The organism is Pseudomonas sp. Root562, from assembly GCF_001427125.1.
Taxonomy (GTDB): domain Bacteria; phylum Pseudomonadota; class Gammaproteobacteria; order Pseudomonadales; family Pseudomonadaceae; genus Aquipseudomonas.
Genome location: NZ_LMGK01000026.1, coordinates 173,015 through 230,685, shown reverse-complemented (window position 1 = coordinate 230,685; position 57,671 = coordinate 173,015). Strand labels below are relative to the sequence as shown.

Below are 57,671 nucleotides of genomic sequence, written 5' to 3'. Positions count from 1 at the left end.
GCCGCCTCGATGTCCTCCAGGTGCATGTCTTCGCGGGCGTTGCTTTCGATGAAATCCTTGGCGCGTATCAAGTAGTACGGCAACTTGGCGCCCAATTGGTCACGCAGTTCAGCACTGTAGTTGTTGGGCTGCGAAAGGATCAGGCCCTTGATCAGCGCGCTTTCGATATCGCGGGTGAAGAACACCTGATTGAACAGATCCTGGCCGCGCTCAAGTTCATCGATGTAGTAACGGGCCAGCCGCCACCAGGAGGCAGAGGCGCCGTTGACCGCGTCCATCACCGGCTCGAACTTCAGCGGCATTTCCAACGGGCGCTGCAGCATGCCTTCCAGGGTCTGTCGCATGGCCATGCGGGTAATCACCACGGAGATCTTGTGGCAGTCACCGGCCATGGTCAGTGACTGGGTTTCGTGGGGGGTGACGATCAGGCCCTGGTCCTGATTGGAGTACAACCGGCGACCGTCCTTGAGCAACTCTTGCTCGCCACGAATCGGCAGGCTGAGGCTGTAGCAATTGAGGTGTTCGGCATCTTCGACGCCGATGGTCACGTCGGTGCCGTATTCCATCCGGCCCAAGGTCGTGGACATGGATTTGAACACATTGGCCTTGTGGTGAAATTGAATCCGGTTCGGCTGGCTGGTCTGCAACTCATGTGGCCCGCAAATGCCGGCCATCCATGCGCGGGCACCGGCCAGGTCGTAGCGATCTATGCGGATATCTCGAAACTGGGCAACATTTGGTTCAGTCATTTCAGTACACCCACGGCAATGGACATCGACACGCTCTTCGGCGCGTATTCTCATTGGATTTGCAAGGGCTGTGCCCAGCCGGCGCGAACAAGCGATATCCGCATTTTTTGGCTAGTAATCGGAAACAATCTGGATATTGAACGCGTTGCGCGTCGTTGATGCACACGGCAACAGTGCCGATAAAGGTCGACGCCAAGGGTAATGCGCTACCCAAGGCGTCACTTCAGCGCACAACCGCGTTCGATTTGAGGGCAGGACGTTACCAAAATTTCCAGGTGTAAGTAGTGATCAGACGGTTCTCCACCCAGTCATTGCCGTGGCTGAATTTGGCGACAACATTGCCGGCTTCCACACCCACGCCCTTGAGCGGACCGCTTTGCACCACATAAGACAGCACCAGGTTACGCTCCTGCTCCGCTGCCTGGCTGAGGTTGTCGCCACGGTCCACCGAAGTACCCTTGAAGTAACGGGTCATGAAGTTCAGGCCCGGTACGCCGAGGGCGGCGAAATCGAAGTCATAACGCAGCTGCCAGGATTTTTCGTTGGGCTTGATGAACCCTACCCGCGACCAGTTCACCAGAAACGGCTGGGGTACATAACCACCCAAAGTCGGAAAGTTGCTGTCGCCGAGCATGCGCTGGTAGCCCACGCCGAATCGATGGCCGCCCTTTTTGAGCGAGGTCATGGCACCGTAGGAGCTGTTATCAATGTTTCCGTACAGGGCCTCGCCATCTTCGTTGTTATTGAAGTAACGCAAGTCGGTCTTCAGCCCATAACCGTCACCCAGATCCGCCAGGTGAGTGATACCCAGATAGTGCTGTTGATAGATGTCTTGCAGTTGCGCGTAGAAGTAGGTGCCGGTCACTGAGGGCGTCAAGGCATAACTGGCGCCGGCGAGGTTCAGACCGTCGCTGCCGTGGCGCACGCCGGAGCCGGTCTGCAGGTACAGTTTTTCGTAATTGGAGGAGTTACGCGCGCCGATTTCCGTCAGGCGTCCGGCGGTCAATGTCAGACGATCGACTTCCTTGGACTCGAGCAAGGCGCCGCGATAGGTCGTGACCAACTGGCGCGAGTCGTCAATGATCACCACTGGCAGAAACGGCCGCAACTCACCGACTTTCAGTTCGGTTTTTGAATAGCGCATTTTCAGCGTCACACCGCCACGGCCATATTCATCGGCCTGCTCCTGACGACTCTGGCTGTACGGGATGATGGTGTCATCGCCACGCCCGCCACCGCCGTCCAGTCGAAAGGCATACTGCGCCTCTGCATCGAGGCCGAACTGCAGCGGGCCATCGGTATAGCCGGAGGCAAAACGCAGGTCGAAACCCTGGGTCCAACTGCCCACTCGCGAATGGGGCGGGTTGTTCTCCTTGTAATCCCGATCAAGGTAAAAGTTGCGGGTACCCAACGTCAGCTTGCTGTCACTGACTACATCTGCCTGTGCCAACAATGGCGTCAACAAGCCAACTGTTTGAACCCCCCGAACTAACCACGCTTTATGCAACATATTATTTCTTCCCCCTGCCGCTTATATAGCAACACATGAATAGAAGGCACTTCGGGTACAGAACCCAGGGCCATGAGCAATGGCAGTTTTAGTGACCTGAAGCGAGACACTCTGGTGGTGCTTCGATTGAAATTAAGCCGTAACAAGTTCATCAGCGGCTATCCCGTTACTGAACGACAAATAGCCGTTTGCTCAGCCAGCGATCGCGATGAAAGCCCGTGTTTACGGGGATTTATCGTCAACAGCTGCGTATCAGGGCTTATTTTCCGGATGGGTTTCCACTAATAAGCGGATAGACCCTGCCGGCCACCCCGTCATTAAATGAAGGCACGAATTAGCCCATTGGCCGAGGACTGGGAAATGACAACTGCACGAAGTGTCGAACAGTGGAAAAGTTATATCGAAAGTTGCCTGGACTTCCGCCCGCAAGACGGTGTTTATCGCATTGCCCGCGATATGTTTACCGATCCGGAATTGTTCGATCTGGAAATGGAACTGATTTTCGAGAAGAACTGGATCTATGCCTGTCACGAAAGCGAGATCGCCAATAACCATGACTTCATGACGATGCGGGCCGGTCGCCAGCCACTGATCATTACCCGTGACGGTGAGGGTCGCCTCAACGCCCTGATCAACGCCTGCCAGCACCGCGGCACCACCCTCACCCGCGTCGGCAAGGGCAACCAGTCAACCTTCACCTGCCCCTTCCATGCCTGGTGCTACAAAAGCGACGGGCGCCTGGTGAAGGTCAAGGCGCCGGGCGAGTATCCCGAAGGTTTCGACAAGGCCACCCGCGGCCTGAAAAAAGCCCGTATCGAAAGCTACAACGGCTTTGTGTTCGTCAGCCTCAACGTAGAGGGCACCGATACCCTGGAAGACTTCCTCGGTGACGCCAAGGTGTTCTTCGACATGATGGTGGCGCAGTCGCCGACCGGTCAGCTCGAAGTCCTGCCGGGCAAGTCGGCCTACACCTACGACGGTAACTGGAAACTGCAGAACGAGAACGGCCTGGACGGCTATCACGTCAGCACCGTTCACTACAACTACGTAGCCACCGTTCAGCACCGCCAACAGGTCAATGCCGAGAAAGGCCTGACCGCGAGCGACACCCTGGACTACAGCAAGTTGGGCGCAGGCGACAAGGAAACCGATGACGGCTGGTTCGCCTTCCACAATGGCCACAGCGTGCTGTTCAGCGACATGCCCAACCCGGCCGTGCGCCCGGGTTATGCCAGCATCATGCCGCGCCTGATCCAGGAACACGGCCAGGGCAAGGCCGAGTGGATGATGCACCGCCTGCGCAACCTCAACGTCTACCCGAGCATGTTCTTCCTCGACCAGATCAGCTCGCAGCTGCGGATCATCCGCCCGCTGGCCTGGAACAAGACAGAAATCAACAGCTTCTGCCTGGGCGTCGTCGGCGAGTCGGATGCGGATCGGGAAAACCGCATTCGTCAGTTCGAAGACTTCTTCAATGTGTCCGGCATGGGCACCCCCGACGACCTGGTGGAGTTCCGTGAAGCCCAGCGTGGTTTCCAGGCGCGCCTGGAGCGCTGGAGCGATATTTCCCGCGGCCAGGGCAAGTGGGTCGAAGGCCCGACTCGCAACAGCGAGACCATTGGCATCGCACCGGCACTGACCGGCACCGAATTCACCCATGAAGGCCTGTACGTCAATCAGCACGCCAACTGGCAGCGCTTTTTGCTTGAGGGCCTGGCGCGCAAGGCTGCCGAACAACAACCGTTGAAACTGCGTGAGGTGTGAAGATGAATTCGCAACTGCAATACCGCGTCGAGCAATTTCTTTACCGTAAAGCCGAAGCCTGCGATGCCCAGGACTGGGACACCTACCTGGCCATGTTCAGCGACGACAGCGAATTCCATCTGCCGCAATGGGATTCGGAACATGTCTACACCACCGACCCGAAAAAAGGCATGTCGCTGATCTATTACCCCAACCGGGGCGGCCTGGAAGACCGGGTGTTCCGTATTCGCACCGGCAAGGCGGCGTCGACCATCCCGATGCCGCGCACCCTGCACCTGATCAGCAATGTGCGCATCGCGTCGCTGCAGGACGATGAGCTGGAAGTGCGCGTCAACTGGAACACCCTCTACTACCGCATGCAGACCGCCGAACAGTTCTTCGGCCACGCCACGTATCGTCTGCGCCCCGACGGCGAGAGCTGGAAAATCGCCCGCAAACATGTGGTTCTGCTCAACGACACGATCAACTCCGTGCTCGATTTCTACCATCTCTGAACCCTGCGGATTAACGCTCATGACGTACAAGGTCGCCTTCAGTTTCGCCGACGGCAAAACACTCTTCTGCAACGTGCAGAACAATGAAATCCTGCTCGACGCGGCCCTGCGCAGTGGAATCAAGATTCCGTTGGACTGCCGCGAAGGGGTTTGCGCGACCTGCCAGGGCCGCTGTGAATCCGGGCAGTACACCCAGGATTATGTGGACGATGAAGCCTTGTCCGCCAGCGACCTGGCAGAGCGCAAAATGCTGACCTGCCAGACGCGCGTGCAGTCGGACGCGGCTTTCTATTTCGATTTCGATTCCAGCCTCTGCGGCAGCAACGGCCCGAGCAACCTGCATGGCACTGTGAGCGAGGTGCGGCAAGTCTCCCCGACCACCGCCATCGTGCATGTGGAAGTCGGCGCAGCGGGCGCGGCGCTGGACTATCTGCCGGGACAGTACGCTCGCCTGAAAGTACCGGGTACCGAACATCGGCGCTCGTATTCCTTTGCCTGCGCGCCGGGCAGCAGCAACTTGCAGTTCCTCATCCGACTGCTGCCCAGCGGCGTGATGACCGACTACGTGCGCGATCGCTGCCAGGTCGGCGACGTGATTCACATGGAGGCGCCGCTGGGTGCCTTCTACTTGCGCCATGTCGACCGGCCACTGGTGATGGTAGCCGGCGGCACCGGGTTGTCGGCATTCCTCGGGATGCTCGATCAGATCGCCGCGCAGCAAGGCTGCGGCCACCCGGTGCACCTGTACTACGGCGTGCGCGAGGCCGCGGACCTGTGCGAGGTTTCGCGCATCGAAGCCTATACCGCACGAATCCCGGGATTCCGTTTTACGCCGGTGGTCAGCAACCCCGCCCCCGACTGGCCGGGCAAGACCGGTTACATCGCCGAACACCTCGAATTGGCCGAACTGCGTGACCAGCCATTTGACCTGTACCTGTGCGGCCCGCCGCCGATGGTCGAGTCGATCAAGGACTGGCGCCAGCACCACGGCCTGGACCACAGCCGTCTTTACCTGGAGAAGTTCACCGAGAGCAACAGCTGACGCAGCACCCATAACAACAATCAATCGGCCCGACCGAACACCGAATCACTGCCCTCATCGACATCTACCGTGCGTTGGCACGACCTACTTCATAGGCCGCCTCATGAAAAACCTGGTATTGCGTGCATGTCTGGCAACCTCCCTCTGCGCAGCGACGGCTGCCCAGGCCGTGGAGCCTGTCCGAATCGGCTTCATCACCACCCTCTCCACCCCCGCCGGCTACCTGGGCGAAGACTCGCGAGACGGCTTCCAGCTGGCGATCGATCAGGAAGGCGGCAAGCTCGGCGGCGTGCCGGTGCAACTCATCGTGGAAGATGACGGCCTGCAACCGGCCAAGGCCAAGCAGATCGCCGACCGCATGAGCCTGGACGGCATTTCGCTGTATACCGGGGTGATTTTTTCCAACGTGCTGGCGGCCGTGATCAACACCGCCACCAAGGACGCCTTCTACGTCAGCAACAACACTGCGCCCTCGACCCTGGCCGGTGAAAAATGCATGGCCAATTACTTCGTCGGCTCCTACCAGAACGACACCCCGCACGAAATGGCCGGTGTCGCTGCCAACGAGCTGGGCTACAAGAAGATGGTGATTCTGGCGCCCAACTATCAGGGCGGTCGGGACGCTTTGGCCGGCTTCAAGCGCACCTTCAAGGGCGAAGTGACCGAGATCTACACCAAGCTCAACCAGCTGGATTTTTCGGTGGAACTGGCGCGCGTGCGTGCACTGACACCGGATGCGATCTTCCAGTTTCATCCGGGTGGTGGCGGCATCAACTTCGCCAAGCAATACGGCGGCTCGGGCCTGTCGGCGCAAATCCCGATGGTGGTGCCAGTGTTCTCCATGGATGAACGCATGCTCGCCGCCGTTGGCGATGTGGCCAAGGGCACCAACGTCGTCACCCTCTGGAACCCGCAATCGGACAACCCGGCCAACCAGGCCTTCGTCAAGGCCTTCACCGAGAAATACAAGCGCGCCCCGACGGTGTATGCCGCCCAGACCTACGACACGGCACGGCTGATCGGCGCCGCCCTGAAAACTTCCCAGGGCAATCTGAAAGACCAGCCGGCTTTCCGCGCGGCGATGAAGAACGTCCAGTTCGATTCCATTCGCGGTGACTTCAGCTTCGCCCAGAACCAGCACCCGGTGATCGACTGGTACCTGCTGCAAGTGCAGGCCGGTGCCGACGGCAAGCTGGTGGAAGTGCCGATCAGGACCCTGGCGACCCGCCACGTCGACAGCTACGCCGCTCAATGCTCGATCTGACCGGCACCTGAGCCCTGTCCTCGCCCTGCAGCACAGCTGCGGGGCGTTTTCGTGAGGAACGCAGTCATGTTATTGCTCGAACAGATTCTCAACGGCCTGCAATACAGCGCCTTGCTGTTTTTGCTGGCCTCAGGCCTGACCCTGATTTTCGGCATCATGGGCGTGATCAATCTGGCCCACGGTGCTTTCTATATGGTCGGCGCGTTCTGTGCTGCCTACACCGCCATGGCCACCGGCTCGTTCTGGCTGGGTGGCCTGGCCGCGCTGATCGGCTCGGCCTGTTACGGTGCGCTGATCGAAACTTCGATCATGCGCCGCCTCTACAATCGCGATCACCTGGATCAGGTACTGGCGACATTGGCCGTGGTGTTTTTCAGCAACGAACTGCTGACCCTGATCTTCGGCCGCAGCCCACCGGCGATGCCCACACCCGAGTGGTATTCAAGTTTTGTCGAAGTGCTGCCGGGGCTGATGTACCCGGTCAGCCGGCTGCTGTTCATCGCCGCAGGGCTGGTAGTGGCTGTCGGCATGTGGCTGCTGATCAACCACACGCGCCTGGGCATGCTGATTCGCGCCGGTGCCGACGACCACGAAATGGTCGGCGCGCTGGGCGTCAACATCGCCCGGCTGTACACCCTGGTGTTCGTATTCGGCTGCGTACTGTGCGGCCTGGCCGGTTTCATGGCCGCACCGCTTCTGTCGGTGGAAATCGGCATGGGTGAAAAGATCCTGATCACCACCTTCGTGGTCATCGTCGTCGGCGGTGTCGGCTCGGTGCGCGGTGCGTTGGTGGGGGCGTTACTGATCGGCATGGTCGACAGCCTCGGCCGTGCCTACATTCCGCCGCTGCTGGACCAGCTGTTACCCAGCGAAACCAGCGGCACCCTGAGCGCCGGGCTGATTTCCGCCAGCGCCTACATCGTCATGGCCCTGGTGCTGCTGGTGCGCCCACGCGGCCTGCTGCCGGCCCGCGCCTGAGGAGAACGCTATGTCACCACGCCTCATCATCGACCTCGCGTGCCTGGCGACATTCGCCTGCATGCCGCTGCTGGCTCACTGGTTGCACGAACCTTACCTGGTCAGCTTCTTCACCCGCCTTGCCATCTACGGCATGGCGGCCATCAGCCTGGACCTGCTGATCGGCTACGGCGCCATGGTCAGCTTCGGCCATGCCGCGTTCTTCGGCCTGGGCGGTTACATTGTTGGCATCGTTGCTTTTCATACTTCGCAAGGCATGCCGTTGTGGGGCTGGGAAGGCAGCAACAGTGCGCTGGTGGTGTGGCCCCTGGCCTTACTGGTCTGCGCGCTGCTCTCGCTGCTGGTGGGTTATCTGTCGCTGCGCACCAGTGGCGTGCAGTTCATCATGATCACACTGGCGTTCGGCCAGATGCTCTACTTCGTGCTCGGTTCGCTGTCGTTGTACGGCGGCGACGACGGCATTCTGCTTAACGAGCGCAATACCTTCGGCGCGCTGGATCTGGGTGACGCCAACCACTTCTACTACCTGTGCGTGGCCTTGCTGGCCGGCTGGTTGCTGCTGTGCCGGCGACTGGTCAATTCACGTTTCGGTTTTGTGTTGCGCGGGCTCAAGCAAAGCGAGCGGCGCAGCGTCAGCCTGGGCCTCAAACCCTTGCGCTATCGCCTGACGGCGTTTGTGATCGCCGGCACCGGCGGTGGCCTGGCGGGGATTTTGTGGGCTAACTACGCGTTATTCGTGAGCCCCGACATGGGCGCCTGGCACAAGTCCGGCGAGCTGATGGCAATGGTGATCCTCGGTGGCGTCGGCACCCTGCTCGGCCCACTGCTGGGCGCGGCCACTTACCTGGGACTTGAACAGGTGCTGAGCCAGTGGACCGAGCACTGGATGCTGATCTTCGGGCCTCTGCTTTTGCTGGTGGTGCTGTTCGGCAAGAAAGGCGTCTACGGATTGCTGCTGAGTCTGTTGCAGCGCAAACCGAAGAGAGTTGCCATCAAACCGAACGCCGCTGTGGAGGCACGCCCATGAGCGCACAACTATCGATTCATGATCTGCACAAGGCCTTCGGCGCGGTGAAGGCCACTAACGGCGCCAGCCTTGAACTGGCCAAGGGCGAGTTGCACGCCATCATTGGCCCCAACGGCGCCGGTAAATCCACGCTGATCGCGCAGATCGCCGGGGAGATTTTTCCCGACCAGGGCCAGATTCACCTCAATGGCCAGGACATTACCCGCGTGCCGGCCTGGCAGCGGCCGCGCCTGGGATTGGCGCGGGCCTTCCAGGTCAGCCAGCTGTATACCGAGTTCACCCTGCTGGAAAACGTCGCCCTGGCCATCGCTGCCCGCGACGGCAAGGCGTTCGGCATGTGGCGTCCGCTGAGCCGCGACACCCGCCTGCTGGAACCGGCGCAGGGCTACTTGCAACAGGTGGGCCTGGGTCTTCGCGCGCAAGACCCGGTCCACGAACTGTCCCACGGCGAACGGCGGCAACTGGAGATCGCACTCGCACTGGCCCAGGAAGCTTCGGTGCTATTGCTTGATGAACCGATGGCCGGGATGGGGGCCGACGAATCTGCGCGCATGACTGAGCTGCTGCACAGCCTCAAGGGCCGGTACGCGATCCTGCTGGTCGAACACGACATGGACGCGGTATTCGCCCTCGCCGACCGCATCACGGTGCTGGTGTATGGCCAGACGGTGCTGACCGGCAGCGTCGAGCAAGTGCGCAATGACCCGCAAGTACGGGCCGCTTACCTGGGAGAAGAACATGCTTGAGGTTCAAGGTTTGAAAGCGGGCTACGGCTTGAGCCAGGTGTTGTTCGACATGCACCTGAGCATCGAGCAGGGCCAGGTGGTGTCGCTGATCGGCCGCAACGGCATGGGCAAGACCACCACGGTCAAGTCGATCATGGGATTGCTCAAGCCCAGTGCCGGCAGCATCCGCATCAACGGCACGGAAATGCGTGGAGCTGCGCCCTATCGCATCGCCAAGGCCGGCCTGGGCCTGGTGCCGGAGGGTCGCCGCGCGTTCGGAACCTTGAGCGTGCGGGAAAATCTGCTGGCCACCGCTACGCGGGGCAAGTGGGATCTGGCGCGGGTCTATGAACTGTTCCCGCGCTTGCTGGAGCGCCAGGACCAACTGTCACGCACCCTGTCGGGCGGCGAGCAGCAGATGCTGGTAGTCGGCCGCGCGTTGTTGACCAACCCCAACCTGCTGATTCTCGACGAAGCCACTGAAGGCCTGGCACCGATCATTCGCGAGCAGATCTGGAGTTGCCTGGCCACCCTCAAGGCCGAGGGCGAGACGATTCTGGTGATCGACAAGAACCTCAAGGAAATGGCGCGGGTGGTCGACCGTCATCACATCATCGAGAAGGGACGACAGGTCTGGGACGGCACACCGCTGGAACTGGCGGCGCAACCCGAACTGTCACAACGCTACCTGGGAGTGTGAGCGGACATGGACCTCGATCAGGCTTACAACAACGTCGCCGCCGTGGGTAATTTTCCACAGATCATGCAGGGCTTTCGTCAACGCAGTGCCCAGACCTACAAGCGCCATGCCTGGCAGCGTGACCTGGCGTATGGCGATGCCATACGCGAGCGATTCGACTGGTACGCCCAGGCGAATGCCGGGGCGCCGACACTGCTGTTCATTCACGGCGGTTACTGGCAGGCCTCGGACAAGGAAGACTACGCCTTTATCGCAGAAGGCCTGATCGAGGCCGGCTGCAATGTCGGGTTGCTGGAGTACACCCTGGCGCCCGAGGCAAGCATGGGCACCATCGTCGGCCAGATCGGCAAGGCTCTGGACTACCTGTTGGCGCATCGCGAATTTTTCAACATCGGCCAGCAGGTGGTGCTGTGCGGGCACTCGGCGGGTGGCCACCTGACTGCGTTGCATCGCCGGCATCCGCTGGTGACCCTGGCCATGCCGATCAGCGGCCTGATGGAGCTGGAACCCATCAGCCGTTGCTGGCTGAACGACAAGCTGCAACTGAGCGACGAAGACATCCAGCGCTATAGCCCGCAAAGGCTGATCGGCGATGGCGCACCGCTGCTGCTGACCGTGGGCGCAGATGAGTTGCCGGAGTTGATACGCCATTCCCGCGAGTACGCCAGTGCCTGTCGCGAGGCCGGGCAGGCCGTGAGCCTGGTCGAGCTTGCAGGGTGTCATCACTTTGCAGTGCTGGACGATCTGGCGAAGGCTGAGGGTGAACACTTGCGGGTTTTACTTGAGTTCCTGAACCGGTAGGAGCGGGCCTCGCTCCTGCAACAATCACTCTCGCCAGAAGTGGATACCGGTTTGCCGTTTGCGGCTTTTTTGACCCTCTGAGGCTTCATACAGTGGCTACGAATTCAGACAGGAATTGCGTATGTCCAGCCTCTCGCTCAGGGTCCAACAGATCGAGCCTCTGACCCCAAGAATCCGCCGCGTGCTGCTGGTGTCCAGCAACGCCCAGCCTTTGCCCGGCTTCACCGCCGGGGCGCACCTTGAGTTGCATGTCCCTGGCAGTCGCGCTCAACGCCGAGCCTATTCGCTGGTCAACCTGCCCGATGGTGCACACTACGAAATCGCCGTTCAGCTCGAAGAGTCGAGCACAGGTGGATCGCGTTGGGTGCACTCGCTCAAGGTCGGCGATGAACTGCTGGCCGAGGCGCCACGCAACCACTTCCCATTGTGTGAAGCCACCGAGCATGCCCTGCTGATCGCCGGGGGCATCGGTATCACGCCGATGCTCAGCATGGCCCGGTCACTGCAAGCAGCGGGCAAGTCCTTCACCCTGCATTACGCCGGTCGCGACGAAACGCAGATGGCCTATCTGCCAGAAGCTCGCGCCTGCCTCGACCACCATTGCTGGATCAGCGGCGGCGACCCGCAAAAGCGCTTGCCTGCCGCCGCGATCCTTGCCGCGCCAAGACCCGGCCTGCACCTCTATATCTGCGGCCCCACTGCGCTGCTCAACAGCGTGCTGGCCTGCGCTCGCGAACAGGGCTGGGCAGAAGATCACCTGCACTACGAACTGTTCAGCGGCGCTTTGGAAATGGCCGGCGATCAAGGCTTTGAAGTGCACCTGCGCGAAAGCGGCGTGAACCTGCAGGTGGCCGCCGGGCAAAGCGTGCTGGACGCCATGCTCCAGGCCGGCCTGGATCCGATGTTCGATTGCCGACGAGGTGACTGCGGGGTGTGCGTCGCCCAGGTCATCGACGGTCAGCCCGACCACCGTGACATCTGCCTGTCGGAGCGCGAACGCGCCACCGGCAGTTTCTGCACCTGTGTCTCCCGTGCCAGCAGCGCGCTGCTGGTGCTCGATCTGTGACAAGCCGAGGACATCCCGTGATACCGACCAACGAGCAAATTGCTGCCTTGATTCGCGAGGACAGCGTACACAAGAGCGTCTACACCGATCCGACCCTGTTCAAGCTGGAAATGGAGCGCATCTACGGCAACGCCTGGATCTACGTTGGCCATGAAAGTCAGGTGAAAAACCCCGGCGATTACCACACCACGCGCATCGGCGATCAGGACGTGATCATGGTGCGCGGCGCCAACCAGCAAGTCAGCGTGCTGTACAACCGCTGCCCGCACAAGGGCGCCAAACTGGTCGCCGACGGTGACGGCAGTGTCGGCAAATTCTTCCGCTGCCCGTACCACGCCTGGACCTTCAAACTCGACGGCCAACATTTGTCGGCACCGCTCAAAAGTGGATTCGAAGGCACTTGCTACGACCCCAAGCACCCGGATTTTTCCATGGTCAGCGTTGCCCGCGTCGAGACCTATCGCGGCTTCGTGTTCGCCAGCCAGGCAGCGTTCGGACCGGACTTGAAATCTTTCCTGGGCGGCGTCATCACCTCCATCGACAACCTCTGTGACCGCTCACCGATCGGTGAAGTCGAGGTCGCAGGCGGCATCTTCCGTGTTCAGCAGCGTTCCAACTGGAAGGTGTTCTACGAGAACCTGCACGACACCATGCATGCCCGCGTGACCCACGAATCGTCGGTAGACGCGGCGCGTGGCGAAGCCGAAGCCATCGGTGAAATGCCCTTCGAGTTGCTGATCATGGACGGCAACGGCGAACCCTACGACTTCTGGGAAAAACTCGAACTGCGCGCCTACCACAACGGCCACGGCTACATGGAAGCGATCTTCGACCCGGCCGCCGCCGAGCGCGACGAGGTCTCCCGCGCTCACTTCGAATGCCTGAGCCAAGCCTACGGCGAGCAGCGCGCCAAGGAAATTCTGGGCATGAACCGCCACAACACGGTGATTTACGGCAGCGGATCGCCGCACACGGTGTTCATGCAATTCCGGGTCATCCGCCCCATCGCCGTGGACCAGACCATGGTCGAGATCCAGACCTTCCGCTGCAAGGGTGCTCCGGATGCCGTGTTCGACCGCGCGCTGACCTACGCCAACGTCATCAACTCGCCCTCCTCCAACGTGATGCCCGACGACGTCGAAGTCTATGCCCGCTGTCAGGAAGGCAACATGACCCGCGGTGGCGAGTGGATCAGCATGCACCGCTACGCGGGCACCGATAAGCCGCTGGAAGACGGAGCAGTGTCCACCAACGGCACCAGCGAACTGCCGATGCGCAACCAGTTCGCCGCCTGGAAACAGTTCATGACCGCCACCCTGATCGCCAAGGAGAGCACCCATGCTGCTTGACCGCCGAATCGACGTCGACACCCGCCAGTTGACTCCCGCCCAGGTTCCCGTCGAAACCCTGCGCCAGCTCGAACAGTTTCTTTACCAAGAGGCACGTCTGCTCGATGAGCGGCGTTTCTGGGAGTGGGACAAGCTGTTCACCGACACCGGCATGTACTGGGTGCCGCACAAGCACGAGCAAGCCAACCCGTTCGACCATATCTCGCTGTTCTGGGAAAACCGCATGCTGCGCGAGGTGCGGATCCGCCGCGTGGAAAACGCCCGCAATTGGTCGCAGCAACCGCAGACGCAAACCGCGCACCTGGTCGGCAACGTGATGGTTGAAGGTCTAGATGCCCAGGGCCTGCTGGTGGTCAGCGCCAGCTTCCAGTACAGCGAATGGCGTCTGGAGCAACGCCAGCTCGCCGGTCGCTACACCTATAAATTGGCCGCCCGGGAAAGCGGCGGCTGGCAGATCCAGCTCAAGCGCGTGGACCTCATCAACTGCAACGATGTGTTCGCCAATCTTGAGGTATTCGTGTGATGAACGCGCCGATGCTGATCGCCCTGCATTATCAGAACGACGTATTGCATCCCGAAGGCAAGATTCAGGTCGGGCTGGGCGCCGATGACGGCGTGCGTGCTGAGCTGCTCGACGCTGCCGGCCGACTGCTCGCCGGCGCACGCGCCAAGGGCTGGCCAATCGTTCACGTGCGTGTGGCGTTCCGACCGGACTACGCCGACCTGATCCAGAACGCGCCGATATTGCGCACGGTCGCCACCCTTGGCGCCGTCCGGGAAGGCAGTTGGGGCGCGGAATTCCTCGGCGCTCTGGCCCCCCTCAACAGCCGCCGTGAGTTCGTTGTCACCCATCAGCGGATCAATGCGTTTTATGGCTCGCCGCTTGAAACCGTGGTGCGCCAATTCAATCCCTCGCACCTTTTGATAGCCGGCGTGGCGACCCACTCGGTGGTGGAAAGTACGGTGCGCCATGCGGTGGATTGCGGTTTCGAGGTGACGGTCGCAGCGGATGCCTGCGCCAGCGCAGACAGCGGCGCACACGCGGCATCGCTGGCGAGCATGGCGCTGATCGCCCGAATCCGTCAGGTCAATGAAGCTCTGGAGGACTTGTCATGATGCTCGAAGGCAAAGTGGCGATTGTGACCGGCAGCACCCAGGGTCTGGGCCTGGACATTGCTCGGCAGCTGTCGACCGAGGGTGCACGGGTGATGCTGGTGGGGCGCAACGCCGACAGTGGCCAGGCACTGGCGCAGGAACTCGATTGCGGATTTTCGGCATGTGATGTGGAGCGCGACGAGGACATCGACGCGTGCATCGCGGCCACGCTGGCCCGTTTCGGCCGGCTCGACATACTGGTCAATAACGCTTGCCTGTACGCCGATCAAGGCCTGGCCTCGAACCGCGCACAGTGGCTGAAAACCCTGAACGTCAATCTGGTGTCGGCGGCGATCTTTACCCAGAAGGCCGCCGTGCATCTGCCCAGCGGTGGCGTGGTGATCAACATCGGCAGCACCGGTGGCAAGTTCGGCGCGGCCGGGCGCGCGCTCTACCCCGCCTCCAAAGCCGGCATCCTGCAACTGACAAAAAACCTGGCAATGACCCTGGCTCCGGAACAAATCCGGGTGCTGAGTGTGTCACCTGCCTGGACCTGGTCGCCCAGCGTCGCCGAACTGAGCGACAACGACCCGCAGCTGGCCGATCGGGTCGGGGCACCTTTTCACCCGCTCGGCCGCATCGGTCGCGGCCATGAGATAGCTAGCGTCGTGGCCTTTCTATGCAGCACCGGTGCCGGTTGGATGACCGGTGTCGATGTACCGGTGGACGGCGGCTTTTCGATTCTCGGACCAGACCGTGGCGTGTCGCCGCGCGCGTGGTTCCAACAACACCGTGACAGCCAATAACTCCTGATAACCGAATGAGGTAGATGACATGGGCAAGATGATTGAGATCCGGGCAACGGACAGCTGCGCCACGTTCAGCGGTTACCTGGCCTTGCCGGCCAGCGGCAAAGGCCCCGGCGTGGTAATCGGCCAGGAGATTTTCGGGATCAACGCCAACATGCGCGCAGTGGCCGATTTCTATGCCGAGGAAGGCTATGTGGCGTTGGTGCCAGACCTGTTCTGGCGCCTGCAACCGGACGTTGACCTGGGCTACACCGAAGCGGATTTCGCCGTGGCCATCGACCTGTTCCAGCGCCTGGACGTGGACAAGGCCGTCAATGACATCGACGCCAGTTTCAACACCCTGCGCGCACTGCCTGAAGTCGAAGACACGGGCCTGGGTTATGTCGGCTTCTGCATGGGGGGCAAACTGGCCTGGCTGACTGCAACGCGCACCGACGTGGCCTGTGCCGTCGGCTACTACGGCATGGGTATCGAGCACCTGCTGCACGAATCGGAAAACCTCAAGGGCCGGCTGGTCCTGCATTTTGCCGAAAACGATGGCTATTGCGACGCCAGTGCCCGCGCCCAAATCAGCCAGCACCTGGCAGCCAATGCCAAAGCCGAAGTCTACGTGTACCCAGGCGTCGACCACGCTTTCGCCCGGGCCGGCAGCTCACACTACGACAAGCCGTCCTCGCTGATGGCCCATGAACGCAGCATCGCCGCTCTCAAGCGCGAGATCGGCCCACACTTCAATCTGTCGGCCCTGTGGGACGAACACATCCGCCACGAGTTCGAGACCCGCGACGTACCTGCCACAATGGCGACCATGGTCGCCGAGCCCTACGTCAACCATATTCCCACCATGACCGGCGGCGTCGGCGCCAAGGAACTCAGCCGTTTCTACCAACACCATTTTGTCCACGGCAATCCAGCGGACATGAAGCTCATCCCTATCTCGCGCACCATTGGCGCATTGCAGATCGTCGATGAATTCATCATGTGCTTCACCCACAGCAGCGAAATCGACTGGATGCTGCCCAACGTGGCTCCGACCGGAAAGTACGTCGAGATTCCGATGTTGGGGGTGATCAAGTTTCGAGGGGACAAGCTCTACCACGAGCATATCTACTGGGACCAAGCCAGCGTGCTGGTGCAAATCGGCTTGTTGAACCCTGAAGGGCTGCCGGTGGCCGGAGTGGAAACGGCGAGAAAGCTCTTGGATGAACAACTGCCGTCGAATACGTTGATGGGGCGCTGGACGCAAAGCGGGCAATAGAAACCGACAATGAAAAGGCCGATCTGTCATTCAACAGATCGGCCTTTTTTCATTCACTCAACCGTCAGACATGCTCACTGGCTTTCGCAAGCGTTGCCCGTGGCTCGCCATGCCCGTGGTCCGCCTCGACCACCGGAATCTCCTTGCCATCACAGTCGTGCAGTTTGCCGTCGCTGAAGTAATCACCCTCACGCAGCGCCGCCAGATCCTGATAACGCAGAACCCGCTCAGTACCCGCTGCAAATACCGACTGCTGATCGGAGTTACCGGCAGTAAGGTGGTTGAAGGTCAGGTTGAGTACGATCGCCATGATCGCCGAAGAGCTGATGCCCGAATGGAAGATCGTGGCGAACCAGCTTGGGAAGTGGTCGTAGAAGTTCGGTGCAGCGATCGGGATCATGCCGAAGCCGATGGAAGTGGCGACGATGATCAGGTTGACGTTGTTGCGGTAATCGACTTTGGACAGTGTACGAATGCCGCTGGCTGCCACGGTGCCGAACAGCACAATACCGGCGCCCCCCAGGACAGACGTCGGCACGGCGGCGATGACCCGCCCCATGAACGGCAACAGGCCAAGGATCACCAGGAACAGGCCGCCTGTGGCCACCACGTAGCGACTTTTGATTCCCGTCACCGCCACCAGCCCGACGTTCTGGGCGAAGGCGCTTTGGGTGAAAGAGCCGAAGATAGGCGCGATCATGCTCGACAGCATGTCAGCGCGCAGGCCATTGCCCAGACGCTTGGAGTCGACCTTGGTGTCGATAATTTCACCGACAGCCAGGATATCCGCCGAGGTTTCCACCAAGGTCACCATGACCACGATGCACATCGACAGGATCGCCGCGAAGTGGAAGGTCGGCATGCCGAAATGGAACGGGGTCGGGAAGCCGAACATCGGACCCTCGCTGACGGATGAGAAATCCGCCATGCCCAGGAACACCGCGACCACCGTACCGATAACCATTGCCAGCAGGATCGAGAGACGGGAGATGGTCGCGCTGCCGATCTTGCTCAGCAACAGCACCAGCACCAGCGTCATTGCGGCCAGGCCGATGTTGGCCATACTGCCGAACTCTGGGGAATGGCTGTTACCGCCCATGGCCCAGCGTGCGGCCACCGGCATCAACGTCAGGCCGATGGTGGTGATCACAATGCCCGTGACCAGGGGCGGGAAAAACTTGGTGATTCGTGAGAACACCGGCGTTATCAGCAATCCAATCAGGGACGCCGCTATCACCGCGCCCAGAATCGATTGAAACCCGCCCTCGCCGCCGCTGCTGACAATCGCCACCATGGTCGCGACACCCGAGAACGAAACACCCTGTACCAGCGGCAACTGACAACCGAAAAACGGCAGACCCAGGGTTTGCAGCAACGTGGCCAGCCCCCCCGCGAACAATGAAGCAGCAATCAACAAACCGATGTCCGCCGGCGACAGCCCGGCAGCCTGGCCGATGATCAAAGGCACCGCGACGATGCCACCGTACATGGTCAGAACATGTTGCAGGCCGTAAGCCATATTCGCGCCGATCCCGAGGTTTTCGTCTTCGGGCCGTTGGTGTGAAACATGGGGCGTTTTCATGTTAGGGGGTTCCCTGGTTTTTGTTATGCGCACACTGTATGCAAGACTCAGGACAAATGTCTATAGAGTTGTATACAACTTGCCCGTCAAAATATGAACGAGCAGTCATGCAGACTGTGTGCCACCGCGCTCCTGCCTCTCCTAATTCCTTGAAATACATCCAGCCGAGCCATTCTCCTGCGCCCACTAGTCTTTTGAATGCATGGCGACGATCGGTCGACACCGCCTCCTTCCATATACATATAAAGTATGCATAATGAAGTCATTCGAAATTCAGTACCACAAGGCAAAGAACGCAGCCAACAAGCTCAAGCACCAAGGCATCAGCCTCGCCGAGGCTGAACCGGTTTTCCATGACGAGCGCGCTCTGACATTGCAGGACGACCACCATGACGAACAGCGCTGGATCACCATTGGGCTGGATGGCAAAGGGCGTTTATTGGTCGTTGCATACACCTATCGTGATCCGAATTTCGTTCGAATCATTTCTGCGCGCCTCGCCAGCAAAAACGAGCGGCGCCAGTATCTGGAGGCTTGAACCATGAAAGACGAATACGATTTTAGCGATGCCAAGCGCGGGGCAGTTGCCTCGGGCAAAGGCAAAACCCGCATCACCATCATGCTTGATGACGTGGTCATCAAGGCCGCACGCGCGTTGGCAGAAGATGAGGGCTACGGCTACCAGACCGTAATCAACAACATCCTGCGACGGGCTTTGCTCACCGATTCGAGCAAAACGGCTGAAACGAATACGACTGGACATTTAAAACCGGGCATCACGGCCACGGAATTGAAAAGCCTGGAGAAAAAACTGCTCGAGGCCCTCAACGAAATTCATCGCGTGATGGAGCCCGACGCTCGGCCCTAGACCCTGGCCAATAAACAAAAACGGGCAGATTGATGCAATCTGCCCCTTTCTTGTGCACACGATAATGGCGCTATTGCAGCTTGATAAGCTGTTCGAGTGTGCGCATTAACGTCGCCTGGGTTGGCACCCGAATACCCAACTCGCCTTCCAGCACGCCAAGCAGGTCCTGCAAGTCGGCCATCTGCCGACGCTCGCTTTCGTGGCCGATGCGATGGATCGCAAAGCTGCCGTTATTGAGGGTGCGGCGCCAACCCTCCCCGGTCCGCGCCACCATCAGCTGACGGGCGAAGGGTGATTGCGGATGGGTCGAGACGTACCAATTGCCGACGCAATAATCGATATCTTCCTGACGCTGCAGATCGAAGATGTACATCGCCCGCCACTCGTCGCCGACCTTGGCACGAAGCGTGTAGCCGTCAGCGTGCTGTTCGATGCGATAGGGTTCGTGTGGCGTGGGTTGCTCGGCGGGACTGTCGAGCAGCAGCGGCGCGGTGGGCACCATGCCGCCGAAACCGACATCGGTGATGTAACGCACGCCATCCAGCGTCACCAGGCTCAAGCGATGGGTGCGCGCCGTCCATGCGCCTTCGGGCTGGCCCATGACCACGCGACCACTGATGCCACGCACTTCGAAACCCAGTTCCTGCAGCAAGGTCAGGTACAGATAATTGAGTTCGTAACAGTAACCGCCGCGTCCCTGATGCAAGACTTTTTGCTCGATCGACCCAAGATCGATGAGCACCGGCTCGCCGGACAAGGTCGTCAGGTTTTCAAACGGGAAAGCCCCGGTGTGGCGCAATTGAAGCTGACGCAAGGTCTCCAGGGTCGGCGCCGGGGGGGTATCGAAGCCCAGCCGTTGCAAATACAGCGCACGATTGGTCAGGCGTGGTTCGCTCATCGTTCAGTCCTTATGCACGCAAGCGGCGGATCATTCCGCCAATGGCCGCCAGGTATAAGGGACGAACCACTGCGCACGACAATTGATTTAACCAATCGGCTGGCGGGACAAATCAATGACGCTTGCGCGTACCCAGTTGAATCCAGGTTGGCGCATGGTCACTGGCATGGGGTTCATTTCGGACCCAGGCATCGACGCCAGCCTCCTCCAGGTAAGGACTCAGGGCCGGATTAAGGAGCAGATGATCAATGCGCAAACCGGAATTCGTCTGCCAATGCTGACGAAAATAATCCCAGAAGGTGTAGACCCGTTCCTGCGGGTACAAATGCCGGATGGCGTCGGTCCAGCCCTGATCCAGCAGACGCTGAAAACACGCTCGGCTCTCGGGTTGCAGCAGCGCATCCTTGAGCCACGAGCGCGGATTGTAGATATCCAGATCGGTCGGGACCACGTTGTAGTCGCCGGCCAGCACCACCGGATGCTCACTGCTTTGCAGCGTCTGCGCGTGGCGGATCAGGCGCTCGAACCACGCCAGTTTGTAATCGAACTTCGGCCCCGGCTGTGGATTGCCGTTGGGCAGGTACAGGCAACCCACCAGAATTCCATGCACGGCAGCTTCCAGGTAGCGGCTGTGACTGTCGCTGTCGTCGCCCGGCAACCCCCGGCGGCTTTCCAGCGGTTGCGCATCGCGCGCCAAAATCGCTACCCCATTCCACGAGGCTTGCCCTTGCCAGATCGCACCATAACCAATGGCTTCAAGCTCCGCTGCGGGGAATGCGCTGTCAGCTGATTTGAGTTCCTGTAAACAGGCGATGTCTGGACGTTCGCGTTCGAGCCAGGCAAGCAGGTTTGGCAGCCGTGCGCGCATACCGTTGACGTTGAACGTCGCGATCCGCAGTTTTTTCATGACCAACGCTCCATTTCCTGGCTGTCCTGGCTGTGACCGCAGGAACTTGCCAGTGGTTGCGTCGGCCCGCTGATTTGCAAGGGATTTGTACGCATTCCAGCGCCAACAAGGCACAGGCTGCGCCGCTCGTCACCCTACCGGCACCAACCCTGCCGCCGTCCACACCAACATCAGGAACCGACTCACTTTTGTGGAGACGTAACCATGTTGAACATCAAAATGACTTCGTTGTTACTGGCCGGATTGTTGTCCGCGATGTCCGTGCACACCTTTGCGGAATCTACCGACAGCCCCGATGCAACCAACACCAAATCCGGTGCCACCAGCGGCCCGGTCATGCCACCTGATAACACCCCCTCAGCGCCCTCGGGTGGCAACGCCGGTGACGGCGGCGCTACCGGCTCCTCGAGCGGCAGTGCAGGAAGTGGTAGTGGTAGCGGCTCAGGCGCGGGTGGAGGGACCGGCTCTGCAGGTGGTGGAACCGGTGGTGCCGGCGGCGGGACAGGCAGCTGAACAAACAAACGCAGCCGATGACCGTCCTTCATCGGCTGCTTTTCCATTGCTCGTATTTCACATCTGTTTGACCGGGGGCGGGTTCCATTTGCCGTTCAGCGCTTCGGCCTTTGGCCCGTACAGGCGCATGGTCAGGTTAAATGGGCCTTTGGGGGCCGGTAGCCAATTGGCCTCAAGATCTTTGCCGGGGCTTTCGTTCTGGAAGTAGATATCCAGTGAGCCATCTTCATTGGTTTTGAAAGGCATCCAGCTACTAACAGCAAAGCGATTGAGGCCATTGCCGACCTGGAAGCCTTCAGAATCGTAGAGAGTGATCGACCAGAATGCGTTCACCGGAGGCGCCTCACCCTTGGCGAAATGCATCACGTACTTGTTCACGCCATCGAGGGGCTTACCGTTGGCATCACCGATGTTCAGAGGATAAATCGCATCTTCGGGCAAATTGGCGCCGAGCCCCTGTTGGGCAACTATCGCCCGTTTCAAGTAGTAGTTGCCGTAGACGCCCATGGTGTCAGTGTTCATCGACCAGCCGTTAGCTACTCGTGCCAGGGTTTCCAATTTCCATTTCATCAGCGCCTGTGCCTCTTCGGGCACCGTCTCTAACGCCGCTTTGACGTCCGGGTCCATTGCATCCAGGTTAAACGTTTTACCGGGCTCGAAGCCGATACGTTTCATTTGTGCCAGCATCGGCTGATCAGTGCTGTGGGCGGGATGCATTTTCAGCAATTCACCGGCATAGGCGAAGTAGGTGGCTGCCGACATCGTGTCGACCTGGATCTTCGGCGGGGTCTTCATATCCACAGCCGGATCGATCTTGATGCTGACCGGTTCAGCGCTCTTGCCCAACCGCGACAACGGCGTCACGGTGTAGCCAGCCTGGATCTTGTGCACCTCCGCGTAATCCGCTGCGCCGTCGGTTTTGGTGCGGCCGATGACCCAGACAAAAGGCGTGGTTGCCGGCAAATGGTTTAAACCGGCAGGCACCGTGCCGGTCCAGCCCGGTGGCGTCACCAGAAACTGCGCGGCGTCGGTTCCCGTGGTGCGCCAGCCCGGTGAAGCGAATACATCGGTCCACATGTCGAGCATCGGCAACAAGTAAAAGCGCCCGTCAGTATTCGGCGTGGCGATGACCAACGGCTCTTTGGTCAAGTCGAGCCAGGCGATGGAATACAAGGTGTCGAAATTCGAACGCACCACCCCTTTGAAATTTGCCGGTGGATACTCCGGCACGTTCACAAACATGTTCATCGGGCCCTTACCGAATTCCTTGCCCGGCTCGATGTTGGTGAACTGCTTTCGGGTGATATCCATACTCAACAGCGGATAGAAATAAATGTAGGCATCAACGCCAATAGCGTGAGCTTCTGCAGATGTAATTTTCGATTGCGCGTGACTGACCAGCGGGAAGATAGCGGAGGCTGCAAGGGTCAAGGCAACGGCTGTCAATGCTTGGGTTATCAACATGTTGGCGATCGTCCATGCGAAGGGGGCCCTGACCGTTTCGGCAGGGCTAACGCAACTCTAGACGATCAAATGCACGACATTTGACAGGCAGACAGTCGGCTGGAAGATGTGTTGCATACATGAAACAAGCCAATAAAGCACCTTCACCGATCCGAACGCATCAGCGCCTCCACACCGCCCTCCATCGACAGCACCGCCGAACGATTACGCCCCGAATGTTTGGCCTGATAGAGCGCAGCGTCAGCCCGCTGGATAAACACTTCCATGCTGTCGCGGCCCGTCGGCATGAACGAGTAACAGCCGAGACTGACCGTTACAAAACCGGTAGGCGACCCGGCGTGGCTGATGTTCTTGTCCATGACGCTGCGGCGGATCTGCTCGGCAATGGTCATGGCACCATGGATGTCAGTATCAGGGAGCAGCACGGCGAACTCTTCCCCGCCGTAACGCACCGCAAGATCAGCCTTGCGATGGCAACAACCTTTCACGGCGTGCGCGACTTGAGCGAGGCAATGGTCACCGACCACATGACCATAAGTGTCGTTGTAGCGCTTGAAAAAATCGATGTCGAGCATGATCAGGCTTAGCGCAGTGTGCTGGCGTGCGCCGCGGCCGAACTCGATATCCAGCGCTCGTTCGAACAAGCGGCGGTTGGCCAGACCCGTAAGGCTGTCGTGGGTGGCGATCAATTCCAGGGCTTGCTGAGCCCTGCGCAAATCCGCTTCGACTCGCTCGCCGACCCGAACCTGACGGATAAACATCCAGCCAAACAGTCCGACCCCCAGCATCACCAGCGCGACGATGAAGCTGGAGCGAAACGCTGTGTCGTACCACCCCGCCAGAATCGCTTCCCTGGACGATGCCGCCGAAACCACCAACGGATAAGCGTGTAGCTGTCGATAGCCATGTAACCGCACGATCCCATCCACCAACGAAGGGAACATCGCGTTGCCAGAGGTCGCCCGTGGCAACAGGTTCTGAAAGATTTCGCCCTTGGCCAGCGACGTGCCGATCTGTGCCTCCACGAACGGACGGCGCGCCAGAAGCGTGCCATCGGTCAACGCAATGAACATCGAGCCTTCTTCGTCGATGCTGAAGCTTCTGAAAAACTGGTCGAAGTAAGACATTTTGATCCCTGCCAGCAAAACGCCCTGGAACTCGCCGTTCCTGCCGTTCACCCGCTTGGAAATCGGGATGATCCACTCCCCGTTTTCGCGACTGCGAATGGCCGCGCCGATGTGCGCCACGGACGAGACATTCTGCTGGTGAAACCTGAAGTATTCGCGATCCGCCACACCGGGACCCCGGGGCAGATTCTCGAATGAGCTGACGATCCACTGGCCTTTTTGATCAAACAACAGGATGCCGTGCAACTGATCCAGCGACTGCACCCGTCGGACAAAGGTTTTCTGTAATCGTGACTTGAACGCCGGGCTGGAGCCGTCGAGTTGAATCCAGTCCACCAGGCTGGTCAGGACCAGATCGGCCTTCATGATGGTATCTTCGGCCTGTTGTGCCATGGCACGCGTGAGGTTCGACGATGCCACTTGAGCCTGATTCAGGTCGTGTCGCCGGGACTGCTCCAGTTGCAGATAAAGCAAGGCACACAGGCAAAGACACACCGTGGCGATGAACAGCACCGCAGCCTTGCGCAAGGGCAGGCGCTTCAATGCATCGCCGGGGGCGTGGTGCTGGTCGTCGAGGTGAATGGGCAAAAGCGCGTCCTGAAAAGGGCAAGTCATGAGTCCAGGCCCATATCCCTTGGTTCCGGGCGCCAAGTCTACGGGTTTGCAAAGCAAAAATGGGAACCGCTTGGCCAGAGGTTCCCTTGCGTCGCACGACACATTCGTCTGACAGCGTATGACGCCTGACGCTGCTCCCGCAGGGCTGCATTTATCGTCAGCGAGCTATCCCGCCCTTAGTTGTTTTTCCCCGTCACCACCAAAGAAGTTGTCGCCTTCTGCAAGTCCAGTACGGGCAACTCCGTCGGCATGTTCAACCGGCGCAAGACTGGAGAGTCATAACCATAGACGTCAGGCTTGAACGTCACTCGCCCATCGTTACTCAAGTCCACCGTCCAGTAAGCCAGCAACACCGGCACCTTGACTGGCAGCTTGATGTTTTCGGTCTTGCCGTTGGCCAACTGCTTTTTAATACCTTCGCTGTTCCAGCGCACCGGATCGTTGAACAGCAATTCGACCAGTTGCAACGGATTCTCCACCCGAATACAGCCGGAACTGGTAGCGCGCATGGACTTGGCAAACAACTCGCGGTGCGGCGTGTCATGCAAATAAATGGCGTAATCGTTGGGGAAGCGAATCACCACCTGGCCCAAGGAATTTTCCGGACCAGCATCCTGACGCAAGGTGATGCCGCGTGCGTTGTACCAATCGATGCCCGACGGATCGAGTACATTGCCTTCCCGGTCAAGCGCTCTGATTCGGTTCGCGGCCAGATAGCCAGGATTCTGTTGAATCTTGGGCAGCATATCCTTGACCAGAATCGTTGGTGGCACGGTCCACGTGGGGTTGAACGTCACATAGGTAATTTCCGACTGGAACACCGGCGTGCTGCGAAATGGCTTGCCGACTTGCACCCGGGAGCGCCAGATCGGTTGACCATCGCGATACAGCGCGACCTTGTAACCGGCAATATCAACGACGACAAAAGTACCCTGGAGTTTGTACAGCAACCACCGCGCCCGCTCCATGTTCACCCGGACCTGATCGATCCGCGCTTCCACAGGCACGTTCAACGCCGCCAGAGTGGCCGCCCCCGCTACGCCATCCGCGCCCAGATACTGCTCAATTTGATACTTCTTCACTGCTGCGATGACTTTGTCGTCGTAATCAGTGCGTTTGCCGTTGTGCGGCTCCAGATAGCCACCCGCCGCCAATCGGGAACGCAATTGCATCACCGCCACGCCGTCCATACCAGGTTTGAGAGATTGCCCTTCAGTCACTTTTGGCCAGCCGCCGGAATCCCTGACCTGGCGCAACTGCGCCAAGGCCACCCGCATGCTGCGATAAACCGCCTCTTGCGGTGGCGCTTGAGCAAATGCGCGTGCCACATCGTGATCGTTCAGGGCGGTGAAGAAACTATTCACATCCTCACGGGGATCAACCCCGACCGGGTCGAAGTTCCAGTGAAAATCCAGCCGCGCCGGATCGACCTTGCCACGACGCAACTGGAGCAGCGCGGTGATGTAAGTGCGGGTAGCCGCAAGATCAAAAGCGGCCGACTGGGCCGGTGTCGGTGCGGTAGTCTGGATCGCCAGTTGCGCCTGAGCCAATTCCGCTACATGGAAATCCGTCGGGACCAAGCCATCGATTTCTGTTTCGTTCAGGCTCTTGAGCAATTGGGAGAAGTCACGGCCGTCAGTCCAGGCGGCACGGAAGTTGCGATGGGAATAAAAATCCATCACTACACGGCCGACATCCAATCGCTGATGTTTGCGTGAAGTGAGGAGCGGCGGGAATGAAGATTGCAGTGGTTCCAGCGCTGCCTGGATCGACTGACCGACGACATCGTCGGGCGCGGCGGCCAGCGGACTGGTTGGCGGAGTTACCGGCATGATCGGCGAAGTTTCTGCCAACGCAGTGCCGCTGATCAGAAAGACCATAAAAAGTGCACGGCTTATGACGAATAACCTTGTTAATTGACCCATGGATAATCCTTAATCTCCCGTAATCAAAGGGCTAGCGTCCAACTCGCTGCTAGACTCGAAATATTCCTGATGAGACATTTTTATGACGCTACACCGCTTTGGCTTTCTATACACAGCGCTGCTGTTGACGTCGGCTTACCTTCCAACAGCCTACGCCGATTCGCTTGAAGTCGCGCTGGCCAAAGCTGCTCCAAATGCCAATGCCAAGGTCATTGCCCTGGCGGTCCGTGCCACCCAATGCACTCGCGCTCAAGGCGCAGCTGCGGCACAGAGACTAGCAGTGATCGATTACTCCCTGCCTTCGACCGAACAACGTCTGTGGGTGTTCGATCTGAAAAAGCGCAAATTGCTGTTCCACGAGCTTGTCGCCCATGGCCGCAACAGCGGCGAAAACATGGCCACCCAGTTTTCCAACCAGAACGAAAGCTTCGCCACCAGCCTCGGCCTGTTCCGTACCCAGGAAAGCTATCGCGGCCAGAACGGCTATTCATTGCGCATGGAAGGCCTGGAACCAGGGTTCAACGATAACGCCTATGACCGGGCAATCGTCATTCATGGCGCGCCGTACGTCAGTCCAGTCCTGGCAAGGGCGAACGGCCGGATTGGCAGAAGCCTCGGTTGCCCGGCAGTTCGGCCGGCGATTGCTCATCGGTTGATCGACTCGATGAAAGACGGGCAACTGCTGTTTTCCTACTACCCGGATCAGCGCTGGCTGAAGTCATCTTCTTACATAAACTGCGGCGGCGGCACTGTGGCCTCGTCCGACAAACCTACCAAGCGCCAGTAATCATCACCTACCTGACAAAACTGTAATCTTCGCCTCAGCCAGCTGAAAGGCACCGTCCGTTAGCCTCGTAGATATGTTCACCAGGCTGACGGACGGGACAATCGGCATGCACTCCAACACTTCACGACGCACCTTCGTCAAAGGACTTGCCGCAGGCGGACTGCTGGGCGGTCTTGGATTATGGCGCCCGCCCGTCTGGGCGATCACCAGCCCCGGTGAACCGCAAGTGCTGACCGGCAGCGATTTCGAGCTATTGATCGGTGAAACCCCGGTCAACTTCACCGGCAATCCGCGCACTGCGATGACAATCAACGGCAGCCTTCCCGGCCCTCTCCTGCGCTGGCGCGAAGGCGATACGGTTACCTTGCGGGTGAAGAACGCACTCAAGGACAGCACTTCCATTCACTGGCATGGCATTTTATTGCCAGCCAACATGGACGGCGTGCCGGGGCTGAGCTTCAAGGGTATCGACCCCGGCGGGCTGTATGTCTACCAATTTAAAGTCCGGCAAAACGGCACCTACTGGTACCACAGTCATTCGGGATTGCAGGAGCAATCCGGCGTCTACGGCCCGTTGGTGATCGACGCCAGGGAACCGGAACCTTTCCAGTACGACCGCGATTACGTGGTGATGCTCACCGATTGGACCGACGAAGACCCGGCCAGTCTGATGAAGACACTGAAAAAGCAATCCGACTACTACAACTACCACAAGCGCACCGTGGGCGATTTCATCGACGACGTCAGCACCAACGGTTGGGGCGCGACCGTTGCCGATCGCAAGATGTGGGCTGAAATGAAGATGAATCCCACCGACCTGGCCGACGTCAGCGGCGCCACTTACACCTACTTGATGAACGGACAGGCGCCGGACGGAAATTGGACCGGTGTGTTCCGTCCCGGGGAAAAACTGCGGCTGCGCTTCATCAACGGCTCGGCCATGAGCTACTTCGACGTGCGCATTCCTGGCCTGAAAATGACCGTTGTCGCGGCCGATGGCCTGCATGTCAAACCCGTGGCCGTCGACGAATTTCGCATCGCCGTGGCGGAGACCTTCGACGTGATCGTCGAGCCGATTGATGCCGTCCATACCGTGTTCGCTCAATCGATGGACCGCACCGGCTACGCCCGCGGCAGCCTTGCGATCAAGCCTGGCCTGTCCGCGCCGGTGCCACCGCTGGATCCGCGCCCCTTGGTCAGCATGGAGGACATGGGTATGGGCGGGATGGATCACGGCAGCATGGCCGGCATGGACCACAGCCAGATGGCCATGCCCGGGATGCAGTCCCATCCCGACTCGGAAAACGACAACCCGCTGGTGGACATGCAAGCCATGTCCACCTCACCCAAACTCGACGACCCCGGCCTGGGCCTGCGCAACAACGGCCGCCGCGTCCTGACCTACGCCGACCTGCGCAGTACCTTCGAAGACCCCGACGGCCGCGATCCCGGACGCACGATCGAATTGCATCTCACCGGGCACATGGAGAAGTTTTCCTGGTCATTCAATGGCGTGAAATTCTCCGACGCCGAGCCCTTGCGGCTCAAGTATGGCGAGCGCATTCGCGTGGTGCTGGTCAACGACACCATGATGACCCACCCCATTCACCTGCACGGAATGTGGAGCGATCTCGAAGACGAGAACGGCGACTTCATGGTGCGCAAACACACCATCGACATGCCACCGGGTACACGCCGCAGCTACCGGGTAACCGCCGATGCGCTCGGGCGCTGGGCCTATCACTGCCATCTCCTGTTCCACATGGAAATGGGCATGTTCCGTGAAGTTCGCGTGGAAGAATGAGGTGCCAACCATGATCAGAATTTCCTCCATCGCCGCGGGCATCATCTGCGCTGGCCTGCCGCTTTCTCCGGTGATTGCCGCGACAGACGACATGCAGGGCATGGATCACAGCCAGATGAACTCCATGGACCATGGCGAGCTGCAAACCATGGACGAAGGCCAGATGCAACCAGCAGCCCCGACCGAAAGTCGTACGCCGATCCCGGCCCTGACCGACGCCGACCGTGCTGCCGTCTTCAGCAGCCATAGCGGCCATGCCATACATGACACCGCGCTGAATTCATTCTTCCTCGCCGACAAACTTGAATGGCAGGACGCCGACGACGGCAGCACCCTGGCCTGGGATTTGTCCGGCTGGATCGGCGGCGACATCGATCGTCTGTGGCTGCGCTCCGAAGGCGAACGCACCAACGGCAAGACCGAAGATGCTGAAATCCAGGCGCTGTGGGGCCACGCGATCAGTCCATGGTGGGACGTGGTCAGCGGTGTCCGCCAGGACTTCAAACCCGGCGCCCCGCAAACCTGGGCAGCGCTTGGTGTGCAAGGCATGGCGCTGTACAACTTCGAAGCCGAGGCCACGGCGTTCATCGGCGAAGGCGGTCAGAGCGCCGCGCGGCTGGAGGGCGACTACGACATCCTGCTGACCAACCGACTCATCCTGCAACCGACCGCAGAGCTCAACTTCTATGGCAAGAACGACCCGCAACGAGGAATTGGCTCCGGCCTGTCCAACAGCGAAGCGGGCCTGCGCCTGCGCTACGAAATTCGCCGGGAATTTGCGCCCTACATTGGCGTGACCTGGAACCGCACCTACGGCAAAACCGCCGATTACGCCGCAGCCGAAGGCGAGGACCGCAGCGAGGCGCGGCTGGTTCTCGGCGTGCGCCTGTGGTTCTGAACCCCTATACCAACAATCATAACCAGCCGCATTAAGCGGCAAGAGGCCTTGCATGCACATCATCAAAACCACCGCTGTCACTGTCTTGCTGTCAGCCGGGCTGCTGCTGAGCACTTTGGTTCTAGCCCATCCGAAGTTGCTGTCGTCCAGCCCCGCCGAAGGTGCCATCGGTGCGGCGCCGGGCATCATCGAACTGCACTTTTCGGAAAACCTGGTCAAACAGTTTTCCGGTGCAAAACTGGTCATGACCGAAATGCCCGGCATGGCCCACTCGCCCATGCCCATGAAAGCCAAAGTCAGTGGCGGCAGCGACCCGAAAACCATGCTCATTACTCCGCTGTCACCCCTGCCTGCCGGCACCTATAAAGTAGAGTGGCGCGCCGTATCGTCAGACACCCACCCGATCACCGGCAACGTTTCATTCAAAGTGAAGTGATAGATGAGCGACTCGGCCAACATCGTTCTGCGCTTTTTGTTGTACGTGGATTTGATGCTGCTGTTTGGCGTCGCGCTGTTCGGGTTGTACAGCCTCAGGGGGCCGGAACGGATTTCGGGGGCCGTGCTGCCATTTCGATCGCTATTGGCGGGGGCGGCCATTATCGGGGGGGCGCTATCCGTCATTGGCATGCTGCTGATGGTCAGCACCATGAGCGGGGAATCCAACCTTGGCGAACTGCGCCCGCACATTGAAATGATGGTGCTTGAAATGGACGCCGGGATGGCCTGGATGATTCGGATCACGGCGTTGTTCATCGCCACTTTAGCGATGTTGTTCAACACCCGCGCACCTGCCCCTGGCTTGTGGATGGCGGCTATTGCTGGTGCGATCGCCCTCGCCTCTGTGGCCTGGAGCGGACATGGCGCCATGGATGAAGGCATCTGGCATTTCACCGCAGACATTCTGCACTTGCTGGCCGCGGGTGCCTGGCTGGGCGCATTGGTCGCGTTTTTCTGGATGTCACGCAGCAACAGCCTGCAATCGGAAAACCACATCCGCCTGCTGGCTCGTGCCATCACCCGGTTTGAGCCCGTGGGGGCGCTGATTGTGATTGTCATCACCGTCACCGGCGTTGTGAACTACCTCTACATCGCCGGACCCAGCATCGACGAAGTACTCCTGAGCACCTACGGGGTTTTGCTGCTGATCAAAGTCGCATTGTTCGCCGGTATGCTCGTCCTGGCCTCGCTTAACCGCTTTCACCTGGGACCGTTACTGCAACAATCATTGCGAGAGGGGCAGTATCGCGTAGCGGCGAATGCGCTTCGCTGCAGCGTGAGAGTGGAGCTCTTCGCAGCGGTGTTGATTGTGGGGTTGGTGGCGTGGCTCGGCACGTTGAGCCCGCAAGTGGGCGAGCTGTAACGTTCGCCCGTTTTTTGAGTCGCGCACAGTTTTCACTACACTCCCTCCTCCAAGTCACTCAATCAGAAAGCCCGATAACAATGAAAAACAACAAAAGCACATGGATGCTCGGTGGGCTGTTCGCCCTGTCGTTTGGTGTTCAGGCACAGCAAGTCCCTTCACATCTGGACAGCGTCATCCAACAAGGCCAACTGCGGGTTTGCACCACCGGCGATTACAAGCCCTATACCTTCAAAGCCGAGGACGGCGAATACTCCGGCATCGACATCGCCATGGCCCGCTCTCTCGCTGACAGCCTCGGCGTCAAGGTCGAGTGGGTGCAAACCACCTGGAAAACCCTGATGCCCGACATGCTCGCCGGCAAATGCGATATCGGCATGGGCGGCATCTCCGTCACCCTCGAACGGCAGAAAAAAGCCTTCTTCAGCACCACCCTCGACGTCGACGGCAAGATCCCGCTGGTGCGCTGTGAAAACCAGGCGAAGTACCAGACCATCGACCAGATCAACCAGCCATCGGTACGCCTCGTCGAACCCGCCGGCGGCACCAACGAAGCCTTCGTGCACGCCTTCCTGCCCAAGGCGCAACTGAAGTTGCACGATAACGTCACCATCTTTCAGGAGCTGCTGGACAACAAGGCCGACGTGATGATCACCGACACGTCCGAAGCGCTCTATCAACAGAAACTCAAGCCGGGACTCTGCGCGGTGAACCCGACGCAGTACATGCAATATGGCGAGAAAGCCTACCTGTTGCCCCGGGATGACATCACCTGGAAATCCTATGTGGACCAGTGGCTGCATCTGGCCAAGGTAACGGGTAATTACCAGAAAGTGCTGGGACAGTGGTTGGCGGTACCTGAAGGCAAATGACCATGTGCCTGTCCCTGTAAATTCTCCAAGCCGTGACAAACTGCGCGCTAGTGCACTTTGTCATGGCTTGTTAAATCCAGTTACATGCTTGAAACTTGGCCCGCACCGGTAGCAGTCCGGTCGCCTGCAAGACGCGTTGACAAGCGCACCGAATGATCTTTCGGTCGATGCCTCGACCGAGCAAAACCCTCAAAAAAGGACAGACAATGAGCAGCACGGATGAATTGCAAACCTACAACGCCAGTCCGAAATGGCAAGAAAGATTCGCTTTCTTCGATCAGTACGGAGCCCCCAAAAGCCCTGAGTTCAAATCGGCTTTCAAACAATTGCCGGCGCGCAAGCGTATTCTGATCAACCTGAACTTCATCGCTTTTTTCTTCGGGCCTATCTATCTTTTCGTGCTTGGACTGTGGAAAAAGAACCTGGCAATCATCGCGATTATCATCGCCACCTCCTTCGTCCTGACACTGATATTCACTCTGCTGGGTTACGACGAAGGACCCAAAGCCGTTAACACCGGCCTGAATGTCGTCTTTGCACTGATGTACGGGCTGAGCGCCAACTACGCCTACTACCTGAAACAGGTCAAAGGCTCACAAGGCTGGAATCCTTTTGAAGGCTTGAGAATCGTCTAAGCCTCATCCCGCGTGCAGAACGGCGGAAATCATTCCACCGTTCTGCATCGATCAATCGTCAGGTGCTCTCTCACTCTCCAGGTGAGGCAGAAGCAGCAGAACAGGCCCTTCTCTCTGTATTCCGTATCGCCAATAAAGTGCTTGCTTCTCGAAATGGCGAGTCGTGGGATTCCCGCGCTGGTTGTGAGTTATCTATACACACTGATTGATCTGCCTGCGCCTGTGCCTCCAATAGCAGGTGCCGACGAAGCGAGGATTAAAATGCTTCCAGTTCAGTCCGCGTGATAATAAAGCTGTCCCCTTTTCTCCCTTCCTCAAACGCCCCGTTCATCGCTCACCCCGGTACCGTTCAGGGCTAGTGAAAACGCCCTCGCTCTGGCAGCGAATGAAGATATTACACGCGTCATATTTACAGCTGGAATTTATTATGCCCATAATCCCGCACAGACAGGGAGAGCCTCATGATTGCTTAATTTGCCGCTGCGACACGGCTGCGCAGCAGCACCCCGAGAGATTCCGACCATGAATTCAGACATCGATCCCAGGCCTTGCCCCGCTGTCACCTTGGTGTTGTTGCGCCTCGAATGTCAGCCCTTGAACCCCAACGGAGTTGGGTGCGCATCCTTCCATTACAGCCTTGGATAAAAATCATGAACCTTCCCAGCCGTTCCAGCGTATTGCTTGCACTCTTGATCGGGCTCTGCGCACTGGGGGAGATTTCCACCCAGATGCTGATTCCCAGCCTGCGCGACCTTGAAGCAGGGCTCGGCGCCGTGCCAGGTTCCTCCTTGACGGCATTATCGGTATTTGTTGCTGCCTTTGGTCTCGGCCAACTTTTCTTCGGCCCGCTGTCAGACCGCATCGGTCGCCGACCTATGCTGCTCGTCGGCGTTACCACTTACGTGCTCGCCTCCCTGTGGATGGCGTTTGCCCAAAGCATGCCCGAGTTCATTGCGGGCCGTGCGCTGCAGGGTTTGGGAGCCTGTGTTGCGCTGGTGGTAGCACGTAGCGTCGTGCGCGATGTCTGGAAGGAAAAAGCCGGCCCGGTCATGGCCATTACGGTGATTGGGATGCTCAGCGCGATTATGCTCTCACCGGTGCTAGGCGGGCTGATTGCCACCCATGCCGGTGGCTGGCGCGCGGTCTCGTTCGCAACCGTATTGTTTGGCGGTGCGGCTCTCGCGGGGTCACTATTTTTCAAGGAGACCAATCTGCAGCCCGACGCGCAGGCGGGAAGGCTGAAGACGCTGCTGGGTAACTATGCCTTGCTGCTCAAAGACTCATCCCTGCGAAGCTTCGCCATCGCCATCGCCTGCACCTACGGCGCAATGTTCAGCTTTATTGCCGGCTCTTCCCGCGTACTGGTTGGGCAACTCGGCTTGAGTCCAACCCAATATGGGCTGGTTTTCGGCGGCATCGTTTCGGGGTTGATTGCCGGCGCGATCTTCACCAACCGCACCATCATGAAGTACGGCCCGGAAAAAATCGTTGCCATCGGTACAAGCCTGGTCGCGGTTGGCGCCGGTTCGGGGCTGATACTGCATGAACTCATCGGCCCGTCGGTGGCCGGCCTGATGCTGCCGCAGATGCTGTTGACGCTGGGTTCGGGCATGGTCTTGCCGGGTTCGGTTGCTGGCGCAGTGATTCCCAATCCGACTCGCGCCGGGCTGGCAGCGGGCTTTATCGGTTTTTCCCAGATGGCCGGCGCGACTGTTTCTGGCTTGCTGCTGAGCCATCTACAGGACAATACAGCCTTCCCGATGGTTGCTCTGAATAGCGCATTCGCCGTGGCCGGTTTCCTTGTTTTCCGGATCATGCGTGCAAAAAAGGGGACAGATCTATTTTCCAACGCCAAAACAAAATAGGCCTCACATGAAAAACGCCTGCTTAAATTCAAGACGCCATGTGCGCTTGGATTTGTGGGGCTTCCACACCCTTGTCGCTGATTTTGCAGCGACGGGGTGAACAGAAGATCAGCAATATGGTGTGGATTCAACCGGCGCTAGACACGTCCAAGCCCTATTAGCCCAATCCTGATAAACTCCCCGATCTCCCAGCCTCACCGACTCAAGATCTCCATGTCCGTAAACACTGCTGCACCCGCCTCGCTTTCTCGCCGCTTCAGCGTGGCCCCGATGATGGATTGGACTGACCGCCATTGCCGTTTTTTCCTGCGCTTGTTGTCGAAAAATGCCCTGCTCTACACCGAAATGGTCACCACCGGTGCTTTGCTCAATGGTGATCACGAGCGTTTTCTGCGGCATGACGAAGCTGAGCACCCGCTCGCGTTGCAGTTGGGTGGCAGTGTTCCGCTGGATTTGGCGGCATGTGCGCGGATGGCCCAGGAGCATGGTTACGATGAGGTGAATCTGAATGTCGGCTGCCCGAGTGATCGGGTGCAGAACAATATGATCGGCGCGTGCCTGATGGGGCATCCGCAATTGGTGGCCGATTGCGTGAAGGCGATGCGTGATGCGGTGTCGATTCCGGTAACGGTCAAGCATCGTATCGGCATCAACGGTCGCGACAGTTACGAACAACTGTGTGACTTCGTCGGTACGGTGCGAGATGCCGGTTGTACCAGTTTTACCGTGCATGCGCGGATTGCGATTCTCGAAGGTTTGTCGCCGAAGGAGAACCGTGACATTCCGCCGTTGCGTTACGACGTAGCGGCGCGGCTGAAAGCGGATTTTCCGCAGTTGGAGATTATTCTCAATGGTGGGATCAAGACGCTGGATGCCTGCCATGAACATTTGCAGACATTCGACGGTGTGATGCTGGGCCGCGAGGCGTATCACAACCCGTATCTGATGGCTGAGGTGGATCAGCAATTGTTCGGCAGCACAGCGCCGGTGATCACGCGTGCCGAAGCCTTGGCGCAGTTGCGCCCTTACATTGCTGCGCACATCGATGCGGGCGGCTCGATGCACCACATCACCCGACATGTGCTGGGTCTGGGCAGCGGTTTTCCGGGAGCACGCAAGTTTCGGCAGTTGTTGTCGGTGGACATTCACAAGACCAAGGAGCCTTTGGCACTGCTGGATCAAGCCGCTGGATTGCTTGAAGGGCGATAACCCCGGTGATAAAAACCAGGCGGTATGAACCGCCTGGTATTGCTGTCAGCCCACTGCTGCAGCCGCTGTCCAGTTAACCCAGCCGAATATCCAGGTTGCCAGAATCAGCAATCCAAAGGCGATCCGGTACCACGCAAATGCGGCATAACTGTGGTTCGCAATGAACTTGAGCAGGCCGCGCACAGCGATCATCGCGAAAAAGAATGCGGTTACAAAACCCAGGGCGAAAACCGGCAGATCGCTGTTCTGGAACAGGTCGCGGTACTTGTAGCCCGAGTACACCGCGGCGCCGACCATGGTTGGCATCGCCAGGAAGAACGAGTATTCGGTAGCGGCCTTGCGTGACAGGCCAAACAGCAAGCCACCGATGATGGTCGATCCGGAGCGGGAAGTCCCCGGTACCATCGCCAGGCATTGTGCGAAACCCACCTTCAGCGCATCTGACCAGCGCATATCGTCCACGTGCTCGACCTGCACTACATGATCCCGTTGTTCAGCCCACAACATGACAATGCCACCCACGACCAATGCGACAGCCACGGTTATCGGATTGAACAGGTATTCATGGATCTTGTCGGCGAACAACACACCCAGAACAACTGCCGGAAGGAAACCGATCAGCAGGTTGAGGGTAAAGCGTTGTGCATTGCGCTGGGTCGGCAAGCCTTTGACGATATCGAAAATCCTGGGACGAAACTCCCAGACAACGGCAAGAATGGCACCCAGCTGAATAATGATATTGAAGGCCATGGCGCGCTCACCGCCAAACTCCAATAAATCTGCAACAATAATCTGATGCCCCGTACTGGATATGGGCAAAAACTCCGTAAGGCCTTCTACCGCACCTAAAACCAACACCTTTAAAAGGGTCAAGAACTCCATTATTCCTCCGTCAGACCGCCCTGGTAGCGCGCCCCGTTAACTACTTTTCAGGTATTGAGCAACTGGACCAAACGTAACTGGCAAATTGACAGCCTTTACCCGACCCAGCGACGGAGAATAGGTCTTATCAAACAACACACTCAAGGCTTGTTAATAATCGTCCGACTGAATAATTAATCGAAAATGGATTTCGACATTGAGCTCGTAGCGCGCTCGCTATCAATAAAACGTGACCCACCGCACACTATTTATATTTCTGCACAAAAGGACTAAATTCTGTAAATCACGAACTCAGCGTACAAACAGTGGCAAAAAGACATTAAAAAACCATCGCCAGAGACTCAAAGTAATGGCACAATTCCATATTGCCACCATCTAACGAGGGATTTTCACTAGTTCACCCCGCCGAGAAAATCAACTAAAAGCTTGAAAAGCTTAATTATTGTTAGAAAACTCGAGAGCCACGTCTAAAATTCGCTTGAATGTTACCAATTGTCAGTCACAGATGAGAACCGGTGCTTTAACATCCCGATGTCAGCACCTATTCGAGTCAATGCATGATGCTTACAGGGAACTTAGCGACTAGAAGCCTGCGCCAGACAAACGACGAACCCGGTGTTCTCACGCTGGGTCGAACGCGTGGCGTGGCTGAACATTTTAGAGCGCTAATCGCAAGGCATGTGCAGGCCGATATGGCACTGGATGCCAGTTCGTACACACTTTCGTATAAGAAAAACGAGTACTTAGGTTCGTATCGAGCCATCTTCATCATCATCGATAGCCCCCAGGCTCTCGAGGAAAGCCTTGCGCTGGTGGAAAGCCTGCGCACTACCCACTTGAAACCGATCATATGTGCGGTCATCACAGGCCGCGGCACCTTCAACAAGATGAAATATTATCTTGCCGGGGCCGACTTTTGTCTCAAGTTCAATACCCTGTCTGAAGAAGGCGCCGAGTTACTTGCCGATTTTTTCAGCAGTGAGGAATGGCAAAGGGATATCAATCTGATATTGGACCCCACCCGCATCTGCTTATTGGGCTCCGACAAAAAACTGGATATTTCATTTGCAGAAATGAAGATTCTGGAAGCATTTGCGCAAACCAGCAACCACATACTAAGTCACGATGAAATCGCCGGCATCATGGGTCTGAATACCAATTTCTACGACCCCAGAGCACTGGAAAAATCAATCAGTCGCTTGCGCGGAAAAATCAAAGACGTGTACGGTACAAACGCCATCCAGAGCATTCGGGGGTACGGCTACCGCCTGATGAGAGGGTTGATATCGACTGTCTGAGCCAGCAATTCAAAGGCTTTTTGACATCATCTAAGGGAATGTTTTTTCAACTATACAAAGATATCGGTTTCATTGTTTGATTTGTATTTTATACTTCATGCCAATTTATCGACTCCATGACCGTGGCAACACTGAACCATAACAATAAGAAGTCATTCTATAGCAGATCGCGTGGAACCTATCGAGGGCCATTTTTGCGCCCAAACCCTGCCTTTTCGATTACTTCCGTGGGAGTCTCTACTCCCCTGCCGATCATTTTTTGCCAAATTTGGTGCGTACTTCAGGAGAGAGACATGGAAATTAGTACACCCCTCCCAAGAAAATATTTCGTCGTCGTAACCCACAGCACTACGTCGCAACGCGAATTGGAGAGCATTCTGTCCAGTGAGCGTTTCAACTCATTCGGAACCTCCCAGGCACAAATGTTTGTTGAAGGTGTTGCCTCGTCCTCTACTGCCCCGGTGCTGATGGAGTTCACTTACCCAAGCGTGACAAGGAAAAAAGTTGCGCAAAGTATCGAACACGATACGCAGAGAATATTGGCCACCCTTGAATCTGAATGGCTGGCAGCGCAATCGGAAAATCCTTTTCACGGCAAGCCGGCAATGATTGCGGAAGCCAGTAACACCGCACAAGCGATAGAAGGTCACGCACCTTGCAGCGAAGTCTGGCAACTCGACGATGATCAAGGTGCGCTGGTTAAAGCGGGTATCGAGATAAACCTGACCGGACTGGAAACTGCACTCGTCAGGAAAATGCTGAACCATGAAGAGCGCGTTGTCAGTCGAGATGAGCTGATCCTCAGTATCGGCAGGGAACCGGAGCAATACCGCGGCCTGGAGATGTGCCTCAGTCGACTGCAAGATAAATTCAAAAGTGCCAGCAATGGTGAGCGGTTGTTTCGTGCGGTGAGAAACCGCGGCTACTGCCTGATCCAGGAAGTGGTGTGCTGAACGCCTGATCCGGACAAACAACACAAACGTCAACAGTGCGACAACAACAATAAAAATAGCACTTTGTTTGTTTTCCCCGCTTGAAAACTCTATTCAAACCCGCCTGCCTCCACCCCTCCTACAATACCCAATACAACATCAAATATTCACCCCCTGCTGATCGACCATTTCTAACGTTCGACTATTTGCCCTTAATAAAAGTTGGCACCCTGCCACCTTGTTAGAACTCGTCAGACAGCATCCCCGTCAATAACTTAGTCTATTGACTGACGACAGTTCCGCATATCGGCGTTGTTACCTCAGGACACTCGCTACAACAACAATAAAAAGTCTATTAACAACTCGGATTTCAACTGTCGAAACCTGAATGGACGTCTTTTGGGGATATTCGTATGGATCTTTCTCTTCGTATCAATCGAAACACCGGCCTCAAGGGACTTACCTTTTGGGGCCAATGGGCATTGGCACAGGGCTTTGTTGTTTCACTGCTGTTCATACTTGCTGAGCGACATACTGGCTCGGTCGAGTTCTACTACCGAATGTGCGCAACGCTGGCGGTACTTGCCTCGGTTCCGGCTTACACGTTCAGCGGTGTATATCGAAAAAGAGACAACTACCTGACGGGGCTGGGACGCCTGTTCATGGGCTGGTCCATGACCATGGCTGCGCTGGCCTGCATTGCATTCATCTGCAAAGCCGATGCGCTGTTTTCACGGGAAGTGATTCTTGGCTGGGCAGTGTACGGTTTCCTCGGCCAGGCATTGCTGTATGCGCCCCTGCATGCGTTTTCGAAGTACTACCAGCGTTCGCGCAAAAGCGAGCACAAGACCCTGATCGTCGGCACTGGCGAACTGGCACTGGGGCTGGCAAACAAGCTGAGTCTTCTGGAAAACCTGCCACTGGTGGGCTTGGTCAGCAACGGCAGCGTGCCATCGCTGGAGCCGGGCGCGCCGCGCGTCGTCGGTGCTCAAGAAGATCTGCTAGACCTGATCAAAGCCCATGACATTCGTCGCCTATACATCACCCTGCCCTTGTCCGAAGCTGCCAAAATCGAAGCCATGTACCTCGATTTGCTCGGTGCCAACGTTGACGTGGTCTGGGTCCCGGACTTGAACAGTCTGACGCTGCTCAATCACTCGGTGAAGGTCGTGGACGGTCTGCCGGCGATTTACCTGAACGAAAGCCCGCTGACCAGCCGGCCGACCGCTGCACTGAGCAAAAGCCTGGTGGAAAAAAGCGTGGCGCTGCTGGCCATCATCCTGTTGAGCCCGGTTTTGCTGGTCATCGCACTGGCCGTGAAACTCAACTCGCCCGGCCCGGTGTTCTTCAAGCAAGACCGACATGGCTGGAACGGCAAGGTGATTCAGGTCTGGAAGTTCCGCTCGATGCGCGTCCACGATGACAAAGAGGTCAAGCAGGCCAGCCGCAACGACTCGCGTATCACCGCCGTTGGCCGCTTCATCCGCCGCACTTCGCTGGATGAACTGCCGCAATTGTTCAATGTGCTGCAAGGGCATATGGCGTTGGTGGGTCCACGGCCGCACGCCGTCGCGCACAACAACTACTACTCCGGGAAAATCCTCGCTTACATGGCGCGCCATCGAATCAAACCGGGCATCACCGGCCTGGCGCAGATCAACGGTTGCCGAGGCGAGACCGATACCCTCGACAAGATGCAGAAGCGTGTCGAGATCGACCTCAAGTACATCAACAACTGGTCGTTGTGGCTGGACCTGAAGATCCTGGTGAAGACGCCGTTCACGTTGCTGTCGAAGGACATCTACTGACGGATTAGCGTTGCACAGCGCAACACCGCAAGGGGACGCAAGTCCCCTTTTTTTGTGGGCGCAATTCGTGGAAGCGATGGCGTGGCAGGCAAGGTTGTGTCGACTGGGCTGACGTCATCGCCAGCAAGCTTGCTGCCACAGGGTATCGGGGGTGATTTGGGTATCGGGTACGGCAATGAGCAGTTTAGGAGCCAGCCTGCTGGCGATGGCGTCGGGTCAGTCAGCATTGAAGCTGGATGTTGCTGACGCCATCGCCAGCAGGCTCGCCCCTGCAGCTTCGAGGTACGAGCCAGGTGTTACTCAGTGATCTTCTCGAAGTTGCGATAGAACATGTCGTCGTCACGGCTGTCGGTCATGGAGTGCAACTGAAAGCTGCGATTGAGTCGTGCACCGCCGTCCCGGGTCAGTGGCGACCAGACGAGGTTGGCGCGACGCATGGTCGACATGCTCATCAGTTCGTCGAACGGGATCGACAGATAGATGCCTTTGTCAAAGCTACCTTCGCCATATTCGGCGCCAGTAGCAGTCGTAATCGTTGCCCAGGCGCCAAATCGCACACCATTGGAAAACTCCTTCGAGATATCCAGCGTGCCGCCCCAGTCACCGGCCAGATAACGCCCGACACTGACTGCCGCGAGCGTATCGAACGGCAAGTCGGTGTAGCCGGTGATGTGCCCGGTGACGATCGAATAATCTCGCAGCCCAAAGCCCTGGTCGAATTCGCGCTGACGCACGTAGTTCAAGTCCGCGCCCAGCGACCAGCGCTCGCCGGTCGGGCGAAACAGCACCTCGCCACCTACCCCGGCGAACATTGATTCCAGATAGCCGCCGTAGACCATGCCGTACAAATCTTTGTCCAACTGTTCGGCGTGACTGACCTGGAACAACGGCATGGTCACTTCGGAAGTCGTCAGGTACTGGCGCAAGTCCGTGCGCACACGGGGCAAGTCGCTGGGAGCGTCATAGGTGAACTTGTCAAAGTTGTTCGCCAGATTGGCACTGAGCAAACCGCTCCACCAAGTGTTGCGGTTGAAGCGGTATTCGGCGTCCGCGTCGGCACTGAATTGATAGAGCAAGCCATCAGGACCGCCGACGTTCTGCTTGAAGCCCAGCCCGACGCCATAGCTGAATGGTTGAAGGGCTTCGGTGTAGAGGGTTTTTTCGTTGTGCGGCATCGCCGGGTTGATCTCGGTGGTGCGATGCAGCGATTGCAATGGCTCCTCGTTGTTGATCACCTCACGGAAGGTTTGCCGAGGCACGCTGGTCTCTTCCAGCGGCAGGTCGTAGCGCTTGTTCACCACGGTGAACCAGTCGATGTCGTCGTTGACGCTGTTGTCCAGAATCCGGCTCGCCCGGCCAACCGCTTTGGCGGAATGGAAATAACGCTGCTGTTCGCCATAGACGAACAATTCCGACCCGCGCTGGCTGATGCGCTCAACCTTGTAGCCGGCGTTTTGCTGCAGGCGCCTTGACACATCGGCCCAATCGACCTGCTGCATTTGCGTACTCGGCGCCTTCGCCGGTAGCGGTTCAGCCGGCGGATCGAAGGTCTTCGCCGGCGCCTTGCGGCTGACGAAATTGGTGTGGAAGGTGACGCCAAACATCGCGGTGTTGCCGCGCTCCCACGCAGCACTGACGTCGATCGAGTCGGTCAGTTTGAACACCGCACCGAGGTTGATCGGCGAATCCTGCTTGATTTCGTTGTCCTTGGGTTCGTGCTTGTAATCGTTGCCTTCGTATTCCAGTTTCAGACTGAGCCGATCCCATGGCGTCTGATAACTCACACCGCCGAACAAAGAAGGCTTGCCGCGAAAGTACGACCCGGCGTTGACGTCGCCGGTACCTTCGCTGTCGGGCCGGGTATTGAAGCGGTCAGCGAGCTCGCCCAGCGGGTTATCGAAGTCGCCTCGATTGCCCAGGTAACCCCAGGCAATGCCGGCGCTGAAATCGAAATCGTCATAGCGTTTGTTGGCAACCACAAACTCACTGGAGAACAGACCGGTACCACCGATGTCTCGAAAGCCCAGCGCCACTTCCGGCGCCCAATGGCTCTCTTCCCACAGTCGGGCCTTGATATCGACCGCCTTGTCCTTATAGCTCTGGCTGCCACTCAGCGAGTCGGGGCCGTAAGGGCGGTTGGTGATGGCGGTATAGCGGAACGAACCTTCCAGCCATTCGAACGGCTGAAGCGACACGCTGTATCGGCTATAGGGATCGGTACGGTTGGCATTCACGCTCAACTCACCGGCCGGCAACATCCGCGCGGTCGGCGTTTGCAACAAACCAGCGCCACCAAAATCATTCTGAGTAATACGTGGTTCTGCATGGGCCAGACCACACGGCAATAACAATACGGCTGCAAAACGTAAATTCAACGAACCACCTCAGCCAGCTGCGTGGCAATGAATTCGGCCAACTGCTGATTCAGTTCAGGGACAGGCGGATCAAGGTCATCGTTTTTGACCGGCACCAGAATCTTGCTGCCGGCAACGGGAAAGTGCCCGCTCTCGCGATTCCAGTGCGCAATACCCACCCGCCGGACCACGCCGTCGGGCTGAATCAGCCACAGGTAATCGGCCTCGGCATCGTCCAGCGGCGTGCAACCTTGCAGATACTCGCGAGCCTCCAGTAACGGCTGATATGGCAAGTGGCAGGTTTCAGCGACAGCACCGAGCACTTCGACTTCATCGACACGTTTCGGGTAAATCAGGCGATCGCCATCGTCGAGACGAATGTTGCGCGCGAAGCCGACTTCCACTGCGACCGGATCCAGATTGGCGATCTGTCGCCCGGTGACCGGCATCTGCCGCACTTGCTCGGACAAACGCACTGCCAGCGCTGCACGGCCTGGTTTGTCGAAGAGCGAAGCCATGCGCTGCAAAACGTCCAGATCAAACAACACGCCCGCCTTGAGCCGCGCCTGCTCTTGCAGCAACGACTGACGCAACAACACACCCGCCAGCCAATAACCTTCGGCATTGGGCACGGCCACGTTGATCACATCGAGCAAACGCCCGCCTGCCGAGAGCTCGACCGGCCCGGGGTTGGCGACGTCACCCGTGACCGTGACAGCGGCCTGGCTCACGCTGGTGATTAACAGTAAACACGCCGATAGCGTTCTCAAGCGCTTCACGGGACATGCCTGCGGTTGGGGGTCAGCTGCACGATCCTGACGCGCAACTGCGCCGTCAGCTGTTGCTCGCTCTGCACAATGAAACCGTCGACGGGATCGACCCAATAACGATTGGTCGCCCGCAGACCGATGGCCGGGGCATCAATCTGCTCATCGACACGCAGCACGCTGTATTCCTTGTTGAGAATGGTCAGGGTGTCCATGGACTTTCGGGAGAAGCGGCTATTAACGATCACTCCCACTTCCTGGCCCTTGTAGAGATCGATCCAGCGCCGGGAGGTGTAGCCATCGGCGACTTGATGAAGGCCTTGCTTGAACGGTGAGGTATCCGGCAGACGCGTGCCGTCCAGATCACCCTCCTGGCCCAGGCCAATGCTGCGCACGGCAAGACCATTGCGCAGCAGCAGCACTTGTTTGCCGGAGGCGACCCAGAACTGCAGGTCTTCACGCTCGCGCACCAGCGCCAATACCCCGGAGCCGGACGGCGTGGTCAGTTTGATCTGCGGATAGTTGACCTCGGCCACCTGGGCCGGGGTCACGTCCACCTCATCCGGTCCGATCACCGCCGATTTGAGGTTGTTCAACGAAGCGTTCATCAACGGGTTGCAGCCACACAACAACAGGGCCGCGCTCAGGCAGACGCCAACTTTCAACGTGTTCACTGTCGGCGACCTTATTTGCTGTTGTTACTGTATTCGCTCCAGTTCTTCGCAGCGGAAGCACCCGTACCGACAATCGACGCCGATGGCACCAATTGGCTGATGAAGCGGTTCCAGCGAGTCACGTTGGCAGGCCCGACATAGACAACGTCCTGAGGGCGCACTTCGAAGTGCGTGGCGAGCGCCATGGCGGTCGGCGATTGAGCGTTCAACTGGTAGATCTTCGCCGGCTCCACGTCGAGGTTTTCAACGCCGCGGATGACGTAGACCGCGTTGCCGTTGGAAGTGGTCTGACTCAAGCCGCCAACCGAGCCGAGGACATCGGACAGGTTCATGGTGGCGGTCTTGAAGCTCAACGCGCGCGGCTGGTTGACCTCGCCCATGACGTAGATGCGCTTGTTGTCGTTGTACGGCAGATACAACTGATCACCACCCTTGAGATAGACGCCCTGCAACTCGGAGTCCTGCTGGTTGAGCGAGTCGAGATTGAGCGGGTACACCCGCCCGTTGCGCGTCAGCGTCAGGCCGGACAAGTCAGCGTTGTTGGTATCGATTCCAGCGGAACCGAGGGCCTCGACCACGCTCAGCGGGTTGGTGGAAATCGCTTGCGGGCCACCCTTGGTCACGGCGCCGGTGACCACGACTTTCTGGCTGGCGAATCGCAGCACTGCGACATCTACCTGCGGCTCGGCGATAAACGCCGACAGCCGTTGTTCGATGTCTGCGCGCAGTTGCTGGATCGTACGCCCGGCAGCCTGGACTTCTTTGATGAAGGGGTAATACAGCGTGCCGTCGGCGCGCACCAGCCGTCCGTTGGCATCGATCTGTTGTTGCGCGCCGGACGGGGCTGTCAGTTCAGGGTGATCCCAGACCGTGATGTACAAGACATCGTTGTTACCGATGCGGTACTCGGCCGGAGTCGCCAACAGCTCTGCCGGCAGCGACTCACGCTTTTGCGTGGCGCGGGTGGTGGATATGAGCTTGGGGGTAATCGGGATCAGCTCGACCCTGCTGCTTTCACTGGCCCCTTGGCGGGTGATATCACTGGTGCTCAGGTATTGGCCGGGGGAAAACATGCAACCTTGTAAAGCGAGACTTGCCAACATTAAAAGAGAAAAACTACGAGTCATAATGGCACTACGCTATTCAAGGGCGAATCTAAAAAAGAAGTCACCCGACTTGCGTCGGGCGACCCTGTACTGCACTAACAAAACTTCTGTTAGTTGTGCGTGCCGGTGGTACCTGTGGTACCGGTCGTACCGGTGGTACCGCCGTTGGCACTGCCACCGCTGTTTGACGCCGCTATTGCACTGGCAACCATTGCAGTACTAGCTGCAGGGGCTTGAGAAGCCGCTACACTGCCAACTACATTGGTCACCGCAGTCAGCGGCGCTTCAGCTGCGGCAGCCCAGTTGCTCAACATCGTCAACAGGGCAACTGCCATCACTTTTCTCATATCAACTCCTTTCTAACATTCAACCCGATTAACACCGGGCGTTCCGTTAGAGGTGGTAGAGTTCAAGTCGCAAAAAGTGCGAACAAGATCCGTCATTCATTCACAGTCACTCCTGACTGATAAACGTCAAACGGCAGGTTTATATCTACGGATATGCAAAAGGCATTTCCAGTGTATTTTCCCGACGTTATCTAACAACCTGACTGGAAATAACATTGAGCCAAAACGACATCATCCGAGATAACCCTTGGGATGATTCGATTGCCAGCGCCAGGTGTCGGTCATCATTTGCTGCAAGTTGCGTGTTGCTTTCCAGCCCAACTCTTTCGCGGCCTTGGACGGATCAGCCCAGCTCTGGGCAACATCGCCCGAACGACGCGGCATCACGCGATACGGCACCGACTGCCCACTCGCTTGCTCGAAAGCCCGCAGCACTTGCATCACGCTGTAGCCATCGCCCGTACCGAGGTTCCAGGTATGAATGCCGGTACGCCCGGCGATGGACTGCAATGCCTTGAGATGCCCGTCCGCAAGGTCTACGACATGGATGTAGTCACGCACGCCAGTGCCGTCGATCGTCGGGTAATCGTCACCGAAGATCGACAGCTCTTGCAGACTGCCGACCGCGACCTGGCTGATGTAAGGCACCAGGTTATTGGGAATGCCATTAGGGTCTTCACCCATCTGCCCGCTGTCATGCGCGCCGATTGGATTGAAATAGCGCAACAGCGCGATGCTCCAGCGCGGCTCCGCCAGGCTCAGGTCGCGCAGCACATTCTCGACGATCAGCTTCGATTGGCCGTAGGGATTGGTCGGATTGCCCGTGGGGAAATCCTCGCGAATCGGCATCTGATCCGGCGCGCCATAGACTGTGGCCGATGAACTGAACACCAGGCGGAACACCCCGGCAGCAGCCATCGCCTGACACAGCGTAATGCTGCCGCTGACGTTGGTCTCATAGTACTCAAGCGGCTTGCGCACGCTCTCGCCCACCGCCTTGAGCCCGGCAAAGTGCAGCACTGCATCAATGGCATGCTCTCGAAAAATCCGATCCAGCAAAGCCCTGTCGCACACATCGCCGCGAATCATCAACGCACTTTTGCCGCAAATGGCTTCAACCGCATGCAGCGCCGCATCACTGCTATTGCAAAGATTATCCAGCACTACAACTTCATAGCCTGCTTCAAGCAGCGCGAGTGTGGTGTGCGAGCCGATATATCCGGCTCCACCCGTTACCAGAATTTTCATAGTGCGGTCCATAGAGAGGAAAGTACTCAATAGCGTGTCAAGCCCCGTGTATTGAAGATGTGTCGTGAACCACACAAACAGGGCGACAACAACCTAAAACAAATTTAGTTCAACGACTGGCAATAAATATTTTTGCAGGTCAAACTGTATTGCCCGGTACTTATTAGCACTCCAACGCCTTCCTCACTATCAACAGATACCGACTAAAAATAACTAACAAGTATCTATCCGACATCTCATAACATTGGCGCATTCTGCCACTACCACTAATTGCCATTAACAACCTGACTCGGGTATTAAAGTACACCTTCAATACTCATTGAAACTTGCAATCACTCGTTATTGCGCGCACTCGTTGACGATGTGCCGTGACTGTCCAGGATACTTTTATGATTCGTAAATGTTTGTTCCCCGCTGCCGGCTATGGCACGCGTTTCTTGCCGGCAACCAAAGCCATGCCCAAGGAAATGCTGCCGATCGTCAACAAGCCGTTGATCGAGTACGCCGTTGAAGAAGCCCGGGACGCCGGCCTGCAACACATGGCAATCGTCACCGGGCGGGGCAAGCGTGCACTGGAAGACCACTTCGACATCAGCTATGAACTGGAGCACCAGATTCGTGGCACCGAGAAAGAGAAGTTCCTCGCGGGCACCCGCGAACTCATCGACACCTGCACCTTCTCCTATACCCGTCAGGTCGAAATGAAAGGCCTGGGCCACGCGATTCTCAGCGGCCGCCCATTGATCGGCGATGAGCCCTTCGCGGTGGTGCTGGCCGATGATCTGTGCCTGAACCTGCAAGGTGACGGCGTGCTCACGCAGATGATCCAGCTCTACAAAAAATTCCGCTGCTCAATCGTGGCCATTCAGGAAGTGCCGCGCGACCAGACTCACAAGTACGGCGTAATTGCTGGCGAGCTGATCTCCGAAGGCATCTACCGGGTCAACAACATGGTGGAAAAACCCAGCCCGCAAGACGCCCCGTCCAATCTGGCGATCATCGGCCGCTACATTCTGACGCCGGATATCTTCGACCTCATCGCCGACACCCAACCCGGCAAAGGTGGCGAGATCCAGATCACCGACGCATTGATGAAGCAGGCCCAGAACGGCTGCGTGCTGGCCTACAAGTTCAAAGGCATGCGCTTCGATTGCGGCGGCGCGGAGGGCTATCTCGAAGCGACCAATTTTTGCTACGACAACGTGTACCTCAAGGGTCTCTGACCTGGCCCAAGCCGATCCAACGCTCCACACCAACCACACGCCCACTCTTCATTCAGGCAAGCCATCATGAACAACGCAAAACACTCGGCAGACAATGAACTGGAGGTGGGCAACCTCGGCGTGATGACCTGGTTGTCGCGCCATCAGCCATTACCCAGCGCCAATGAGCCCTGGTTGGGCAGCACGCTGCTGGTGGAACGGATCGGCATGTTTCCCTCGTCCGGAGACATTCGCCGGCCGATACGCAACCCCTATCCCCTCCTCGCCCACTTGAAAAAGCTGTATGGCGAACAGGCTCTGGAAGTCGACGACCGCGATGGCTTGAAAGTGATTTTCAGCGACTGGAGGTTCCGGGTGCGCATTTGCTGCAACGAACCGGCCATCATCATCAATGTGGAAACCCGCTGCGCCACGCAATTGATGCCGCTCAAAACGGCAGAACTGCTGAGTCATTTGCAGCACTTCGAAACAGCTCTCCTGTAGGAGCGAGCCTGCTCGCGATGGTCGTCAACGATAACGCGCGCATCCTGAAGAACTACGGTGTTATTGAGTTTTTCGCGAGCAGGCTCGCTCCTGCAGTTCTGTGGCAACAGCAGTCAAAGCGACGCGTCGCAACGGTCCTGCCCGCCCACCATCCAGCGATAGAAGTAATCGGCAATCACCCGCCCACCCGTGGCAGGGACCGGATGAATCTTGTCCGGGCCGATCATGGCGGCGGCATAGCGTTTGACGTCGGGTCCGAACGCGCACTGCAAATCGAGATAACCCAGATGCTCCGCCTGCGCCCAGGGCTGCAACACCTGCGCATACGCCGACATCGGGTAAGCACTGGAGCGTGTGGTGTCCTGACGCAGGATCAGGTTGATGCTCGCCTTCGGCTGGATCTGGCGCACCATCCCCACCAGCCCTTGAACGTTCTTCAGATACTGCTCGGGTTTGACGCCGAAGCCTTGATCGTTGCCACCGAGCATGATCAGGTAAATGTCCGCAGGAATGCTCGACACCGCCGCCTTCCACTGCGTCTGCCAGTGGCTATCGCTGTGGTAGAAGTCCCCGGATGCGGCGCCGGAGGCGGCCAGCTTGGAAACCCGCACGCCGCCCAGATCGTTGCTCATCCACAGGCCGAACAGGGTTGGCGCGCCCGTCACCACTTCCAGCCGGAACGCCCAGTCCGGCGCCTGCGATACGCCGGGCAGCGGCACCTCCTGAACCCCTGAGCCGGCGAGTGTCAAGGGTTGCCAGTCTTGCGACGGGGTCCAGCGGTAGCGGATCTCGTTGGGCTCGCCGTTGCCCAGGTAAAGCAATTTCGCCTGAGTCACGGCGGTGCTGATGGCCGGCGTCGGGCTGGCATCGATCTGCAGCCATGCGCCGGGGCGGCCCATTACCGTGCGGCTGTCGGGACTGGCTTGGCCGAGGCCGGACACTTGCCAATCCCCGCCGAAGTACTTTTCGCTGCTGCGGGTGTATTTGAAATGCGTGCCACCCAGCGCCGCGCCGTGGTTGAAGCCGACATAGCCGGGGCCGGCAAAACCAACCTCCCCGGCCACGCGCTGCACCAGTTTGTTCAGATAAAAATCCTGCCCGGCGCTGTAGCTGTCGCCGATCACCGAGATCGACAGTACCTGGCCAGCCTTACCTTCACGCCACTGAGCAAACCGCTCGCGCGCGTCGCCAACCTCAATCACCGACGCAGCAACGGGCTGAATGTCATCAACTGCCAACATGCATTGCTTCCTTCCCTCGGACAATCATTGGGTCTGCGCCACCGGAGCGATGCTCGCCGCAGGCTTTTTTGTCGCAGCACGCTCACCCAGAAACAGCACGGAGGTGAAGTTGAATCGACTGAAAATCATCGAAAGCACCACCGGTCCCAGCAAACCACAAGTCACGCCGCCGAACACCAGCAGACTCTCATCCTTCACACCCAACCGCCCCAGGACAAACCGCGATGTCGCCGCAAACAAAACATGGAACAGGAAGATCGCATAGGAATAGCCGCCCAGCCAGGTCAGTGCCTTCGAACGCAGGTCACTCGCCAGCAGCGCCATGCAGGACACGCAACCCACCGTCAAACCGATCAGGCTGCGACGGTCGACGATCAACTCCCGATCGACCGCCGCCACGTACAGCAGCGTTAGCGTGATCATCACGAACACCAGCGGGCCAATCACCTTGAACCGCTGCTTCAACGCGCTGACATTTTCCTGGCCGATCATCCCCGCCACAAAAAACGGTAGCAGATAGATCGCGCCGTTGATGCCGAACGCGTCGAGCGTGAATGGCGGCAGCAAAAACACCACCGCCGCAAAGGCGAACAGCAGATTCAAGCGCGTCGCGGTGCGCAACAGCCCACGCCACTCCAGCAGGCCGACAAACATGAAAATGATGAACACCGCCTGCAGGAACCAGAAGTGGTTGATCGGTACCCAGAACGACAACAACGCGTCGATCACGCCGACATCCTTGTTCACGCCCGGGCCAACCGCCTGCAACACCGAGAACGGTATGCCTACGCAAAACAGCGGCACGATCAACCGTCGAACCTTGCCGCTGAAGAATGCGGAAAAGTCATTGCCGCGGATTTTGTAGATGGAATAGATGTAGCCCGAGATGAAGGTGAACAGCGGCATGCGCACATACACCATGGAGTCGGCGATCACCCGGAACGGCGAGCCCAGGTCGATCTTCAAGCCGCCGCCCAGCGGGCCGATGACGTGATAGAGCACCAGCAGCAGGCACGCCAGACCGCGCAGGGTTTCGATCTCCAGGGACTTTTTCTTGCTCGACATAAAACAAGCCTCAATTCAGAACGCGTGATTCAACCTGTACCGGTTTGTTTGCCCGCAACATCAATCCCAGGCCCACGAACAACACAGGCACCACCATCGAGAAGTGCCGGGCAAAGGAGCCGAAGTCCGGCTCGAACAGGCCTTGAACCAGCAGGAATGCCAGCGGAATCGCGATCAGTTCCTTAGGCTTGGTCTGGATCGGCGCACCCTTGTAATCGGTCGAGGTGATGACCTTGAACAGCAGCAACGCGGTCATGATCATCAACGCCACGAAGATCACCTGGCCCGGCCCCGACAGCAAAATCAGCTCCACGGGGAACGACAACCGAAAAAAGATGATCATCGAGTCCAGGGCCTGGGAAACGAAGTCGCTGCCGCTGAGCCACGAAACGATCAACGACTTGGAACCCTCCTCCCCCGCCGTGCGCAGTTCGTTGTTGCTGGCGCGAATCGACGACACCGGAAAGCCGAGCGCGACCTGGATCGCCATGGCGACCGCCAGGTAGAACAGAAACAGCATCAGGAAGAAGGTGAAGCGCGAGACGTATTTCTTCATCACGCAGACGCCGACCCAGGACAGTGAAAACAGAATCCAGTAAGGCCGGATCAGCACGCCGTAGATCACTGCCGAGAGGAAAAACCCGCCGCGATATTTGCGCGTCAACGAACTGAGCAGAATGCTCAACACCGCCACCGACACGATGATTTCCTTGGTCAGGTTCTCCAGGAAAAACGAACGGACAATGCCCCACAGACACAGAGTTCCGAAAATCGCCAACGGCATGCGGCGAAACACCACCACCGGAATCGCCGTGAGCAAAAAATTGCAGAACATGCCGTAGGCCCAGGCATTGGTCAGGTTGATCCCGGTGGGCCGCAACAGGAATGCCGAACACTCATAGGAAGAGCGATCCGGCGAGAACGGGTTCCAGAAATTGCAGTTGTCGGCTCGCGCGTAGGACGACCACAAGGTCATGGCATCAGGGCCGGGAGCGCGTGGGACCAACATCGGCATGGCCACCGACAGGAACAACCCGGTAAACAGAATCAGGAAGGAAATCGATGAGTCGAGCTTCTTGCCGCGGAACTCGATGCACGGCAGCTTCAGGCCCATGACAGTGCTGCCTTTTTTGCGCCGGTCATGCGGGTCAACAGCGCAATGACCCCGAGCTGCACAATGATTGCGAAAACGTTGCCCCAGGCGGCGCCGTAGATCGAATAGTGCTTGATCAGCAGGTAGCTGACCGGCACTGAAACCAGCAGGCATATGAATGCGCTCGCCAATGACACCCGACTGTTTTTCGAGGCGATCAACCCACCCCAGACGATGTCGCCGATAGCGCGCAAGGCAAAGGAAAAAATCAGCACGCCGAGGATTGCGTTGTCCGGTCGCGGAACCGCCGCGCCGACATAATCGAGCAGAACATTGAAGAACAGATAAATCAGCACCGCCACCGCGGCAGACACCACCAGCGAGCGCATCACCCATTTGTTGACGAACAATTGCCTGACCGTGAACGGCTGTTGGTCCGCCTGAAACCGCTTGGCGAGCACCGGAATACCCACCACTGCCACCACCGCGTAGGACAGCGCTTGCAAGGTGTTGGCCGCCGACCAGGCGTATACGTATTTACCGAGGCTGGCGTAGGGCTCCAGATCGATGATCAGAAAGCGCTCGGCATACTGGCTGAGCGCGATCAAGCCTGTGCCAAGATAGAACGGCAGCCCGGCCTTCCACACGGTTGCGGTGGCCAGCGTGCCACTGACCCGGCCTTTGTGCACGTTCACCACAATCAGATAACCGGCGACGATCACCAACACGTTCGCCGCCACCCAAAGCCACAACACACTGGCGATGCCGGACACCCAGCCAAGCATCATCCCGCCCACCGCCAGCACCGCCCACAGACCGGTCTTGACGAAAAACAGCAACGCACCCGCCGTGGCTTTCTGCGCGGAAAACACGAAGGAATTGATTTCGAAGGACAGGTGTTCGGTGAGCAGTACCAGCGTCACACAGAGGATCAGCGCAGTCGTCGCCTCGACGGCCTGGAACAGCGAGTAAACCAGCACTGTCACCACCGACAGCAGCAACCCCACCGCCAGATACAACAGCAAAACCTTGTCGACCACCCGCCGCGACGTCCCACCCACGCTGATCAATCGATTGATCTCGGAACTGAACCCGACGCTGTAGAACTTCGAGGCGATCAACGACGCCGCGACCACCACGCCGTAAAAGCCCAGTGCCTCATAACCCAGGTAATGGGTGATGGCCAACACCAGCAAAAACTTCGCGCCTAATGCCCCGCCGCGAAGCAACAGCCGAAATATCATCGAACGATACCTTTGATGATCTCGTCCATGGCCACGGTTTTCGCTTCGATCTCGCGGCAGGTATCGGTCAGGCGTTTGCCGAAATTCGACAGTGCATTCGGTGCGTAGACCGTGTTGATGATGGTATCGACATCGATGTCGCCGCCATTGATCACCCAGTCTTCCACGCCCATGTCCTGATAGGCGCCGAAGCCTTTGCGCTCGTAGCTGATGTGGTACGCCGGGACGCCGGAAAGCAGCGATTCGATGGCGCCGTGCAGACGCACGGAAATCACCAGGTCCGGCTGGTATTTGGCCAGTGTCGCCTTCAATGGCAGCAGGTCTTCGGTAATGCCCAACTCGCGATAAAACGCGCCGTCATCGTTGCCGCGTACCGCGCTTTGCACGGCGCACACCACCTTGCTTTTGTTCTTCAGGCGCTGCAGCAGCAACTTCAGGTTGGCCACATAGGCGAGCTTCTTTTCCTTGCTCCACTCCGGCGGCTTGCGCAGCACCACGCACACCGTTGCTGGCGACGATGCGCAACGGGTGAACTTGGGTTGCGCGAGGATTTTGCTCGCCAGGGACTGGACTGCCAGGTCCGGCGCACGGTAGACATTTTCGTAAGCATCAAAGATCGCCGAGGAGCGATTGTCCCGCACGAACACCGCGTCGGCGCTGGCGTAATGCTCGACGATCCTGCGGCTCTCGCCGTGGAACGGCCCAATGCTTTGCGGCAGGTAAACCGACGGCACTTTGCTGAGGATTGCCGTTTCCAGTTGCCTGGCGTGCCCCAGTTTCAGCTTGATGTGTTCGAAGGCACTTTTGGAGCGCATGTAGCCGCCGCCGACACCGACGATCAGGTCGGTTTTTTTCAACAGATCCGCCAGGCCTGCGTAGGACTGGTTGAGGAACACCGCTTGCTTGACCCGACCCAAGCCTTTGGCCGCCATCACCGGGGCCTCAAAACGCGGGTGTGGCAAGTAGCTGAAGGACTGTGGATCGGAGGCCACCACGCTGATCGAAGTGTCTTCGCCGAAGTTTCGCTGCACCAACTCAATGGCCAAATCGACGAGCAGCCCGTCACCGGAGTTGGACGCACTGTAGCCATGCAAAATCGTTACGTTCATATGCTTGAGTTCTACTTAAAAAGAGGGAGCGCGATACAGGTCGTAGGTCTGGCGAATCATCAAGGCGGCGCTGAAACGCTCGCGCACGATGCTGCGCCCTTCGCTGCCAAGGTCGAGCAAGCGCGGTTTCTGGATTTTCTTCAGCACATCGGCCAACGCGTGGTGGTCGCCGCTGGGAAAGACGTAGCCGGACACCTCATCAGTGACGAGCTCGGGCAGCGACGTGCAATTGCTGGCGATCACCGGCAAGCCCATGGCCATGCCTTCCAGCGGCACCATGGCGAAGCCTTCCCAACGACTGGGCACAATCAGCGCATCGGCTTTCTGATACAGCACCTGCACTTCGTTCGGCGTGACCCAAGGCAGGTATTCAACGGCGTCCATCGGCGGACACTCGACCGAATCCTCATTGACCGCACTGCCAACCACCGTCAGTTTCAAGTCGTTGCGCTGCACCTTGGCGAAGGCCTTGAGCAACACATCGAAGCCTTTCTGATAGTCGAGGCGGCCGACGAAGAGCAAGTGAATCGGCTCGGGGCTGCTGGTTTTCGGCGCGTCATCCTTGCGGTGAATGCCGTTGTAGATCAGCTTCATGCGTTTGCGCTCGATGCCAAACCGCGCGGCTTTGTCCAGCTCGTACTGGCTGACGCAAATGATCACGTCGGTGACTTTCTGCAACATCCGCTCGATCGAGGCATAGACCTTCTGCTTGATCGGCGAGCTTTCCATCAGGAACGAAAACGCATGCGGGCAGTAGACGATTTTCGGCTTGCGCCAAGGTCGCAACAGCACGCAGACACACCGGCCGATCACCCCGGAAAACGTGCTGTGCAAATGCACCACATCGGGCTTTTCCTTGAGCATCACCTGGGTCAGACGCCAGGCGAAGCGCAGCAACGACGGCACATTGCGCCCGGAGCGGGCGAAGGTGCGGATCTGCTGCGCTTGGATGCCGTGCAGTTCTTTTTCCTGATCCTGCGGGACCAGATACACCAGTTCGTAGTTCGCGACGTCATCGTCCGGCGAAGCCGAAATTGTGCGGATAACGGTCGCGACGCCACCTTTGATCGTCTCTGCCACGTGCAGTATTTTTTTCACAGTTCACCCACTTCAAACATGAAAGGACAATCGTCAAAACTCAGGACTTGTCGGACGCGTATTCGTAGCTGTAGTAGCCGTAACCGCCGTTGCCGTAATAGCTGGCCGCACGTTTTTCGACGCCGTTGAACACCGCACCTTTCAACTCGATGCCGTTCTGCGCGAAGCGGCGAATCGTCAGTTCGATTTCTTTGGCCGGGTTCACCCCGAAGCGCGTGACAATCAGGCTGATGCCCGCTTCACGACCGACAATCGCCGCATCGGTCACGGCCAACAGCGGCGGCGTATCGATGATCACCAGGTCGTAAAGCTCGCTGAGTTGCGCCAGCAGTTCGCGAAAGTTGGCGTGCATCAACAGCTCGGAAGGATTGGGCGGGACCTGGCCACGACTGATGAAATGCAGGTTGTCGACTTCGACTTTGTTGATCGCCTGCTCGATGCTGCAGCGCTTGACCAGCAGGTCCGACAAACCATTGGTGATCGGTGTGTTCAGGGTTTTGTGCAAATGACCTTTGCGCATGTCGGCATCGATCAGCACCACGCGCTGTCCGCTTTGCGCCATCACCGCTGCGAGGTTGGAGGACACGAACGTCTTGCCGACCTGCGGGCTCGGGCCGGAAATCATGATGCGGTTGTTGGTCGAATCGAGCCCGGCAAAATGCAGGCAGGTACGCAAGCTGCGAATCGACTCGATCGACAGATCCGTCGGGTTGCGCAGGGCCAGCAGGTAGGCCGGTTTGTCCACGCCGTCCCGGGCACGACCTTTTTTGCTGTCCTCTTCCTGCTGCAATGCGCTGTAGGGAATCGACGCGTAAACCGGCAGGCCGAGTTGTTCGATGGCTTCCGGCCCTTCCAGTCCTCGACTCAAGGATTTTCGCAGCAACACCAGCGCCACCCCGAAGAAGGCGCCAAGGAAGGTTGCAATCAGCACGATCAAGGGTTTGCGCGGCTTGACCGGATTGGTCATGTCGACATCCGCAGTGTCGATCAACCGCACGTTGCCCACCGCCCCCGCCCGGACAATGTCCAGTTCCTGGGATTTGTTCAGCAGTTGCGTATAAATCTGCGACGCCACTTCCACATCGCGGGTCAGGTTGAGCAATTCCTGTTGCGTGGCGGGCAGGTCCTGGGCCTTGCTCTCCAGTGCCTTCTGTTGCTGGGTCAGCTCGCCGAGCTGGGTCATCAGCGCGCGGTACGCTGGATGCTGTTTGGTGAACTTGCGGTCCAGCTCCGCCTGTTGCATTTTCAGTTCGGAGATCCGCGTGTCGAGGCTGACAACCTGTTCCAGCACCGATTGGGTTTCGAGGGAAATATTGACCGTCTTGCCACGGGTTTGATAACCGTTGAGTGCCTCGCTGGCCTTGGCCAGATCACGCTTGACCTGCGGCAATTGGCCTTGCAGGAACTCCAGGCTCTGCGCCGCTTCAGCCGAGGTGCGTTGCACGTTCTGCTGCACATACAACGAAGAGATCTTGTTGAGGATTTTCACGGCCTCGGCCGCATCGGTGCTGGCCAGGGCCAAACGGATGATTCCCGATTCCTTGCCTTGCTCGGAAATATCCAGCGCATCCTGGTAACCCTGAATGGTCACGATCCGCGGATTGCGCACTACTTCGAAACGCGTGCCGGGGTTTGCCGACAGCTGAGCGATCAAGCCTTCCACGTCGTCCTGTTTGAACGCTTGGCCAGCGACGCCGTCGACCAGCAGGTTGTCGTTTTCATCGAACAACTGGAACCGT

The 57,671-nt window shown here is 58.3% G+C and carries 54 protein-coding genes (2 of these 54 running past the window's edge); 32 read left to right on the top strand and 22 right to left on the bottom strand.

The window, feature by feature from the left end; all coding sequences use genetic code 11:
• Both ASD60_RS27855 and ASD60_RS27850 read right to left on the bottom strand, forming a co-directional pair.
• Positions 1-749 carry the 5' portion of an AraC family transcriptional regulator gene (locus tag ASD60_RS27855; RefSeq protein ID WP_177336616.1) on the bottom strand. It extends 265 nt beyond the left edge of the window, so only the first 749 of its 1,014 coding nucleotides appear in the window; its start codon is at positions 747-749; its stop codon lies off the left edge, out of view.
• 259 nt (positions 750-1,008) lie between these two features.
• Positions 1,009-2,259: an OprD family porin gene (locus tag ASD60_RS27850; RefSeq protein WP_056857092.1), complete on the bottom strand. Its 1,251-nt coding sequence runs from the start codon at positions 2,257-2,259 to the stop codon at positions 1,009-1,011.
• Positions 2,260-2,619: 360 nt separating this feature from the next.
• On the opposite strand from ASD60_RS27850, the gene antA reads away from it, so the two are divergent.
• From antA to ASD60_RS27775, 15 genes are all read left to right on the top strand, one after another.
• Complete coding sequence (gene antA, locus ASD60_RS27845) at positions 2,620-4,023, top strand: anthranilate 1,2-dioxygenase large subunit (protein WP_056857105.1); 1,404 nt, start codon at positions 2,620-2,622, stop codon at positions 4,021-4,023.
• Between the two features lie 2 nt (positions 4,024-4,025).
• A complete protein-coding gene (antB, locus tag ASD60_RS27840; RefSeq protein ID WP_056857091.1) occupies positions 4,026-4,517 on the top strand; it encodes an anthranilate 1,2-dioxygenase small subunit in 492 nt (163 codons plus the stop codon).
• A 19-nt stretch (positions 4,518-4,536) separates the two neighbouring features.
• Positions 4,537-5,559: an anthranilate 1,2-dioxygenase electron transfer component AntC gene (gene antC, locus ASD60_RS27835; RefSeq protein ID WP_056857090.1), complete on the top strand. Its 1,023-nt coding sequence runs from the start codon at positions 4,537-4,539 to the stop codon at positions 5,557-5,559.
• A 103-nt stretch (positions 5,560-5,662) separates the two neighbouring features.
• On the top strand, positions 5,663-6,823 hold the full coding sequence (locus ASD60_RS27830) for an ABC transporter substrate-binding protein (RefSeq protein WP_056857089.1): 1,161 nt from the start codon (positions 5,663-5,665) through the stop codon (positions 6,821-6,823).
• 66 nt (positions 6,824-6,889) lie between these two features.
• Complete coding sequence (locus tag ASD60_RS27825; RefSeq protein WP_046038155.1) at positions 6,890-7,801, top strand: branched-chain amino acid ABC transporter permease; 912 nt, start codon at positions 6,890-6,892, stop codon at positions 7,799-7,801.
• Positions 7,802-7,811: 10 nt separating this feature from the next.
• A complete protein-coding gene (locus tag ASD60_RS27820; protein WP_056857088.1) occupies positions 7,812-8,828 on the top strand; it encodes a branched-chain amino acid ABC transporter permease in 1,017 nt (338 codons plus the stop codon).
• A complete protein-coding gene (locus tag ASD60_RS27815) occupies positions 8,825-9,574 on the top strand; it encodes an ABC transporter ATP-binding protein (protein ID WP_056857087.1) in 750 nt (249 codons plus the stop codon). The genes ASD60_RS27820 and ASD60_RS27815 overlap by 4 nt, the downstream gene beginning before the upstream one ends.
• Complete coding sequence (locus ASD60_RS27810; RefSeq protein WP_056857086.1) at positions 9,567-10,253, top strand: ABC transporter ATP-binding protein; 687 nt, start codon at positions 9,567-9,569, stop codon at positions 10,251-10,253. The genes ASD60_RS27815 and ASD60_RS27810 overlap by 8 nt, the downstream gene beginning before the upstream one ends.
• Positions 10,254-10,259: 6 nt before the next feature.
• The gene (locus tag ASD60_RS27805) at positions 10,260-11,054 is read left to right on the top strand and encodes an alpha/beta hydrolase (RefSeq protein WP_056857085.1); all 795 of its coding nucleotides are present in this window, start codon (positions 10,260-10,262) and stop codon (positions 11,052-11,054) included.
• A gap of 121 nt (positions 11,055-11,175) precedes the next feature.
• The gene (locus ASD60_RS27800) at positions 11,176-12,120 is read left to right on the top strand and encodes a PDR/VanB family oxidoreductase (RefSeq protein ID WP_056857084.1); all 945 of its coding nucleotides are present in this window, start codon (positions 11,176-11,178) and stop codon (positions 12,118-12,120) included.
• A 17-nt stretch (positions 12,121-12,137) separates the two neighbouring features.
• Positions 12,138-13,469 carry an aromatic ring-hydroxylating dioxygenase subunit alpha gene (locus tag ASD60_RS27795; protein ID WP_056857083.1) on the top strand — a complete coding sequence of 444 codons (1,332 nt, stop codon included), beginning with the start codon at positions 12,138-12,140 and terminating at the stop codon, positions 13,467-13,469.
• Complete coding sequence (locus tag ASD60_RS27790; protein WP_056857082.1) at positions 13,459-13,992, top strand: aromatic-ring-hydroxylating dioxygenase subunit beta; 534 nt, start codon at positions 13,459-13,461, stop codon at positions 13,990-13,992. The genes ASD60_RS27795 and ASD60_RS27790 overlap by 11 nt, the downstream gene beginning before the upstream one ends.
• Positions 13,992-14,585 (top strand): cysteine hydrolase family protein, encoded by a 594-nt coding sequence (locus tag ASD60_RS27785; protein ID WP_056857081.1) that lies wholly within the window; start codon positions 13,992-13,994, stop codon positions 14,583-14,585. Before ASD60_RS27790 ends, ASD60_RS27785 begins: the two co-directional genes overlap by 1 nt.
• Positions 14,582-15,370, top strand: coding sequence for an SDR family oxidoreductase (locus ASD60_RS27780; RefSeq protein WP_056857080.1), 789 nt, complete (start codon positions 14,582-14,584; stop codon positions 15,368-15,370). The genes ASD60_RS27785 and ASD60_RS27780 overlap by 4 nt, the downstream gene beginning before the upstream one ends.
• 28 nt (positions 15,371-15,398) lie before the next feature.
• Positions 15,399-16,631 carry a dienelactone hydrolase family protein gene (locus ASD60_RS27775; RefSeq protein ID WP_056857079.1) on the top strand — a complete coding sequence of 411 codons (1,233 nt, stop codon included), beginning with the start codon at positions 15,399-15,401 and terminating at the stop codon, positions 16,629-16,631.
• A 64-nt stretch (positions 16,632-16,695) separates the two neighbouring features.
• Here the strand turns inward: ASD60_RS27775 and ASD60_RS27770 are convergent, their stop codons facing one another.
• Positions 16,696-18,213: a nucleobase:cation symporter-2 family protein gene (locus ASD60_RS27770; RefSeq protein ID WP_056857078.1), complete on the bottom strand. Its 1,518-nt coding sequence runs from the start codon at positions 18,211-18,213 to the stop codon at positions 16,696-16,698.
• A gap of 256 nt (positions 18,214-18,469) precedes the next feature.
• On the opposite strand from ASD60_RS27770, the gene ASD60_RS27765 reads away from it, so the two are divergent.
• Together ASD60_RS27765 and ASD60_RS27760 are read left to right on the top strand one after the other, a co-directional pair.
• Positions 18,470-18,751 carry a BrnT family toxin gene (locus ASD60_RS27765; protein WP_056857077.1) on the top strand — a complete coding sequence of 94 codons (282 nt, stop codon included), beginning with the start codon at positions 18,470-18,472 and terminating at the stop codon, positions 18,749-18,751.
• 3 nt (positions 18,752-18,754) lie between these two features.
• Complete coding sequence (locus ASD60_RS27760; protein ID WP_056857076.1) at positions 18,755-19,081, top strand: BrnA antitoxin family protein; 327 nt, start codon at positions 18,755-18,757, stop codon at positions 19,079-19,081.
• Positions 19,082-19,151: 70 nt separating this feature from the next.
• Here ASD60_RS27760 and ASD60_RS27755 read toward each other — a convergent pair whose 3' ends face one another.
• Together ASD60_RS27755 and ASD60_RS27750 are read right to left on the bottom strand one after the other, a co-directional pair.
• Positions 19,152-19,979 carry an arylamine N-acetyltransferase family protein gene (locus ASD60_RS27755; RefSeq protein ID WP_056857075.1) on the bottom strand — a complete coding sequence of 276 codons (828 nt, stop codon included), beginning with the start codon at positions 19,977-19,979 and terminating at the stop codon, positions 19,152-19,154.
• Positions 19,980-20,091: 112 nt separating this feature from the next.
• The gene (locus ASD60_RS27750; RefSeq protein ID WP_056857074.1) at positions 20,092-20,886 is read right to left on the bottom strand and encodes an exodeoxyribonuclease III; all 795 of its coding nucleotides are present in this window, start codon (positions 20,884-20,886) and stop codon (positions 20,092-20,094) included.
• A 204-nt stretch (positions 20,887-21,090) separates the two neighbouring features.
• Between ASD60_RS27750 and ASD60_RS28675 the strand changes: the two genes are divergently transcribed.
• On the top strand, positions 21,091-21,399 hold the full coding sequence (locus tag ASD60_RS28675) for a hypothetical protein (RefSeq protein WP_082557690.1): 309 nt from the start codon (positions 21,091-21,093) through the stop codon (positions 21,397-21,399).
• Positions 21,400-21,456: 57 nt separating this feature from the next.
• On the opposite strand, the gene ASD60_RS27745 is transcribed toward ASD60_RS28675, so the two are convergent.
• The 3 genes from ASD60_RS27745 to ASD60_RS27735 all read right to left on the bottom strand — a co-directional run bounded on the left by ASD60_RS27745 (position 21,457) and on the right by ASD60_RS27735 (position 26,530).
• The gene (locus tag ASD60_RS27745; RefSeq protein WP_056857073.1) at positions 21,457-22,863 is read right to left on the bottom strand and encodes a DUF1254 domain-containing protein; all 1,407 of its coding nucleotides are present in this window, start codon (positions 22,861-22,863) and stop codon (positions 21,457-21,459) included.
• Positions 22,864-23,006: 143 nt separating this feature from the next.
• Positions 23,007-24,605 (bottom strand): sensor domain-containing diguanylate cyclase, encoded by a 1,599-nt coding sequence (locus ASD60_RS27740; RefSeq protein ID WP_442966033.1) that lies wholly within the window; start codon positions 24,603-24,605, stop codon positions 23,007-23,009.
• Between the two features lie 176 nt (positions 24,606-24,781).
• Positions 24,782-26,530, bottom strand: coding sequence for a L,D-transpeptidase family protein (locus tag ASD60_RS27735; protein ID WP_056857072.1), 1,749 nt, complete (start codon positions 26,528-26,530; stop codon positions 24,782-24,784).
• 82 nt (positions 26,531-26,612) lie between these two features.
• On the opposite strand from ASD60_RS27735, the gene ASD60_RS27730 reads away from it, so the two are divergent.
• The 9 genes from ASD60_RS27730 to dusA all read left to right on the top strand — a co-directional run bounded on the left by ASD60_RS27730 (position 26,613) and on the right by dusA (position 35,960).
• Positions 26,613-27,317: a murein L,D-transpeptidase catalytic domain family protein gene (locus ASD60_RS27730; protein ID WP_056857071.1), complete on the top strand. Its 705-nt coding sequence runs from the start codon at positions 26,613-26,615 to the stop codon at positions 27,315-27,317.
• A 106-nt stretch (positions 27,318-27,423) separates the two neighbouring features.
• Positions 27,424-29,121, top strand: a complete 1,698-nt coding sequence (locus ASD60_RS27725) for a copper resistance system multicopper oxidase (RefSeq protein WP_056857103.1) — start codon at positions 27,424-27,426, stop codon at positions 29,119-29,121.
• Between the two features lie 10 nt (positions 29,122-29,131).
• The gene (locus ASD60_RS27720) at positions 29,132-30,019 is read left to right on the top strand and encodes a copper resistance protein B (protein ID WP_056857070.1); all 888 of its coding nucleotides are present in this window, start codon (positions 29,132-29,134) and stop codon (positions 30,017-30,019) included.
• A 52-nt stretch (positions 30,020-30,071) separates the two neighbouring features.
• Positions 30,072-30,455: a copper homeostasis periplasmic binding protein CopC gene (gene copC / locus ASD60_RS27715; RefSeq protein ID WP_056857069.1), complete on the top strand. Its 384-nt coding sequence runs from the start codon at positions 30,072-30,074 to the stop codon at positions 30,453-30,455.
• 3 nt (positions 30,456-30,458) lie between these two features.
• Positions 30,459-31,379 carry a copper homeostasis membrane protein CopD gene (gene copD / locus ASD60_RS27710; RefSeq protein ID WP_056857068.1) on the top strand — a complete coding sequence of 307 codons (921 nt, stop codon included), beginning with the start codon at positions 30,459-30,461 and terminating at the stop codon, positions 31,377-31,379.
• A gap of 80 nt (positions 31,380-31,459) precedes the next feature.
• A complete protein-coding gene (locus ASD60_RS27705; RefSeq protein WP_056857067.1) occupies positions 31,460-32,251 on the top strand; it encodes a transporter substrate-binding domain-containing protein in 792 nt (263 codons plus the stop codon).
• Between the two features lie 206 nt (positions 32,252-32,457).
• Complete coding sequence (locus ASD60_RS27700; RefSeq protein WP_056857066.1) at positions 32,458-32,886, top strand: DUF2628 domain-containing protein; 429 nt, start codon at positions 32,458-32,460, stop codon at positions 32,884-32,886.
• A gap of 650 nt (positions 32,887-33,536) precedes the next feature.
• A complete protein-coding gene (locus tag ASD60_RS27695) occupies positions 33,537-34,751 on the top strand; it encodes a multidrug effflux MFS transporter (protein ID WP_056857065.1) in 1,215 nt (404 codons plus the stop codon).
• Positions 34,752-34,964: 213 nt separating this feature from the next.
• Positions 34,965-35,960 (top strand): tRNA dihydrouridine(20/20a) synthase DusA, encoded by a 996-nt coding sequence (dusA, locus tag ASD60_RS27690; RefSeq protein WP_056857064.1) that lies wholly within the window; start codon positions 34,965-34,967, stop codon positions 35,958-35,960.
• 45 nt (positions 35,961-36,005) lie between these two features.
• Here the strand turns inward: dusA and ASD60_RS27685 are convergent, their stop codons facing one another.
• On the bottom strand, positions 36,006-36,842 hold the full coding sequence (locus ASD60_RS27685; protein WP_056857063.1) for an undecaprenyl-diphosphate phosphatase: 837 nt from the start codon (positions 36,840-36,842) through the stop codon (positions 36,006-36,008).
• Positions 36,843-37,399: 557 nt separating this feature from the next.
• On the opposite strand from ASD60_RS27685, the gene ASD60_RS27680 reads away from it, so the two are divergent.
• The 3 genes from ASD60_RS27680 to ASD60_RS27670 all read left to right on the top strand — a co-directional run bounded on the left by ASD60_RS27680 (position 37,400) and on the right by ASD60_RS27670 (position 40,880).
• On the top strand, positions 37,400-38,140 hold the full coding sequence (locus ASD60_RS27680) for a winged helix-turn-helix domain-containing protein (protein ID WP_056857062.1): 741 nt from the start codon (positions 37,400-37,402) through the stop codon (positions 38,138-38,140).
• A gap of 293 nt (positions 38,141-38,433) precedes the next feature.
• Positions 38,434-39,093: a winged helix-turn-helix domain-containing protein gene (locus ASD60_RS27675; RefSeq protein ID WP_056857061.1), complete on the top strand. Its 660-nt coding sequence runs from the start codon at positions 38,434-38,436 to the stop codon at positions 39,091-39,093.
• Between the two features lie 392 nt (positions 39,094-39,485).
• Positions 39,486-40,880 (top strand): undecaprenyl-phosphate glucose phosphotransferase, encoded by a 1,395-nt coding sequence (locus tag ASD60_RS27670; RefSeq protein ID WP_056857060.1) that lies wholly within the window; start codon positions 39,486-39,488, stop codon positions 40,878-40,880.
• 296 nt (positions 40,881-41,176) lie between these two features.
• Here ASD60_RS27670 and ASD60_RS27665 read toward each other — a convergent pair whose 3' ends face one another.
• The 6 genes from ASD60_RS27665 to galE all read right to left on the bottom strand — a co-directional run bounded on the left by ASD60_RS27665 (position 41,177) and on the right by galE (position 47,376).
• Positions 41,177-43,255: a YjbH domain-containing protein gene (locus ASD60_RS27665; RefSeq protein ID WP_056857059.1), complete on the bottom strand. Its 2,079-nt coding sequence runs from the start codon at positions 43,253-43,255 to the stop codon at positions 41,177-41,179.
• Positions 43,252-44,013, bottom strand: a complete 762-nt coding sequence (locus ASD60_RS27660; protein WP_056857058.1) for a capsule biosynthesis GfcC family protein — start codon at positions 44,011-44,013, stop codon at positions 43,252-43,254. The genes ASD60_RS27665 and ASD60_RS27660 overlap by 4 nt, the downstream gene beginning before the upstream one ends.
• Positions 44,010-44,675 (bottom strand): YjbF family lipoprotein, encoded by a 666-nt coding sequence (locus ASD60_RS27655; RefSeq protein ID WP_056857057.1) that lies wholly within the window; start codon positions 44,673-44,675, stop codon positions 44,010-44,012. The genes ASD60_RS27660 and ASD60_RS27655 overlap by 4 nt, the downstream gene beginning before the upstream one ends.
• 11 nt (positions 44,676-44,686) lie before the next feature.
• Entirely contained in the window at positions 44,687-45,748 is a 1,062-nt protein-coding gene (locus ASD60_RS27650) for a polysaccharide biosynthesis/export family protein (protein WP_056857056.1), read from the bottom strand.
• A 143-nt stretch (positions 45,749-45,891) separates the two neighbouring features.
• Positions 45,892-46,128, bottom strand: a complete 237-nt coding sequence (locus ASD60_RS27645) for a hypothetical protein (protein WP_056857055.1) — start codon at positions 46,126-46,128, stop codon at positions 45,892-45,894.
• A 231-nt stretch (positions 46,129-46,359) separates the two neighbouring features.
• The gene (galE, locus tag ASD60_RS27640; RefSeq protein WP_056857054.1) at positions 46,360-47,376 is read right to left on the bottom strand and encodes a UDP-glucose 4-epimerase GalE; all 1,017 of its coding nucleotides are present in this window, start codon (positions 47,374-47,376) and stop codon (positions 46,360-46,362) included.
• A 389-nt stretch (positions 47,377-47,765) separates the two neighbouring features.
• Here galE and galU point away from each other — a divergent pair, with 389 nt between their 5' ends.
• Entirely contained in the window at positions 47,766-48,599 is an 834-nt protein-coding gene (gene galU, locus ASD60_RS27635; RefSeq protein ID WP_056857053.1) for a UTP--glucose-1-phosphate uridylyltransferase GalU, read from the top strand.
• A 66-nt stretch (positions 48,600-48,665) separates the two neighbouring features.
• Positions 48,666-49,082, top strand: coding sequence for a hypothetical protein (locus ASD60_RS27630; RefSeq protein ID WP_056857052.1), 417 nt, complete (start codon positions 48,666-48,668; stop codon positions 49,080-49,082).
• A 113-nt stretch (positions 49,083-49,195) separates the two neighbouring features.
• Here the strand turns inward: ASD60_RS27630 and ASD60_RS27625 are convergent, their stop codons facing one another.
• The 7 genes in view from ASD60_RS27625 to ASD60_RS27595 are tightly spaced (at most 40 nt apart) and all read right to left on the bottom strand, a layout consistent with a single transcriptional unit that may run on beyond the window.
• Positions 49,196-50,323, bottom strand: coding sequence for an SGNH/GDSL hydrolase family protein (locus ASD60_RS27625; RefSeq protein ID WP_056857051.1), 1,128 nt, complete (start codon positions 50,321-50,323; stop codon positions 49,196-49,198).
• A 24-nt stretch (positions 50,324-50,347) separates the two neighbouring features.
• Positions 50,348-51,388, bottom strand: coding sequence for an acyltransferase family protein (locus tag ASD60_RS27620; protein ID WP_056857050.1), 1,041 nt, complete (start codon positions 51,386-51,388; stop codon positions 50,348-50,350).
• Positions 51,389-51,398: 10 nt separating this feature from the next.
• The gene (locus ASD60_RS27615; protein ID WP_056857049.1) at positions 51,399-52,502 is read right to left on the bottom strand and encodes a hypothetical protein; all 1,104 of its coding nucleotides are present in this window, start codon (positions 52,500-52,502) and stop codon (positions 51,399-51,401) included.
• Positions 52,493-53,725 (bottom strand): polysaccharide biosynthesis C-terminal domain-containing protein, encoded by a 1,233-nt coding sequence (locus ASD60_RS27610; RefSeq protein ID WP_056857048.1) that lies wholly within the window; start codon positions 53,723-53,725, stop codon positions 52,493-52,495. Before ASD60_RS27610 ends, ASD60_RS27615 begins: the two co-directional genes overlap by 10 nt.
• Positions 53,722-54,834, bottom strand: a complete 1,113-nt coding sequence (locus ASD60_RS27605) for a polysaccharide pyruvyl transferase family protein (RefSeq protein WP_056857047.1) — start codon at positions 54,832-54,834, stop codon at positions 53,722-53,724. Before ASD60_RS27605 ends, ASD60_RS27610 begins: the two co-directional genes overlap by 4 nt.
• A 15-nt stretch (positions 54,835-54,849) precedes the next feature.
• A complete protein-coding gene (locus ASD60_RS27600; protein WP_056857046.1) occupies positions 54,850-55,932 on the bottom strand; it encodes a glycosyltransferase in 1,083 nt (360 codons plus the stop codon).
• Positions 55,933-55,972: 40 nt separating this feature from the next.
• On the bottom strand, positions 55,973-57,671 hold the 3' portion of the coding sequence (locus ASD60_RS27595; protein ID WP_056857045.1) for a polysaccharide biosynthesis tyrosine autokinase. 530 nt of this gene lie beyond the right edge of the window; the window shows 1,699 of its 2,229 coding nt (coding positions 531-2,229); its start codon lies beyond the right edge, outside the window — the gene reads right to left on this strand; its stop codon occupies positions 55,973-55,975.

Coding starts and splice junctions, on each gene's coding strand:
- ASD60_RS27720 (WP_056857070.1), top strand. CDS start 29,132: ATGATCAGAATTTCCTCCATCGCCGCGGGCATCATCTGCGCTGGCCTG.
- ASD60_RS27810 (WP_056857086.1), top strand. CDS start 9,567: ATGCTTGAGGTTCAAGGTTTGAAAGCGGGCTACGGCTTGAGCCAGGTG.
- galU (WP_056857053.1), top strand. CDS start 47,766: ATGATTCGTAAATGTTTGTTCCCCGCTGCCGGCTATGGCACGCGTTTC.
- ASD60_RS27775 (WP_056857079.1), top strand. CDS start 15,399: ATGGGCAAGATGATTGAGATCCGGGCAACGGACAGCTGCGCCACGTTC.
- ASD60_RS27800 (WP_056857084.1), top strand. CDS start 11,176: ATGTCCAGCCTCTCGCTCAGGGTCCAACAGATCGAGCCTCTGACCCCA.
- copD (WP_056857068.1), top strand. CDS start 30,459: ATGAGCGACTCGGCCAACATCGTTCTGCGCTTTTTGTTGTACGTGGAT.
- ASD60_RS27830 (WP_056857089.1), top strand. CDS start 5,663: ATGAAAAACCTGGTATTGCGTGCATGTCTGGCAACCTCCCTCTGCGCA.
- ASD60_RS27615 (WP_056857049.1), bottom strand. CDS start 52,502: ATGGGCCTGAAGCTGCCGTGCATCGAGTTCCGCGGCAAGAAGCTCGAC.
- ASD60_RS27740 (WP_442966033.1), bottom strand. CDS start 24,605: ATGACTTGCCCTTTTCAGGACGCGCTTTTGCCCATTCACCTCGACGAC.
- galE (WP_056857054.1), bottom strand. CDS start 47,376: ATGAAAATTCTGGTAACGGGTGGAGCCGGATATATCGGCTCGCACACC.
- ASD60_RS27610 (WP_056857048.1), bottom strand. CDS start 53,725: ATGATATTTCGGCTGTTGCTTCGCGGCGGGGCATTAGGCGCGAAGTTT.
- ASD60_RS27790 (WP_056857082.1), top strand. CDS start 13,459: ATGCTGCTTGACCGCCGAATCGACGTCGACACCCGCCAGTTGACTCCC.
- ASD60_RS27605 (WP_056857047.1), bottom strand. CDS start 54,834: ATGAACGTAACGATTTTGCATGGCTACAGTGCGTCCAACTCCGGTGAC.
- antC (WP_056857090.1), top strand. CDS start 4,537: ATGACGTACAAGGTCGCCTTCAGTTTCGCCGACGGCAAAACACTCTTC.
- ASD60_RS27780 (WP_056857080.1), top strand. CDS start 14,582: ATGATGCTCGAAGGCAAAGTGGCGATTGTGACCGGCAGCACCCAGGGT.
- ASD60_RS27735 (WP_056857072.1), bottom strand. CDS start 26,530: ATGGGTCAATTAACAAGGTTATTCGTCATAAGCCGTGCACTTTTTATG.
- ASD60_RS27700 (WP_056857066.1), top strand. CDS start 32,458: ATGAGCAGCACGGATGAATTGCAAACCTACAACGCCAGTCCGAAATGG.
- ASD60_RS27760 (WP_056857076.1), top strand. CDS start 18,755: ATGAAAGACGAATACGATTTTAGCGATGCCAAGCGCGGGGCAGTTGCC.
- ASD60_RS27630 (WP_056857052.1), top strand. CDS start 48,666: ATGAACAACGCAAAACACTCGGCAGACAATGAACTGGAGGTGGGCAAC.
- ASD60_RS27625 (WP_056857051.1), bottom strand. CDS start 50,323: ATGTTGGCAGTTGATGACATTCAGCCCGTTGCTGCGTCGGTGATTGAG.
- ASD60_RS27705 (WP_056857067.1), top strand. CDS start 31,460: ATGAAAAACAACAAAAGCACATGGATGCTCGGTGGGCTGTTCGCCCTG.
- ASD60_RS27805 (WP_056857085.1), top strand. CDS start 10,260: ATGGACCTCGATCAGGCTTACAACAACGTCGCCGCCGTGGGTAATTTT.
- ASD60_RS27755 (WP_056857075.1), bottom strand. CDS start 19,979: ATGAGCGAACCACGCCTGACCAATCGTGCGCTGTATTTGCAACGGCTG.
- ASD60_RS27785 (WP_056857081.1), top strand. CDS start 13,992: ATGAACGCGCCGATGCTGATCGCCCTGCATTATCAGAACGACGTATTG.
- ASD60_RS27820 (WP_056857088.1), top strand. CDS start 7,812: ATGTCACCACGCCTCATCATCGACCTCGCGTGCCTGGCGACATTCGCC.
- ASD60_RS27645 (WP_056857055.1), bottom strand. CDS start 46,128: ATGAGAAAAGTGATGGCAGTTGCCCTGTTGACGATGTTGAGCAACTGG.
- ASD60_RS27675 (WP_056857061.1), top strand. CDS start 38,434: ATGGAAATTAGTACACCCCTCCCAAGAAAATATTTCGTCGTCGTAACC.
- antB (WP_056857091.1), top strand. CDS start 4,026: ATGAATTCGCAACTGCAATACCGCGTCGAGCAATTTCTTTACCGTAAA.
- ASD60_RS27685 (WP_056857063.1), bottom strand. CDS start 36,842: ATGGAGTTCTTGACCCTTTTAAAGGTGTTGGTTTTAGGTGCGGTAGAA.
- ASD60_RS27680 (WP_056857062.1), top strand. CDS start 37,400: ATGATGCTTACAGGGAACTTAGCGACTAGAAGCCTGCGCCAGACAAAC.
- ASD60_RS27650 (WP_056857056.1), bottom strand. CDS start 45,748: ATGTTTTCCCCCGGCCAATACCTGAGCACCAGTGATATCACCCGCCAA.
- copC (WP_056857069.1), top strand. CDS start 30,072: ATGCACATCATCAAAACCACCGCTGTCACTGTCTTGCTGTCAGCCGGG.
- ASD60_RS27730 (WP_056857071.1), top strand. CDS start 26,613: ATGACGCTACACCGCTTTGGCTTTCTATACACAGCGCTGCTGTTGACG.
- ASD60_RS27825 (WP_046038155.1), top strand. CDS start 6,890: ATGTTATTGCTCGAACAGATTCTCAACGGCCTGCAATACAGCGCCTTG.
- ASD60_RS27745 (WP_056857073.1), bottom strand. CDS start 22,863: ATGTTGATAACCCAAGCATTGACAGCCGTTGCCTTGACCCTTGCAGCC.
- antA (WP_056857105.1), top strand. CDS start 2,620: ATGACAACTGCACGAAGTGTCGAACAGTGGAAAAGTTATATCGAAAGT.
- ASD60_RS27620 (WP_056857050.1), bottom strand. CDS start 51,388: ATGTCGAGCAAGAAAAAGTCCCTGGAGATCGAAACCCTGCGCGGTCTG.
- ASD60_RS27670 (WP_056857060.1), top strand. CDS start 39,486: ATGGATCTTTCTCTTCGTATCAATCGAAACACCGGCCTCAAGGGACTT.
- ASD60_RS27815 (WP_056857087.1), top strand. CDS start 8,825: ATGAGCGCACAACTATCGATTCATGATCTGCACAAGGCCTTCGGCGCG.
- ASD60_RS27725 (WP_056857103.1), top strand. CDS start 27,424: ATGCACTCCAACACTTCACGACGCACCTTCGTCAAAGGACTTGCCGCA.
- ASD60_RS28675 (WP_082557690.1), top strand. CDS start 21,091: ATGTTGAACATCAAAATGACTTCGTTGTTACTGGCCGGATTGTTGTCC.
- dusA (WP_056857064.1), top strand. CDS start 34,965: ATGTCCGTAAACACTGCTGCACCCGCCTCGCTTTCTCGCCGCTTCAGC.
- ASD60_RS27765 (WP_056857077.1), top strand. CDS start 18,470: ATGAAGTCATTCGAAATTCAGTACCACAAGGCAAAGAACGCAGCCAAC.
- ASD60_RS27850 (WP_056857092.1), bottom strand. CDS start 2,259: ATGTTGCATAAAGCGTGGTTAGTTCGGGGGGTTCAAACAGTTGGCTTG.
- ASD60_RS27770 (WP_056857078.1), bottom strand. CDS start 18,213: ATGAAAACGCCCCATGTTTCACACCAACGGCCCGAAGACGAAAACCTC.
- ASD60_RS27695 (WP_056857065.1), top strand. CDS start 33,537: ATGAACCTTCCCAGCCGTTCCAGCGTATTGCTTGCACTCTTGATCGGG.
- ASD60_RS27750 (WP_056857074.1), bottom strand. CDS start 20,886: ATGAAAAAACTGCGGATCGCGACGTTCAACGTCAACGGTATGCGCGCA.